The 57,671-nt window shown below is 43.8% G+C and carries 47 protein-coding genes (2 of these 47 running past the window's edge); 29 read left to right on the top strand and 18 right to left on the bottom strand.

Annotated elements, in window-relative coordinates; all coding sequences use genetic code 11:
• From ACHUFI_RS04530 to ACHUFI_RS04515, 4 genes are all read left to right on the top strand, one after another.
• A protein-coding gene (locus ACHUFI_RS04530) for a response regulator (protein WP_394247170.1) crosses the window boundary here: on the top strand, positions 1-129 show its final stretch. The gene continues 510 nt to the left of window position 1, outside the view; 129 of the gene's 639 nt are visible here — the last part of the coding sequence; its start codon lies beyond the left edge, outside the window; its stop codon occupies positions 127-129.
• 164 nt (positions 130-293) lie between these two features.
• A complete protein-coding gene (locus tag ACHUFI_RS04525) occupies positions 294-1,895 on the top strand; it encodes a BCCT family transporter (RefSeq protein ID WP_394247169.1) in 1,602 nt (533 codons plus the stop codon).
• Between the two features lie 238 nt (positions 1,896-2,133).
• Positions 2,134-3,705, top strand: coding sequence for a BCCT family transporter (locus ACHUFI_RS04520; RefSeq protein WP_394247168.1), 1,572 nt, complete (start codon positions 2,134-2,136; stop codon positions 3,703-3,705).
• A 227-nt stretch (positions 3,706-3,932) separates the two neighbouring features.
• Positions 3,933-5,816: a methyl-accepting chemotaxis protein gene (locus ACHUFI_RS04515; protein WP_394247167.1), complete on the top strand. Its 1,884-nt coding sequence runs from the start codon at positions 3,933-3,935 to the stop codon at positions 5,814-5,816.
• 55 nt (positions 5,817-5,871) lie between these two features.
• On the opposite strand, the gene ACHUFI_RS04510 is transcribed toward ACHUFI_RS04515, so the two are convergent.
• Complete coding sequence (locus tag ACHUFI_RS04510; RefSeq protein WP_394247166.1) at positions 5,872-6,588, bottom strand: 3'-5' exonuclease; 717 nt, start codon at positions 6,586-6,588, stop codon at positions 5,872-5,874.
• A 5-nt stretch (positions 6,589-6,593) separates the two neighbouring features.
• Positions 6,594-8,483 (bottom strand): DUF294 nucleotidyltransferase-like domain-containing protein, encoded by a 1,890-nt coding sequence (locus ACHUFI_RS04505; RefSeq protein ID WP_394247165.1) that lies wholly within the window; start codon positions 8,481-8,483, stop codon positions 6,594-6,596.
• Positions 8,484-8,642: 159 nt separating this feature from the next.
• Here ACHUFI_RS04505 and ACHUFI_RS04500 point away from each other — a divergent pair, with 159 nt between their 5' ends.
• Positions 8,643-9,266, top strand: coding sequence for a hypothetical protein (locus ACHUFI_RS04500; RefSeq protein ID WP_394247164.1), 624 nt, complete (start codon positions 8,643-8,645; stop codon positions 9,264-9,266).
• Positions 9,267-9,339: 73 nt separating this feature from the next.
• On the opposite strand, the gene ACHUFI_RS04495 is transcribed toward ACHUFI_RS04500, so the two are convergent.
• The 3 genes from ACHUFI_RS04495 to ACHUFI_RS04485 form a co-directional block, all read right to left on the bottom strand.
• Complete coding sequence (locus ACHUFI_RS04495) at positions 9,340-10,530, bottom strand: amino acid aminotransferase (protein ID WP_394247163.1); 1,191 nt, start codon at positions 10,528-10,530, stop codon at positions 9,340-9,342.
• 208 nt (positions 10,531-10,738) lie between these two features.
• Positions 10,739-12,241 (bottom strand): HD-GYP domain-containing protein, encoded by a 1,503-nt coding sequence (locus ACHUFI_RS04490; RefSeq protein WP_394247162.1) that lies wholly within the window; start codon positions 12,239-12,241, stop codon positions 10,739-10,741.
• Between the two features lie 245 nt (positions 12,242-12,486).
• On the bottom strand, positions 12,487-12,786 hold the full coding sequence (locus ACHUFI_RS04485) for a hypothetical protein (RefSeq protein ID WP_394247161.1): 300 nt from the start codon (positions 12,784-12,786) through the stop codon (positions 12,487-12,489).
• 198 nt (positions 12,787-12,984) lie between these two features.
• Between ACHUFI_RS04485 and ACHUFI_RS04480 the strand changes: the two genes are divergently transcribed.
• Positions 12,985-14,397 (top strand): aminotransferase-like domain-containing protein, encoded by a 1,413-nt coding sequence (locus ACHUFI_RS04480; protein ID WP_394247160.1) that lies wholly within the window; start codon positions 12,985-12,987, stop codon positions 14,395-14,397.
• Between the two features lie 120 nt (positions 14,398-14,517).
• On the top strand, positions 14,518-14,733 hold the full coding sequence (locus tag ACHUFI_RS04475) for a hypothetical protein (RefSeq protein ID WP_394247159.1): 216 nt from the start codon (positions 14,518-14,520) through the stop codon (positions 14,731-14,733).
• A 7-nt stretch (positions 14,734-14,740) separates the two neighbouring features.
• Here the strand turns inward: ACHUFI_RS04475 and ACHUFI_RS04470 are convergent, their stop codons facing one another.
• Positions 14,741-15,523 (bottom strand): LysR family transcriptional regulator, encoded by a 783-nt coding sequence (locus tag ACHUFI_RS04470; protein ID WP_394247158.1) that lies wholly within the window; start codon positions 15,521-15,523, stop codon positions 14,741-14,743.
• A 27-nt stretch (positions 15,524-15,550) separates the two neighbouring features.
• Here ACHUFI_RS04470 and ACHUFI_RS04465 point away from each other — a divergent pair, with 27 nt between their 5' ends.
• From ACHUFI_RS04465 to ACHUFI_RS04455, 3 genes are all read left to right on the top strand, one after another.
• Positions 15,551-16,138 (top strand): MATE family efflux transporter, encoded by a 588-nt coding sequence (locus ACHUFI_RS04465; protein ID WP_394247157.1) that lies wholly within the window; start codon positions 15,551-15,553, stop codon positions 16,136-16,138.
• 111 nt (positions 16,139-16,249) lie between these two features.
• Positions 16,250-16,843: an MATE family efflux transporter gene (locus tag ACHUFI_RS04460; protein WP_394247156.1), complete on the top strand. Its 594-nt coding sequence runs from the start codon at positions 16,250-16,252 to the stop codon at positions 16,841-16,843.
• A 30-nt stretch (positions 16,844-16,873) separates the two neighbouring features.
• The gene (locus ACHUFI_RS04455; protein WP_394247155.1) at positions 16,874-17,098 is read left to right on the top strand and encodes a hypothetical protein; all 225 of its coding nucleotides are present in this window, start codon (positions 16,874-16,876) and stop codon (positions 17,096-17,098) included.
• A gap of 92 nt (positions 17,099-17,190) precedes the next feature.
• Here ACHUFI_RS04455 and asnS read toward each other — a convergent pair whose 3' ends face one another.
• Both asnS and ACHUFI_RS04445 read right to left on the bottom strand, forming a co-directional pair.
• On the bottom strand, positions 17,191-18,591 hold the full coding sequence (gene asnS, locus ACHUFI_RS04450) for an asparagine--tRNA ligase (protein WP_394247154.1): 1,401 nt from the start codon (positions 18,589-18,591) through the stop codon (positions 17,191-17,193).
• Between the two features lie 224 nt (positions 18,592-18,815).
• A complete protein-coding gene (locus tag ACHUFI_RS04445; RefSeq protein WP_394247153.1) occupies positions 18,816-20,441 on the bottom strand; it encodes a methyl-accepting chemotaxis protein in 1,626 nt (541 codons plus the stop codon).
• A 284-nt stretch (positions 20,442-20,725) separates the two neighbouring features.
• Here ACHUFI_RS04445 and queD point away from each other — a divergent pair, with 284 nt between their 5' ends.
• Together queD and ACHUFI_RS04435 are read left to right on the top strand one after the other, a co-directional pair.
• Complete coding sequence (gene queD / locus ACHUFI_RS04440; RefSeq protein ID WP_394247152.1) at positions 20,726-21,088, top strand: 6-carboxytetrahydropterin synthase QueD; 363 nt, start codon at positions 20,726-20,728, stop codon at positions 21,086-21,088.
• 579 nt (positions 21,089-21,667) lie between these two features.
• Positions 21,668-22,822, top strand: coding sequence for an amino acid permease (locus tag ACHUFI_RS04435; RefSeq protein ID WP_394247151.1), 1,155 nt, complete (start codon positions 21,668-21,670; stop codon positions 22,820-22,822).
• A 70-nt stretch (positions 22,823-22,892) separates the two neighbouring features.
• Here the strand turns inward: ACHUFI_RS04435 and ACHUFI_RS04430 are convergent, their stop codons facing one another.
• From ACHUFI_RS04430 to ACHUFI_RS04420, 3 genes are all read right to left on the bottom strand, one after another.
• On the bottom strand, positions 22,893-24,254 hold the full coding sequence (locus ACHUFI_RS04430) for an L-serine ammonia-lyase (RefSeq protein WP_394247150.1): 1,362 nt from the start codon (positions 24,252-24,254) through the stop codon (positions 22,893-22,895).
• A gap of 120 nt (positions 24,255-24,374) precedes the next feature.
• Positions 24,375-25,628: an aromatic amino acid transport family protein gene (locus ACHUFI_RS04425; protein WP_394247149.1), complete on the bottom strand. Its 1,254-nt coding sequence runs from the start codon at positions 25,626-25,628 to the stop codon at positions 24,375-24,377.
• 309 nt (positions 25,629-25,937) lie between these two features.
• On the bottom strand, positions 25,938-26,537 hold the full coding sequence (locus ACHUFI_RS04420) for a CoA pyrophosphatase (protein ID WP_394247148.1): 600 nt from the start codon (positions 26,535-26,537) through the stop codon (positions 25,938-25,940).
• 165 nt (positions 26,538-26,702) lie between these two features.
• On the opposite strand from ACHUFI_RS04420, the gene ACHUFI_RS04415 reads away from it, so the two are divergent.
• Both ACHUFI_RS04415 and ACHUFI_RS04410 read left to right on the top strand, forming a co-directional pair.
• Positions 26,703-27,242, top strand: coding sequence for a heme NO-binding domain-containing protein (locus tag ACHUFI_RS04415; RefSeq protein WP_394247147.1), 540 nt, complete (start codon positions 26,703-26,705; stop codon positions 27,240-27,242).
• A 5-nt stretch (positions 27,243-27,247) separates the two neighbouring features.
• Positions 27,248-28,951, top strand: coding sequence for an ATP-binding protein (locus tag ACHUFI_RS04410; protein WP_394247146.1), 1,704 nt, complete (start codon positions 27,248-27,250; stop codon positions 28,949-28,951).
• Between the two features lie 57 nt (positions 28,952-29,008).
• Here ACHUFI_RS04410 and pabB read toward each other — a convergent pair whose 3' ends face one another.
• A complete protein-coding gene (gene pabB, locus ACHUFI_RS04405) occupies positions 29,009-30,379 on the bottom strand; it encodes an aminodeoxychorismate synthase component I (protein WP_394247145.1) in 1,371 nt (456 codons plus the stop codon).
• A 215-nt stretch (positions 30,380-30,594) separates the two neighbouring features.
• Here pabB and ACHUFI_RS04400 point away from each other — a divergent pair, with 215 nt between their 5' ends.
• The 11 genes from ACHUFI_RS04400 (at position 30,595) to ACHUFI_RS04350 (ending at position 41,137) form a co-directional block, all read left to right on the top strand.
• Positions 30,595-32,109, top strand: a complete 1,515-nt coding sequence (locus ACHUFI_RS04400; RefSeq protein ID WP_394247144.1) for a fumarate hydratase — start codon at positions 30,595-30,597, stop codon at positions 32,107-32,109.
• A gap of 132 nt (positions 32,110-32,241) precedes the next feature.
• Positions 32,242-32,427, top strand: a complete 186-nt coding sequence (locus ACHUFI_RS04395; protein ID WP_394247143.1) for a hypothetical protein — start codon at positions 32,242-32,244, stop codon at positions 32,425-32,427.
• A gap of 123 nt (positions 32,428-32,550) precedes the next feature.
• Complete coding sequence (locus tag ACHUFI_RS04390; protein ID WP_394247142.1) at positions 32,551-33,924, top strand: YcjX family GTP-binding protein; 1,374 nt, start codon at positions 32,551-32,553, stop codon at positions 33,922-33,924.
• Entirely contained in the window at positions 33,921-34,970 is a 1,050-nt protein-coding gene (locus ACHUFI_RS04385; RefSeq protein ID WP_394247141.1) for a YcjF family protein, read from the top strand. The genes ACHUFI_RS04390 and ACHUFI_RS04385 overlap by 4 nt, the downstream gene beginning before the upstream one ends.
• A gap of 91 nt (positions 34,971-35,061) precedes the next feature.
• On the top strand, positions 35,062-36,606 hold the full coding sequence (tyrR, locus tag ACHUFI_RS04380) for a transcriptional regulator TyrR (protein WP_394247140.1): 1,545 nt from the start codon (positions 35,062-35,064) through the stop codon (positions 36,604-36,606).
• Entirely contained in the window at positions 36,606-37,193 is a 588-nt protein-coding gene (rimJ, locus tag ACHUFI_RS04375; RefSeq protein WP_394247139.1) for a ribosomal protein S5-alanine N-acetyltransferase, read from the top strand. The genes tyrR and rimJ overlap by 1 nt, the downstream gene beginning before the upstream one ends.
• On the top strand, positions 37,193-37,780 hold the full coding sequence (locus tag ACHUFI_RS04370; RefSeq protein WP_394247138.1) for an HD domain-containing protein: 588 nt from the start codon (positions 37,193-37,195) through the stop codon (positions 37,778-37,780). The genes rimJ and ACHUFI_RS04370 overlap by 1 nt, the downstream gene beginning before the upstream one ends.
• Before the next feature lie 29 nt (positions 37,781-37,809).
• Positions 37,810-38,283, top strand: coding sequence for a DUF2947 domain-containing protein (locus ACHUFI_RS04365; RefSeq protein ID WP_394247137.1), 474 nt, complete (start codon positions 37,810-37,812; stop codon positions 38,281-38,283).
• Between the two features lie 146 nt (positions 38,284-38,429).
• Positions 38,430-38,648, top strand: coding sequence for a hypothetical protein (locus ACHUFI_RS04360; RefSeq protein ID WP_394247136.1), 219 nt, complete (start codon positions 38,430-38,432; stop codon positions 38,646-38,648).
• A gap of 145 nt (positions 38,649-38,793) precedes the next feature.
• On the top strand, positions 38,794-39,792 hold the full coding sequence (locus ACHUFI_RS04355) for an ABC transporter substrate-binding protein (RefSeq protein ID WP_394247135.1): 999 nt from the start codon (positions 38,794-38,796) through the stop codon (positions 39,790-39,792).
• 1 nt (position 39,793) lies between these two features.
• Complete coding sequence (locus tag ACHUFI_RS04350) at positions 39,794-41,137, top strand: diguanylate cyclase (RefSeq protein WP_394247134.1); 1,344 nt, start codon at positions 39,794-39,796, stop codon at positions 41,135-41,137.
• Between the two features lie 86 nt (positions 41,138-41,223).
• Here the strand turns inward: ACHUFI_RS04350 and ACHUFI_RS04345 are convergent, their stop codons facing one another.
• The 3 genes from ACHUFI_RS04345 to ACHUFI_RS04335 form a co-directional block, all read right to left on the bottom strand.
• Complete coding sequence (locus ACHUFI_RS04345; RefSeq protein WP_394247133.1) at positions 41,224-44,064, bottom strand: Hsp70 family protein; 2,841 nt, start codon at positions 44,062-44,064, stop codon at positions 41,224-41,226.
• 153 nt (positions 44,065-44,217) lie between these two features.
• A complete protein-coding gene (locus ACHUFI_RS04340; RefSeq protein WP_394247132.1) occupies positions 44,218-46,152 on the bottom strand; it encodes an Hsp70 family protein in 1,935 nt (644 codons plus the stop codon).
• Positions 46,152-46,784 carry a DUF2760 domain-containing protein gene (locus ACHUFI_RS04335; protein ID WP_394247131.1) on the bottom strand — a complete coding sequence of 211 codons (633 nt, stop codon included), beginning with the start codon at positions 46,782-46,784 and terminating at the stop codon, positions 46,152-46,154. Before ACHUFI_RS04335 ends, ACHUFI_RS04340 begins: the two co-directional genes overlap by 1 nt.
• A 330-nt stretch (positions 46,785-47,114) precedes the next feature.
• On the opposite strand from ACHUFI_RS04335, the gene ACHUFI_RS04330 reads away from it, so the two are divergent.
• Both ACHUFI_RS04330 and ACHUFI_RS04325 read left to right on the top strand, forming a co-directional pair.
• Positions 47,115-48,653 carry a sensor domain-containing diguanylate cyclase gene (locus tag ACHUFI_RS04330; RefSeq protein ID WP_394247130.1) on the top strand — a complete coding sequence of 513 codons (1,539 nt, stop codon included), beginning with the start codon at positions 47,115-47,117 and terminating at the stop codon, positions 48,651-48,653.
• A gap of 89 nt (positions 48,654-48,742) precedes the next feature.
• A complete protein-coding gene (locus ACHUFI_RS04325; RefSeq protein ID WP_394247129.1) occupies positions 48,743-49,273 on the top strand; it encodes a 3'-5' exonuclease in 531 nt (176 codons plus the stop codon).
• Between the two features lie 94 nt (positions 49,274-49,367).
• On the opposite strand, the gene ACHUFI_RS04320 is transcribed toward ACHUFI_RS04325, so the two are convergent.
• From ACHUFI_RS04320 to ACHUFI_RS04310, 3 genes are all read right to left on the bottom strand, one after another.
• Positions 49,368-49,814, bottom strand: coding sequence for a tellurite resistance TerB family protein (locus ACHUFI_RS04320; protein ID WP_394247128.1), 447 nt, complete (start codon positions 49,812-49,814; stop codon positions 49,368-49,370).
• 139 nt (positions 49,815-49,953) lie between these two features.
• Positions 49,954-51,939 carry a metallophosphoesterase family protein gene (locus ACHUFI_RS04315; RefSeq protein ID WP_394247127.1) on the bottom strand — a complete coding sequence of 662 codons (1,986 nt, stop codon included), beginning with the start codon at positions 51,937-51,939 and terminating at the stop codon, positions 49,954-49,956.
• A 12-nt stretch (positions 51,940-51,951) separates the two neighbouring features.
• Complete coding sequence (locus tag ACHUFI_RS04310) at positions 51,952-52,353, bottom strand: VC1380 family protein (protein ID WP_394247534.1); 402 nt, start codon at positions 52,351-52,353, stop codon at positions 51,952-51,954.
• Between the two features lie 89 nt (positions 52,354-52,442).
• On the opposite strand from ACHUFI_RS04310, the gene ACHUFI_RS04305 reads away from it, so the two are divergent.
• Both ACHUFI_RS04305 and hrpA read left to right on the top strand, forming a co-directional pair.
• A complete protein-coding gene (locus ACHUFI_RS04305) occupies positions 52,443-53,747 on the top strand; it encodes a MipA/OmpV family protein (protein ID WP_394247126.1) in 1,305 nt (434 codons plus the stop codon).
• Between the two features lie 135 nt (positions 53,748-53,882).
• Positions 53,883-57,671: the 5' portion of an ATP-dependent RNA helicase HrpA gene (gene hrpA, locus ACHUFI_RS04300; protein WP_394247125.1), read on the top strand. Its footprint extends 165 nt past the window's final position; 3,789 of the gene's 3,954 nt are visible here — the first part of the coding sequence; its start codon is at positions 53,883-53,885; the stop codon falls past the right edge of the window.

Genomic DNA, 57,671 nt, shown 5'->3' with positions numbered 1-57,671 from the left:
ATCGCTAACCTTCTTAATATTAGCTATCGAACAGTAGAAACTCATCGTCAAAATATTAAGCATAAGCTTGATATTCACTCAACTGCAGAGTTGGCGAAATATGCCGTAATGCAAGGGATTGTCGACTGATATTGGCAGAGTGATGAACTAATTTTTGTAATTTATTTACAATATTTGTCTTATTTCGGGATTTGTCGCCTCATTTTTTGTTTTATTTTTAACGTATTGTTATCCTTATACCGAATTCAAAGCGTGTGGGGCGGTTGACTGCGTGCACTAACAAACGAGGGATAATGGATCCAGTAAAGGATATTTACAGCATTGAGAATACGGATTATACCGTAGGTCAGGACAATGTTCAGAAGTGGGGTTTTGATGTCCATAACCCTGTTTTCGGCATCAGCGCTGGTGTAATCATTCTATTTTTAGTCGCGTTACTCGTTGCGGATGCAGAAACAGCAAAAGCAGCGTTAGATGGAATAAAATGGCAAGTAATCGGTAATTTCGATGGCTTGTTCATGTGGTCTGCAAACCTATTTGTCATTTTCTGTTTTGCATTGATCGTATCGCCATACGGAAAAATCCGTATTGGTGGCCAAAATGCGAAATCAGAACACTCCAACCTATCTTGGATGTCCATGCTGTTTGCTTCTGGCATGGGGATCGGCCTCATGTTTTGGGGCGTAGCAGAACCGGTCGCTTACTTTACAGGTTGGTACGAGACTCCACTTGGTGTTGAGGCTCATTCACCTGAAGCTGCAAAGCTTGCATTAGGTGCAACGATTTATAACTGGGGACTGCATGGCTGGGCGATCTACGCGGTAGTTGCTCTGTCTCTGGCGTTCTTCACTTTCAATAAAGGTTTACCACTCTCTATCCGCTCAATTTTCTATCCACTGCTAGGTGATAGGGCTTGGGGTTGGTTTGGTCATTTTGTGGATACTGTTGCTGTTCTAGCTACTCTATTCGGCCTTGCGACTTCTTTAGGGCTTGGTGCTCAACAAGCGGCAAGTGGTATTAACCATGTCTTCGGTACTGAAGGCGGGATTGGTATGCAGATCGGAGTGATTGCTTTTGTAACAAGCTTAGCGATCATCTCGGTTATTCGAGGCATCGAAGGTGGTGTGAAAGTACTGAGTAATGTGAATATGCTTGTCGCATTGGCATTACTTATCTTTGTCATAGTTGCTGGTGGCGCTGTTGCACTTGGCTCTATCCCTACCGCATTAATGGGTTACATCGAAAACTTCATACCGTTAAGTAATCCTCACGGCCGTGAAGATGAAACGTGGATGCAAGGTTGGACTGTATTCTACTGGGCTTGGTGGATTTCGTGGTCACCATTTGTTGGTATGTTCATCGCTCGTATTTCTAAAGGTCGTACGATTCGCGAGTTCATTATTGCTGTTCTATTTATTCCAACATCTGTCATTGTTATTTGGATGGCGGTATTTGGTGGCATTGCGATTGACCAGGTAGCGAATCAAATTGGTGAAATTGGTACGAACGGCCTGAAAGACATTACTTTGTCTTTGTTCCACACGTACGATGCACTTCCGATGAGTAATATTCTGTCGGTTGTGTCTATCGCGCTGATTATGGTGTTCTTTATCACATCGTCAGATTCAGGGTCTCTAGTCATCGATAGCATTACTTCTGGTGGCAAGATCGATGCGCCTGTTCCACAGCGTATCTTCTGGGCTGGTATTGAAGGTGCAATTGCTGCCGTCTTATTGTGGGTTGGTGGTACAGAGTCGATTCAAGCGCTGCAGGCTGGTACGGTGTCAATGGCATTACCATTCACTGTAATTTTGCTGCTTATGTGTTTGAGCCTATTACTAGGTTTGAGATCAGAAAGTCAGTTGGCGAAATATAATCAAACCGCCACAGAGTAAACGTTAAAGGCCAGTTAATACTGGCCTTTTTTATGTTTTAAATATATTAAGATTGCTTGAAATTTCATCGAACTGTATACGCTTGGCTGAAAAAAGAAAGCGATTCTGCTACAGTAATGAGGTCCAAGTGATTGAATTATTGTGAGAACAGACGAAGAAACTTGGTTAGATTATGTGGTTTGTTCGCTAGCTAGCAATATATTAAAGGGATATTAGCGATATTCCGAAGAGAGGAATAATGACTAAAGGTATAGATAAATACAGTATCGATAGTACCGACTATACGGTCGGTCAAGATAACGTACAAAAATGGGGTTTTGACGTTCATAACCCCGTTTTTGGTATTAGTGCAGGTTTGATTGCACTGTTTTTAATTGGCGTTTTGGTAACTGATACGGCTTCAGCTAAAGCGGCTCTTGATGGCATTAAGTGGCAAATCATCGGTTCATTTGATTGGCTATTTATTTGGGCAGGTAATATCTTCGTTATCTTTTGCCTTGCTTTGATCGTTTCCCCATTTGGTAAGATACGCCTTGGTGGTGTCGATGCGACGGCAGACTACTCATTCATGTCATGGCTTTCAATGCTGTTTGCCGCAGGTATGGGTATTGGTTTGATGTTCTGGAGTGTGGCAGAGCCAGCAGCTTACTTCACAGGATGGTATGAAACGCCACTAGGTGTTGAGCCAAACACTCCTGAAGCCGCACGTTTGGCACTAGGTGCGACTATGTACCACTGGGGTCTACACCCTTGGGCTATTTATGGCGTCGTTGCACTTTCACTAGCTTTCTTTACCTATAACAAAGGTTTACCTCTCTCTATTCGTTCTATTTTTTACCCTATTTTAGGTGATAGAGCGTGGGGTTGGGCTGGTCACATTGTTGATATTCTTGCTGTTCTAGCAACACTTTTCGGCCTAGCTACTTCATTAGGTTTAGGTGCTCAACAAGCGGCGAGTGGTATTCAACATGTATTTGGTATCGAAGCGGGTTTAGGTTCTCAAGTCGTTGTTATTACTGTCGTGACTTTGCTTGCTGTGGTATCAGTACTTCGTGGTATTGATGGTGGCGTTAAAGTTATCAGTAACATCAATATGCTCGTTGCATTCCTACTATTAGGTTTGGTGGCATTGATTGGCTACGCAGTAACGCTAGGTTCTATTCCAACAACGTTAATGGCTTACCTCGAAAATATCATTCCTTTAAGCAACCCTCACGGTCGTGCCGATGAAGCATGGTTCCAAGGTTGGACGGTATTCTACTGGGCTTGGTGGATTTCATGGTCTCCATTCGTAGGTATGTTTATCGCTCGAGTTTCTAAAGGACGTACAGTTCGTGAATTCATTACTGCGGTATTGATTGTTCCTACAACCGTAACGGTTCTTTGGATGTCTGTATTTGGTGGACTCGCGATTGATCAAATTACGAATAGTATTGGTGAGCTTGGTACCAAAGGGCTGACGGACATTTCACTTGCGATGTTCCAAATGTTTGACGCATTGCCTATGGGCACAATGCTTTCGATCATTGCAATCGTATTAGTACTTGTCTTCTTTATTACGTCGTCGGATTCTGGTTCACTGGTTATCGACAGCATTACTGCGGGCGGTAAAGTAGATGCACCTGTGTTACAGCGTGTATTTTGGGCTTTCTTAGAAGGTGCAATTGCAGTCGCACTATTGTGGGTTGGTGGTACAGAGGCTGTACAAGCCTTGCAAGCCGGTGCGATTTCTACCGCGTTGCCATTCACAATTATTCTATTGATGATGTGTGTAAGCTTGCTAATGGGCATGCGTACAGAAAAACGTTAAAAATAGCGCAGAAGTTAGATTAAAAAGGCGAACTTATGTTCGCCTTTTTTATTGGAATAACAGTACTTTTTGTATCGTTTATATTTTGACGACCGACGTCCTTTTGTCACTAAATTGTCCTGTAATTACAAAAACTTAAGTTAGTATTAAAATTGTACAAAACTGCTCGATATTGAGAATTAATTTCGTTAGTATGCGCGAGATCTTCCCTCATTCGTGAAACTAATATGAAATTGACACTTAAACAAAAGCTAATAGGCGCAAGTTTATCGGCCGTTGTCTTAATGGCGACAGCGTTAACTTGGCTTTCAGCTACTCAGCTATTTGAACAAACTCGAAATGGCGTATATTTACGTGCGGAAAGTGTTTCTGAAGCCGCTTCAGAAGGCATTAAGAACTGGATTTCTATTCGCAAAGATATCGCAAAAGCTTTCAACCAGTTTTCAGAAGAATCTGATGTTGTTCCTTTCCTAAAGCAAGCTCGTGTTGCTGGTGGTTTTGACGACATTTTTTTAGGTACACCTCAAGGTGATATGTACCGTTCACACCCAGAGCGTAACCGTGCTGGTTACGATCCTCGTCAACGTCCTTGGTATCAAGAAGCGAATAATGCAGGGAAGCAAATAATCACGACCGCATACCTAGACGCAATCACCAACGCACTACTAGTCACGATCGCTGAACCCGTTCGTCAAAATGGCAATTTAGTCGGCGTGGTTGGTGCTGATGTACTGATTGATCAACTTATCAATGATGTGATCAGCTTAGATGTTGGTGATAATGCCTATGCGATGCTGATTGATACTCAAGATGGTACTTTCTTAGCGCATCCAAACAAATCTTTGATCTTGAAGTCAGTTAGCGACCTGTCAGCTGACCTGTCGATGTCTGTAGTAGAACAAGCTGTTCGTACGGCTAGCATTGAAATCATTAAAGAAAACGGCAAAGAAAAGCTTCTATACTTCACGAAAGTGGCTGGTACAGACTGGATCTTTGGTATTCAAATGGACCGAGAAACAGAAGAAGCAAACCATGCGTCGCTGCTTTCTCAGCTAATCACGACCGCTGTGATTATTACTATTGTGGTCATTCTTCTTGTTTCATGGCTAGTGAGCTTCTTATTCCGTGACCTTAAGCGTGTGTCTGATGCATTAGAAGAAATTGCATCTGGTGAAGCGGATTTAACTCAGCGCCTTGAGCCTAAGAGCCAAGACGAAGTAGGCCAATTGGCAACAAGCTTCAACCGTTTTGTGGGCAATATGCATCACATGGTGGTTAAGCTAAGTGAAGTTTCTGCAGCGCTATCTGAGCAATCTAAGCAAACAGCTTCCCAAGCGGAAGAGCGTAGTGCTCGTATTCGTCTTCAACAAGATGAAATCAACATGGTTGCGACTGCTGTAAATGAAATGGCGGCGGCTACTCAAGAAATCGCCGGTAACGCTGATCACACCGCTCAAAGCTCTTCTGAAGCGGTTGGTGCATGTGTGCATGGTGCAGACCAAGTAACGCAGACTCAGTCTTCAATTCAAAACCTTGCGGAAGAAGTACAAGTTGCGACTAACGTTATTCAGGAGTTAGAAGAACACGGGAACAGCATCAATACGATTTTGGCTAATATCCAAGGTATCGCGGAGCAAACTAACCTGCTTGCCCTTAATGCGGCTATCGAAGCTGCACGTGCTGGTGAGCAAGGGCGTGGTTTTGCAGTGGTAGCGGATGAAGTACGTGTGCTGAGCCAACGAACCCACGGTTCGACCAAAGAAATCCAGCAAACTATCGAGCTACTTCAAGGTACAACAGGTAAAGCGGTTGGGATTATGGATGACAGCCGTAATCTAGCGACTACCAGTGTGGATGACGCAAACTCTGCGGCAGCAAGCTTGACTCAAATTCATGCTGCGGTTGAACGTATTAGCGACATGGCGATGCAAATTGCCTCTGCTGCTGAAGAGCAAGCGTCTGTGACTTCAGAGATCACGCGTAATACGGAAGGTATTCGTGATGTGTCTAACGAGTTGGCGACTGAAGCACACGATGCTGCAAGTCAGGCTGCTCAGCTTTCTGAACTATCGCACGAGTTAGAAGAAGAAATTAGACGCTTTAAGCTATAATTGATTCTTGTTGAAAAAGGAGCCTGAAGGCTCCTTTTTTATTGCTAGTTATTCGCTACAGCCATAGCTCTTTTATTGGCGTGTCTCGATCATAGTGGTGAGCTATCTGCGCTTGTAGCAACTCGGCGGTGGCAATAGCATCGGTTAACGCATGGTGAGGCGTGTAATCCGGTAGGCTATAGCGACGTCTACTTTGCCCTAGTCGAACGGAACCTGGCTGTTTACCTTTGAGTTTATTCCATAAACCGCCCGCTAGCTTGTCTTGAATATCGGATTCAATTTCTAATGTGTCCAGTACTGGAAATTCAATGCCTTCTCCAATCCTAACCTTAAGCGCATTATTCAAGAAATCGCGTTCGATTCGGCGGTAATGCACCACTACAATATGTCCGGATAATGCTTCTAATACGTCATCAAGCATTTCGCTTAAGTCAGGAGCATCCAAAATGTCATTGTGAGTGATGCCATGGATTACGACGGATTCCTCCTCCAACTTCTGACGAGGTCGGATAGTCCAGTGCCTAGATTGATTCAAATAAATTCGATTAAGAGTAAATGGGACGACCCCAATCGTAATGATGTCATCTTTCTTAGCATCTAAACCCGTGGTTTCAAAATCGACAGCCAGAAATGTGACTTCCGATATCGGCGTATCAGGCGCAGGTAGCGAGCATGAATAGAACGTTTTTAAACGTTGGTCTTTACAGCGTTCAAGTTTTTGTTGGAACTTGAATGGCCAGTCTATGGTCGGAGACTTGAAGAACTTATTCATACGAGTTACTTAAAGTTATTATTGGCTTGGTAACGGAACTTCAAAAAGTTCTGCGCGTTACTGAGAATTTGGAATGCGTCTTTTAAATTACGACGTTCGAAATCTGACAGGTTTTCCGGCTCAATGTTGTTATCTGGATCTATTTGATTATCGACGTCTAGCGCTTGGTGGCGGATACGCACCATAGAGATGAATTCCATGGCATCCTTGAGATCTTGGGCGCGTCCTTTAGGCAGTATTCCGGCATCAATAATATCGTCGAGTCGTTCAAAAGAGTTTTTAGAGCGTGAGCCAACGGCTAAAGCATGAACACGAATCAAATCAGCAAGAGGTGCAGTACCACGTCGCTTTAAGTTGATGGAGTTATTGTGTCTGCCGTCCTTCTCCATTACGAAGTCTTTAAAGAAACCAAGCGGTGGAGTTCGGTTAAGCGCATTGCGAGCCAAACAAGCTAAGAAACGGTTATTTTTACGGGAGCGGCGAACGATGAAGCTGTTGAGCTGCTCCGCCCACTTTAACCGCCCGAATACGCCGTCTAAGTCGAAGAAAATCGAAGCATTAAGCAGTGCTTTGGGGTTAGGATCGTCAATCCAATCAGAGAAACAAGCTTCCCACTCACGACGTGTCATACGCCACATTGGGTTGGTTGCCATGATGTCCCCTGTACAATAGCTGTAGCCACACTGATCGAGGCCGTCACACACAAATTTGGCTAACGCTTCGAAATATTGGTAATGTTTTTCAGGCTTGTATGTGTCGTCTAAGATGATGGCATTATCTTGGTCAGTTACCAGTAATTGCTCATCTCGCCCCATGGAACCAAGCGCTAAGAAGCAATACGGGATTGGTGGTGGTCCTAAATGCTCTTCAGCGAGTTCAATAATACGTTGCTTAAAGCTTCGCCCAATTACCGACATCGCACTGCCCACCATGTGCGCGTTGGCATCCTCATTCACTAGGCGAACGAAACTGTCTTTCACTTGTTCGGAAATCGCTTTTAGATCTTCAATTGATTGTTGCTGGAAGATACTGCTTACAAGAAGTAAGGAGTTCTGAGATTCGTAACGTACAATATCAGTGGTTTCTATAATTCCGATGGGCTTACGATCTTTTAGAACCGGCAGGTGATGAACGTTATAGCGAAGCATGGTGAGCATCGCTTCATAAACGTATGCATTGTGATCTAGCGAGATCACTTCACTTGTCATCACTGAAGATACGTCATCGTTAGGATCTAGGCCTTGCGCTAATACGCGGGTACACAGATCACGGTCAGTAATGATACCAATCACTGGTGTTGAATCATCCTCTTCATCTTCCACGATATCGGGATCGAGTATAAGTAAAGAAGAGACATTTTCTTCAGCCATCATGGTTGCCGCTTGTTGAATGGTGCGGCTTTTATCGATGATCGGTGCGTCTCTATTTAGTAGGGTTTTTACTTTGGAAGTCGTGAGATCGTTAGCATCGTTATTGTTTGAAATGGCTTGCCTTAATCTTGCATTGTCTTCGACTTCAACAAAATCAGCGAAAGAATCATGGTTCTCATAAAGGTCTTGGAACACGGCTTCGGGAATACAATAAACAAGCGTGTCTTCAATCGCTTTGACTGGAAAACGAACTTTGTTGTTCGTCAGGAGCCCCATCTGCCCAAAAAGATCACCTTCGTCAAGACGGTTATACAACTCGCCTTTGCGTCGATACACCTCGACTTCACCACTGCGAACCACATAGAGATCATTGATCTGATCGCCAAAATGTATGATAGGAGTACCTTGACGGTAATAGGAAATTTCTACGCTTTGAGTGGCGGTTAAAAGAACATCTTCAGGGAGTTCATTGAATGGTGGATATTGTGCTAGAAAGTTTTGGATTTCTAATAGCTCAGCTTCCATAGTGGGCTTCCATAAATTGTTATGATTTCATGGTACATCATTTGCCAAAACTTTGCCGTGACAATTCGAAGTGTGAGCAAAAACCTTTTTAAAGTCTTATGGATAGACTAGTATTTTATAATTGAAAGTCAGTAATTGTATTGTTTAACGAGGTGGCTAATGCTGAAGTATAGTTTGATTCCTGTTTTAGTTGTTTTCTCATCGGTCGCTTCAGCGGAGCCTATTTCTGCTGAAATACTGGATTACAACTATGTATATGCATCAGCAGGCTCAGGAAGCTTGAATGAAGACGCAGGAGTGAATAACAACGCTTCAATCTACACACTTGGTCTGAGTTATGAAGTCTCAGACAACTGGCTGATTCTAGGGGATTACGCGGCGCGTTTTATCCACCCTGATGAGACGACAACACGTGCCGACACGCTGATGGCGGGAGGAGGGTATAAGTACTCGCTAGCCCAAGATTTAGACTTGGTCGCGTCTTACCAAATTGGGGTGACAAAAGCTAAGGTTGAACTGAATGACAGCAATATCACGGTTTCATCTGATACAGAGTTCATTCATGGCGGTAAGGTTGCATTGAATTATGGTTTCGCTAAATCATGGATTGCGTCTGGTAGTGTACTAGTGAATCGAAGCGATTTGTATGACGAAGAAGTTTATCATTCAAGCTTGAGATACCTTGTTACAACGAAATTTGCCATCGGTGGCTTTTATAATCACCGAAATGGTGAGCAAGAGAGCACGAATGAGCTAGGGGTTAATTTTTTACTTGAATACTAATCAATACCTCGTTTTCACAAACAAAAAAGCCAGCAATCTTGCTGGCTTTTTGAATGTTGGTTTCAGTCCTTTCTTATAGAACGGCTGCGATACCTTTACATAGTGGCCCCATGTTTGACTTAGTCATACCAGCAACACTGATACGGCCAGAACCAACGATGTAGATTGCGAACTCTACTTTAAGACGGTTAACTTGCTCTTTTGTTAGGCCAGAGAAAGAGAACATGCCGTTTTGACGTTCGATGAAAGTAAAGTCAGCATCAACGCCTTCTGCTTTTAGCGTTGCTACAAATAGTTCACGCATTTCTTGGATGCGGTCACGCATTTCTGCTACTTCAGCTTCCCATTCAGCACGCAGCTCAGCGTCACCAAGAATGTGTGTTACAACTGCACTGCCGTGCGCTGGAGGGTTTGAGTATATAGAACGAATGATGCTCTTAACTTGAGAGAATGCCGTTGTCGCTACTTCAGAGTTTTCAGCCACAAGCGTAAACGCACCAACACGCTCGTTGTATAGACCAAAGTTTTTAGAGAACGAGCTCGCCACTAAAATCTCTTTGTTGTATTTCGCGAAAGTACGAAGGCCAGCAGCGTCTTCTTCAACGCCCTTAGCAAAACCTTGGTATGCGAAATCAAACAGAGGAAGAAGGCCTTTGTCTGCAACCAGTTTAGCCAGTGTTTCCCACTCTTCTGCTGTTGGGTCAATACCCGTTGGGTTATGACAGCAACCATGTAGAAGTACGATATCGCCTGCAGACGCTTTCTCTAAGTCTGCAACCATACCTGCGAAGTCTTTGTCTTTTGTTTCAGCGTTGTAGTAGCTGTACTGTGCGGTTTCGATACCTGCAGCCGCGAAAACGCCGTTGTGGTTTGCCCAAGTAGGGTTACTGATCCAGATCTTTGCATCACCAAGTTGACGTTTGATGAATTCACCTGCAACACGAAGTGCACCGGTGCCGCCTGGAGCTTGGGCTGTTTTTGCACGCTGTGAAGACACGATTTCAGCATCTGAACCAAATAGTAGCTTTTGTACTGCTTGACCGTATTCAGCGGTACCTTCAATTGTTAGGTAAGATTTGGTTTTTTCATTCTCTAGAAGAGCTGCTTCTGCTTTTTTAACTGTCTTAAGAACAGGGGTTTGACCGTCTTCATTTTTGTAGATACCAACGCCTAGGTTGATTTTTTCAGCGCGAGCGTCTTTTTTAAACTCTTCTGTTAGGCCGAGAATAGGATCTGCCGGAGCAGCAACAACTTTTTCAAACATAATCTTCATCCATGTCAATTGAAGGGAGGATAGTAACAACTCCAGTATTTATACCTGTAAGGATTTTTGAAGACAACACGAATAGAACAGAAAAGCTAAAAAAATTCCGTTTGGGATGAAATAATCAATTAAGCGGGGAAATATCTAATAAAACACCCTACGGATAAACCAATAGGGTGCAAGTAATTTAGTATTTTTAGGATGGGCTTTATGCGTGTTGTGCGACGAAGCTTTCCCGCTCTAACTCGCTCAAATCTTCACCTTTATCTTGGTATTGCGCTGCAATTCTAACGAATTCGTTTTCAACCGTTAGAAATGCTTGAACAACTTCTGGGTCGAAATGGGTACCTTCACCCTCCAAAATGATTTGTTTCGCTTTATCATGGGAAAACGCAGGCTTATATACACGTTTCGAGATGAGCGCATCATACACATCCGCTAAAGCCATCAAACGTCCAGACAAAGGAATTTCTTCTCCCGACAGTTGACTTGGATAACCGGTTCCATTCCATTTCTCGTGGTGTGTGAGAGAAATTTCTTTAGCAACACGAAGGAAGGAACTGCTTCCTAATTGTTTCTCGGCAATAGATAAGGCTTCAGCACCGATTTCTGGGTGGCCTTTCATTATCTCGAACTCTTCGTTGGTCAACTTTCCAGGCTTTAAAAGCACATTATCTGGGATGCCAACCTTACCAACATCGTGAAGCGGTGCTGATTTATAAAGCAATTCAATATAATTTGGCGTTAGTAGCTCGGCGTGTTTAGGTGACAGGCTCATCTGTTCGGCTAACACTTTTACGTATTCTTGTGTTCGGAGAATGTGGGCGCCAGTTTCGTTGTCTCGAGATTCTGCTAACGCCGACAAACTTACGATCGCGACATCTCGTGTGGTTTTTACTTCGCTTTGAGCCGACTGAAGGCTGTCTAACATCGAATTGGTCATAGACGCCATAGAGCCTAATTCATCATAACCAAATATCGGTAATCTTACGCTGATATCACCTTTGGTCACTTGCTCGAGTGAATACTCTTGGCTGACCAGAATTCGTCTGATGAGCTTGCTCCACAATACCATGATGGTAACGGCATACCCTCCGAGTACAGCAGATAGATAGATGAACTCCTTGATGACACTGACTTTACCACTTCCATCTAAGACGCGAGCGGGGTTGTGTTCTAACCAAAAAACATCTTTTACTGCAACCATGGTAAGCATTGTGCTCAAGGTAATGAGCAAAAGGACGACGAGCCATATCATTTGTTTAACCAAAGAGCTTCGTTGGCCGATTAGCTCGAAGTCAAAGTTACCAGTTTTGTCCATTTCATCCATTTGTGCCTGTTTGGAAGAAAGTTGAAGGATAGTTCCAGTAAAAAAGCCAAATAAGGTCATCCCAAAAAGTACTTTCAAATTACTATCAATATGGAAGTCGTAGCTAAAATTGTAATACAGAGCAAAAGGGACACTAGCCATAAAAAAGATAGTGGTATCCAGCTGAGCGAGCTTCGTTTCTTTAACCAAGGAGTGGTTGGCAAGTATGAAGTGTCTGAATAGAAAGAGTCCGGTAAAAACGATACTGACATGGGTGATGATCTCAATACCAGTTAGGGTCTCGAGCATCGGGCATACACGACTGCCGTACGTACCAAATAGCACGCCAGCGAGTGCGTACAACTTGAATGTTAGAGAAGCATTATATTTTGAATTACCCATGAATAAGCCCTTGTTTCGGTTTTTCTGTCACCTTTATTCCTGCCATTTTTAGTGCTTTCTGTGGGTTCCAGCAAAAGTTAGCCATAACTGTCACGAATAAAGACCGGGGATTCTATCCGCAGATTTCACTGAATGAAATAAAAAATTTAACATAAAAGATCGATTTACCGAGTCCGGTGAGATTTATAACAATAGCCCCTAAACGAGTTTAGGGACTATTTAAATGTTAAGTCTCTGACGAAACTTTATTTTTTCAAATTGATTTCAGATTCTACTGATTGAGCTTCAATATCTGGGTTAGAAGCAAGCTTATCTGCTGCCCATTGATTGATGTGCTTGAGAATTGCAGACACCGCATGAGTTTTAGATGCTGGTTGGTCTTGTTCAACATCAAGTTGTTGCTTAGGGTGTGATCCTGTCGCATCTTCGGCAATGTGAAGCCAGTCTGGATGCCAGTAGTAAGGTTGACCACTAGGTGCTGTCCAACTATGTACACCGTTTGTTTCGCCTTTGTAATCCAACTGGTCTGCATTTATTTTTTTCATTGTTATCTCGCATGTAGTTTATGTTTCAATAAATGACGTTTATGGCGTCATGTGTTCAAACTTAGCAGAGCATCAGAAGATATCTGTGAGTGATTTCACACTCCTATCGAAACTTAGTGCAAGAGAAAGCTTAGATACGCTCGATAGGATAGTTAGTGTTAAAGTGTGCGCGTATTGATTAGGGAGTAAAAGTTTACGATGGCTCGTTACGAAGAACTGGCAAAAGATATTCGAAATCAAATTGCTAATAGCACTTGGCGCTCTGGAGAAAAAATCCCGTCTGTGAGAGCAAGTTGCAAGTCGTACGGCTATAGTATTGCTACCGTATTACAAGCCTATCAATTGCTGGAAAGTGAAGGTTGGCTAATCGCTAAACCTCAGTCCGGTTATTTTGTCGCACCACAAATCGAGCATTTAAAGTCAGCACAACTGGCCAGTTCTCCAGTCGACAAAACTGAGTCAAAGACGGTAGAAATTAACGATATTTTGTTCGATGTGCTTCAACGTAACATTGACCCTTCACTTGTTCCTTTAAGTTCAGCGTTTCCCGAGCCTTCGTTGTTTCCTTTGCAAACTCTCGCACGTAGCTTGTCGAGTGCAAGTCGCCAAATGTCAGAAGACAGCGCTATTGTTAATTTACCACCGGGAAGTGAATCGTTACGTCGACAAATCGCGCAGCGTTACATTAAACGCGGAGTGGTGGTTAATCCGGATCACATTGTTATTACCGCTGGTGCTTTAGAAGCTTTGAATCTCAGTTTACAAGTCTTAACGAGCCCTGGTGATACTGTTGTCATCGAATCGCCGGCTTTTTACGGCGCGCTGCAAGCGATAGAACGGTTAAACCTGCGGGCGGTAGAAGTCAAAACCGACCCCGTTCATGGGGTCGATTTGAACGATCTGGCCGACATTGTCAAAAGAATGAATGTGAAGGCATGTTGGTTCATGACCAACTTTCAAAATCCACTAGGCTTTTGTATGTCTGATGACAACAAGAGAAAGATGATGACCTTGTTAGCTAAGCATCAAGTCGCTCTGATTGAAGACGATGTATACAGTGAACTGTACTTTGGAGATGCTCACCCAAAACCTGCGCAAGCGTTTGATGATAGTGGGAATGTCTTTCTTTGTGGCTCTTTTTCTAAGTGCCTTTCACCAGGCTATCGAGTTGGATGGGTAGTGTCGGAGAGGCACAGTGACAAAATCCAACGAACGCAATTAATGTCTACGTTATCGAGTAGTGTGCCGACACAGTTGGGCCTGACTCATTACCTTCAATATGGTGGGTACGACAACCATTTGAGAAAGCTTCGAAAGTCTCTCCATGAACGTAAGGTCAAAATGAGGCTCGCAATTCAGCAATATTTCCCACTGGGGACGCTGGTGACAGACCCTAATGGCGGATATTTTTTGTGGATTGAAATGACCAACGGGGCGAGTGGACAATCTATTTATGAGGCGGCGTTAACCAAAGGTATCGCGATTGCACCTGGAATCTTGTTTGGAACTCAGAAAAAGTTTTCGCATCATATACGGATCAACTGTTCTTATGATTGTGAAGATCGGGTTCTTGCGTCTGTTCAAACTCTAGGAGAGTTGGCATCTTGCTGATACCAGAAATGTGAAGCGCCTAGAGAAGTAAACTGTTCTATTTTTTACTCCACAAACTGTTCTAATACAGTGTTCATGACTTGTGTTCCAATGGCTTCAATCACTTAATTGGAGCCACCTATGAACACTAAATCGATTAATAATGAGATGAAGCTCATTTTCGTTGCTATTTTTAGCGCTTTCTTACTGATTCTAGGGCACCTCCTGTTAGCGAAAGCATTTGCTGACATGGCATGGGCAGAGTACACCACTGCTGCGATCCCGTTTGTGTTGTTTGGAATATGTGGTTTAGCGATCCGATATGCGGAAAAGCAAGAAGAATCCAACCAAGTATAATCACTGATCAGTTAAAGAGCCGTAGGGCAATATGATCACTCCATTCAATGCACTGTTTTGATAGTTCACATCGGGTACTCGTGACGTTATAAAATAGGCTAAATAGCACTTGAATACTGTTTGAAATCACTGAGCTTTTTATACGAGTAATTTGCTTCCGTTCGACCGCTTGGCGTGCGATATGATTTGGGATCATTGCCCAACCCGAATTCTGGAGTAACTCGGTTAACAGTGAATAGCACGCAACGGTTTTAATTATTGCTGAGTATTCCTGAATCACACTTTTGGCGAGAGCGGTATGTTGGCAGATGAACTGCTCTTCGCCCTGAGCATCTACGAGCGTGAAATCGGATTGTTTAAGCAAAGGGGAGCGTTGGCCAACATAGACGTTGTAGTCTACATAGCCGAGGTTCTTATACAATATATTCTCATTTGGCGTGACGTTCATTCTAGCGGGTGAAAAAGCGAAGTGAATGTGTTGCTCTTCTACCATTTTTAACGCGGTATCTCTGTCAAACTGCAACCACTTCAAACGCACACCAGGTGCATTTTCTTTAATCTTTTCATCCAAACTTCGTATGAATTCAACAGGGAAGTCACCATCATAACTGATTTTCAACTCACTGATTGGGGCGGCCAATTGACTTTGATTGAGCTGTATCAGTAAGTTGTTTTGACGAAGTACGTGTACTGCTATTGGATACAAAGGTTGTGCTTGCTGGGTAGCAATCGCTTGGCTACCGACAATATCGAACAGGCGATACCCGAGAATATCTTCATAAGCATGCACGCTAGCTCGATAAACAGTTTTAGAAATATGCTTTGGCCTTTCGATTTAAAGCAGCTTAAAGCGATTTTGGGAATCGCAATTCCTATAACCCTGCAATCCATTTTCTTCGCATCAAAAGGCGTAACAGATATTTTGATGATAGGGCAGTTATCGGAAGACGCGGTGGCAGCTGTTGGAGTTGCTGGCCGAGCACTATTTGTTGCCAAGGATGAACATGGGACTCGAAGAACGCTGGCAATGACTTGGCTTGTATCGAGCGTTGTGGAACTCATTCGGGCTTTAGGATTTGGGTTATATGGGCAAAATATTATTGGGTTATCTACTGACTTTGTTGCCATTCGTGAGTTGGGGCATCAGTACCTAGCGATCACCGGTTTAAGTCTATTCTTTGTGGCTTTTAATGGTGCCGTTGCCGCAGGACTCAGATCCATAAGGCAAGCCAAGTTAAGTGGCGGTTTAAGTGCATTTGGGGTTGGGTGTAACTTAGTTCTCAACGCGATACTTATCTTTGGCTTATTTATTAGGGTTACCCGCTTTAGGTTTGAAAGGCGCTGCGATCGTGACCCTATTGAGTTGCATTTTAGAAACCTTGGTAACTTTCTTATGGACCTATAAGGGCGAACACATGCTGCGTTTAAGCGGGAAATGTTTTCGTTCAAAAGGCCAACTGTCACACTTGTCCCAATTCATTACTCTTGCCTTACCAACCACTTTTAACTTTCTATTATGGGCGGGCTATTTACTTATACGGCATTGATGGGGCAAGCAAGCACTCAGGGCTTAGTGGTATTGTCTGTTATATCGCCAATTGAGGCGTTTTCGTTAAGCTTTCTCACTGGTATCGCTAATGCTTCAGCGGTGATTATCGGCAATCACTTAGGAGCAAAAGATAAAGTGCAGGCGTACGAACAAGCCATTGGCTTTGTTGTGCTTGCCATTGGCATCACCGTTCTTGTCTCGCTAGCTCTATTTGCAATAAGAGTCCCGGTGTTGAATTTATTTAGTGCATTAAGTCCCGATTCTTACGAGATGGCAGAGCAGTTTTATGGAGTACTTTGTTTTGGCATTATCTTAAGGTCCTTGCCAACGACTATGGTGGTTGGGGTGTTGAGGGCAGGGGGAGATGTGAAATTTTGTCTCTACCAAGACCTAATTACTCAGTGGCTAATCGGGATACCATTAGTTGCTATTGCCGTGCTGTTATTAGGCTGGTCGCCAACGTGGGTTTTTGCGTTGTTTTTTGTTGAAGCTATTTGTAAATGGTTTGCGTGTATTCGTCGTTTTAGAACTCGCCTGTGGTTACGCACGCTTGCCCACTGATTTTTGATAATAATTTGGAAAGGTAACCCGATGAACTTAATTAGTTTATATGAAGCCTACGGCTTAATAATTGCAATTGGTCTATTTGTTGTGGCGTATTTGCTTGTTCATTTTAAGTATATCCGCCACCATGAATTACATAAGCGGTTCTTAGCGGCGCTTTGGAAAGCTATGCAAAATACTATTCATGGCCAACATATTCGTACATTGGGCTATGAGCATGAAAAAGAACAAAAGCCTAAAGGCGAACAATAGCACCCGATCGAAAAGTAACTTTTAAAGTATTTAGACATAAAAAAACCTCCGCATTTGCGGAGGTTTTTATTTATTCTTAACTTACTTTCTAATTAGAAGTTAGCAGAGCGTGGAGTACGTGGGAATGGAATCACGTCACGTACGTTGCCCATACCTGTTACGTAAGAAACTAGACGCTCGAAGCCCAAACCGAAACCTGCGTGTGGCACAGTGCCGTATTTACGTAGGTCGCGGTACCAGCTCATGTGCTCAGGGTCGATACCCATTGCAACCATGCGCTCGTCTAGGATATCTAGACGCTCTTCACGCTGTGCTCCACCGATGATTTCACCGATGCCTGGTGCAAGAACGTCCATAGCCGCTACTGTTTTACCGTCGTCGTTTAAGCGCATGTAGAAAGCTTTGATGTCTTTCGGGTAGTTCTTAACGATAACTGGTGCTTTGAAGTGCTCTTCCGCTAGGAAACGCTCATGCTCAGAAGACATGTCGATACCCCATTCAACAGGGAATTCGAACTCTTTACCTGAGTCTAGAAGAATTTGGATTGCATCTGTGTAGTCAACTTGTGCAAAGTCAGCGTCAACGAATTGCTCTAGGCGAGTGATCGCTTCTTTGTCGATGCGTTGAGCGAAGAACTCAAGATCATCACGACGCTCAGCAAGTACTGCTTTGAATACGTACTTAAGCATGTCTTCTGCAAGTTTTGCTACGTCTTCAAGATCAGCGAATGCTACTTCCGGCTCAACCATCCAGAATTCCGCTAGGTGGCGGCTAGTGTTTGAGTTTTCAGCACGGAATGTAGGGCCGAATGTGTAAACTTTGCTTAGTGCACAAGCGTAAGCTTCAGCGTTAAGTTGACCAGATACCGTTAGGAACGTTTCTTTACCGAAGAAATCTTCGTTGTAGTCAACATCACCTTTCTCAGTGCGAGGGATGTTTTCCATGTCTAGCGTAGATACGCGGAACATTTCGCCAGCGCCTTCAGCATCAGATGCTGTGATAAGCGGAGCAGACGTCCAGAAGAAGCCTTGCTCGTGGTAGAAACGGTGAATCGCTTGAGATAGACAGTTACGAACACGTGCTACTGCACCGATCACGTTAGTACGTGGGCGTAGGTGAGCAACTTCACGAAGGTACTCGATAGAGTGACGTGTCTTAGCCATTGGGTAAGTGTCTGCATCTTCAACCCAACCAACAACTTTAACGTCAGTTGCAGCGAGTTCGAAGTCTTGACCTTTCGCAGGAGACTCAACAATCTTACCTGTTACTTCAACAGAGCAGCCAGTCGTTAGCTTTAATACTTCGTTTTCGTAATTATTAAGATTATTAGGGACCACGGCCTGAATCGGGTCGAAACAAGAGCCGTCATAAATGGCAAGGAAAGAGATTCCAGCTTTGGAATCACGACGTGAACGGATCCAGCCGCGAACAGTTACTTCACTGTCTACTGCTAGCTTGCCGCCAAGTACGTCTGTTACAGGCGCGTAAGTCATGTTGGTTTCATTCTCCATTGAGGGACAAATTCAACCCAACGCATCGATTGCCTAAAATTTGTCATCTTTGAACAAAAAACAATCGAAACATTGGGTTGTATAAATTTTTTAAATCAATGGAACATATTACCTGTCATACCGAGAGCTTCAACCTTTATTGTTGCATGGCTGAAGAAAAATTCAGCCGCCATAGAAGATTGGCTTCTTTCGGCTGAATTTTTGCTCTATTTCTTGTTGCTTTTTTGATCTTCAAGGGTGAATTGGTTAATCAAAAGCTCTAAATGTTCCGACAACTGCTCTAAGTCCGTGCTGATGTCTCGCGTTTCGCTCGCAGAGGCTGAAGTGTTATCTGCATGAGACGTGATGGTGTCGACCTTTGTTTGGACATCTTGGGTGGCTAGGGTCGTCGATTGAGTTTGGTTTTGAATATTTTGGGCGTGGGATAAGACTTGCTGCATTTCAGTTACCACATTTTCCATCTCAACAGACAGTTGCTCTATATCACTTGAGCTTTCGTGGGCATGGGCACAGACGGAGTCAACGGAATCTAATGATTCTTCACTGCCTTTTTGGAATTGTCCAATGATCGTCTCGATGTTGCCGGTTGCGTCCGACGTGCGAGAAGCTAAGTGTCGTACTTCGTCGGCGACGACCGCAAAACCACGGCCTTGTTCACCGGCTCTAGCGGCTTCAATTGCAGCATTGAGAGCCAGTAAATTGGTTTGCTCGGCAATTCCTCGGATCACGCCAAGAATGGAGGAAACTTCCCCAGTTTGCTGATTGAGTGTTGAAATCTTGTCTTTAACTTTCTCGATACTGCTTACTAGGTTCTTGATTTCATTGCTGGCGTTGTACGCTTGACCTGCGCTTTTTTTTGCCACATCTGCGGTATGCATGATCAGTTCAGACGCGGTGCTCGTCGCTTGTTCGACATCGATTTGCTGAGTTTGGATGACCTGTATATTGGATTGAACTTCACCGGTTTCATGTTGCTGGTTATTTGCAGCTTGCTCGGTAATTTGAGCGACAGAAGTAAGTTGATTCGCCGAGCTATTCAGAGAATGAGATGTTTCCTGAACCTTCGCTAAACTTTCTGAAACTGTATCCATGAATGAATTGATTGAACCCGATAATTGACCGACTTCATCATCATTGTGAACTGGCAAGCGTTCAGAAAGGTTTTTGTTTTGGCTAACTGACATCATGAACTTGGAGGTACGCTGGATTGGGCGAACTACGATTTTGCGGATTAACCCCATTGTCATCGAGAAACCAATGAACGAAATAAAAGCCATGATGGCTATTGCAGCCATCGCTTGCTTGCTGATCATGCTGTTTACGTGACTGAGGTTATACTCTAAACGAATGGCGCCAAGTACTTCACCTTCCTGTGCCATGTGACAGGAGACACAATTGGTTCCTCGGTAGTTCTCACTAGACTTCATCGGTAAGGCAACGACAATTCCTTTGCCCCAATCCGATTCTATCGACTCAATAATGGTTTCACCTGCCAGTGCGCGGCGGTCTATTTCGTCAAGTGGCTGCTGGTTGTCTTGACCGGGACCGTACAGTTTGCTCACGGCGTCAGCTCTTAATACGCGTACTTGCTCAATACCGTCTTGAGCTAACGCTTTCTGGCGTAGCGTTTCTTTCTGAGCCATGGTGCCGGTCAGCATCATCATGTTAAGACTATCGAAGTAGTTGCTAGCTTTATCATGGAGCTGTTCACTAAGAACAGAATTTACCAATTGTTTTTGCTGGTAGTACTGATAGTAGGTAGAGATAGCGAGTACGAAGGTAAATACAGTGACGAGAGCCACTAGTAGTTTGGACGTAATAGTTGAGCGCATAATTATATTTTTATTGTGTTTAATAGACGACGCTAATTTAACGTTTGCGCTCACTACTACCAAAGGGGTGTGTTAATAATTGTGACCATGGGCAGAGTGTGGTTATGTAAATGTGATGTAGCCAGTTTGTATGCAACATATTGACGTTTGGGGTGTCAATATTTTACCGTTTAAAGTTTGGTTATTTGGGTGCGTATCACAGGGTGGAGACCATTTATAAACCTTGTAGTAGCGCTCACTTTTACGTAGTATTGCGTGTCATTTTTTTAAGCTTGAGATACAAGATGAGAACAGAGTTATACAAAGAGTTTATGTTTGAAGCCGCGCACCACTTACCACATGTGCCTGAAGGCCATAAGTGTGGTCGCCTACATGGACACTCTTTTCTTGTGCGCTTATATGTTGAAGGTGAAGTGGATCCACATACAGGGTGGGTGATTGATTTCTCTGAAATCAAAGCCGCATTTAAACCAATTTACGATCGTTTAGATCATTACTACTTGAACGATATTGAAGGCCTTGAAAATCCAACAAGTGAAGTTCTGGCAAAATGGATTTGGAACGAACTTAAGCCATCGCTTCCATTACTGAGCAAAGTAGAGATCAAAGAAACCTGTACTGCGGGTTGTGTCTATCGAGGCGAGTAATTGCCTTGAAAGAAAAAGCGCTGATAGTCAGCGCTTTTTTTGTGCCTGTATATTTGTTGTCTATATGCAATTAACATCAATGTTGAGGTTGAATTCATGAACTGTATTGTTTGTTCCGCGTATTCGTTAGCAAGTATCAATAAAAAATAATTATTCATAAAATTGTATGAATAATCGACCAGAACCCATTGCATTCACTCTCTTGTTGGTTAAGATGAATTGGCCTCAAGACCGAGGCAGCTTAGCTAAAGGATTCGCTAGTCGTAACTAAAATGGAATGTGACTATCTGGACACATACATGACTTTCAAAATTACTGATCCAATTATTGAACCTACGGAAGGTTCGCCCCATCTTGCTTGCATCTCTACTCTTATCCACTCTGTTTTTCAGTTTACTTTGCTACTCCCTGCATTCTTGCGCCATAACTTCGCTTCAACCCGCTATTTCTCTTTTCGATTCGGCTTTAAACGACACGTCAGTTATCGTTCCTATCCTAGTTTTTCATATTGAACTTTAGTGAATTTCACTTGCTGTGAATCTTCATATTTCTAATCCATAAAAATTTAAGTTGTAAAAAATGAATACTAAGATGATAGGGAGCTCCCTAATTATTTCTGGCACCGCTCTGGGTGCTGGAATGCTTGCAATACCAATGGTTTTGGCTCAATTCGGTTTGCTATATGGCTCGTTGTTGATGGTTCTGATTTGTTTCGGTACTACATATGCGGCTTTACTTCTTCTCGAAGCAACAATTAAGTCGGATGGCGGCTTAGGATTAAATTCTATTTCTCGAAAAATTCTTGGGAAAGGCGGTCAGCTACTGACCAATGGCTTGCTTTATGCTTTGCTAATATGCTTATTAATGGCTTACATTCTAGGGGCAGGGGATTTAGTAAATAAGCTCGCGCTGAATGTTGGGATTGAATTGACTCCCCAAGCAAGTCAAATCGGCTTTACCTTGAGCGCGGGTGCTATTGTCGCGGCAGGAACTGGTGTCGTAGATAAACTAAACCGTTTACTCTTCTTTGTCATGCTCGTCAGCTTAGTTATGACTTTGATGTTTCTTGCGCCAGATATGTCGCTAGAGAATATGAATCAAGTAACCAACAACGATCACGTTGAACTGATTAAAACCAGCGCTATCTTATTTACCAGCTTTGGGTTCATGGTCGTTATCCCGTCCTTGGTGCACTACAATCATGAAGCAACGGATAAGCAACTGAGAAATATGGTTATTGTCGGTTCCATTATTCCGTTGGTATGTTACTTACTATGGTTATTCGCGGTAGTAGGGAACTTACAGCCAGACCAAATCCGCAGCTTTACCAATGTTTCGGATCTCATGGCAGTATTTGAAGAACGTGCCCCTTGGATTGGGAATGTGCTCACTATATTTACTGGCCTCGCACTACTTACCTCTTTCTTCGGCGTAGCGATGGCGCTCTTTAACCAAAACAAAGATGCATTTAGGCAGAACCGATTCGTGACTTATATCATCAGCTTTATATTGCCATTGGTGGGATCCTTGCTAGCAGCGGATAAGTTCCTATCGGTATTAAGCTATGCGGGTATTATCCTGGTGTTCTTGGCCGTGTTCATTCCACTTGTGATGGTTTATAAGCTGAGGTTCATGAAAGAGGGTGTTGGCCGATACCAAGCGGAAGGTGGGGACGTGATGTTGGTTTCTTCACTTGTCTTTGGCTGTTTCCTGCTTATTTCTCAAGTTATTTAGTGAAACAAGTTCGATAGATACAAAAAAGGAACGCTTAGGCGTTCCTTTTATCATTTGGCTTGGTGATTAATTAGCAAACCACTTTGATTGCCAAACCACCTTGAGAGGTTTCACGGTATTTCGCGTTCATGTCTTTACCGGTTTCTAGCATGGTTTCGATAACCTTATCTAGAGAAACAGTAGGAGCAGATGAACGACGTAGAGCCATACGAGTCGAGTTGATTGCTTTTACAGCAGCAATACCGTTACGCTCGATACATGGAACTTGTACTTGGCCTGCAACTGGATCACACGTTAGACCTAGGTTGTGTTCCATCGCGATTTCAGCAGCCATGCATACTTGCTCTGGGCTACCACCCATAAGCTCTGCAAGGCCAGCTGCAGCCATAGAACATGCCACACCAACTTCACCCTGACAGCCAACTTCAGCACCAGAGATAGAAGCGTTACGCTTGTATAGACCACCGATCGCGCCAGAAGCTGCGAAGTAACGGATGTAGTCTTTCTCAGTTACGGTTTGGATAAACTTATCGTAGTAAGCCAGTACAGCTGGGATGATGCCACACGCGCCATTTGTTGGAGCCGTTACTACACGACCGCCGGCAGCGTTTTCTTCATTAACCGCAAACGCAAACATGTTCACCCAGTCGACAACCGTCATTGGATCATTAGTCGTCTTTTCTGACGTCATTAACTGTTGACGCAGTGCTGCTGCACGACGAGGTACACGCAGTGGGCCAGGCAGAATACCTTCAGTATTCATACCGCGATCCATACACTCACGCATCGTTTTCCAGATGTTTGCGAAGTAAGTACGAGATTCTTCGTCTGAGTGGAAAGCCGCTTGGTTTTTCATAACCAGTGTACTGATAGAAAGGCCGCTTTCTTTACACTGATTAACCAACTCTTCAGCTGTAGTAAATTCGTAAGGTGCTTTGATTGGGTTTTCTTCTTCTTTGCCGAAGTTCTCTTCGTCAACGATGAAACCACCGCCAATCGAGTAATAAGTTTTTGAGTAAGACACTTCATCGCCAACCCAAGCATGGATACTCATGCCATTTTCGTGTAGCGAAAGGTTGGTTTTGTGGAAGTTCATTCCCCCTTCTTTAGGGAACGAAACCGTATGACAGTGCATACCAACAGGAAGGCGCTCAGTTTCTTCTACTCGAGCGATAAAGCCCGGAATTGAGTCGATATCTACTTTCTCAGGAGTATTGCCAGCAAGACCCATGATAATTGCGATATCTGTGTGGTGACCTTTCCCTGTCAGTGATAGTGATCCATATACGTCCACGGTGATTTTAGTGATGTCGCGCAATTTTCCCATTGAACGAAGATCATCAATAAATTCTTTACCCGCTTTCATTGGTCCAACTGTGTGTGAGCTCGATGGACCAACACCGATTTTATAGATATCAAATACACTAATCATAGCGATTACCTCAAAAAGAGAGCCTCCCAAGGGGAGTAGGGAGGCTCATTTATTATCATTATATTTTGTGTTTAATCTTGCGATATAAGATGAAAGGCATCTTATAAAATCCGCTGAAGATTAAAGAGCGCCGTAGATTACAGAACTAATAGCCGCTAGACCACATAAAGCTGTAAAGATTTGTACAGGTGCTGAAGTTTTGTACTTAGCCATTGCTGGTACTTTTTGCATCGCGAATACAGGCATTAGGAACAAGATAGCTGCAATCATTGGAGCACCCATTGTTTCAATCATACCTAGGATGCTTGGGTTAACTACCGCAACAATCCAAGTTGTTACAACGATGAATGCTAAAGACATCTTTTCGATCTTGCTTACTGAAGTTCCAGAGCGAGATTTGATTAGGCCAACTAGACCTTCGTGAGCACCTAGGAAGTGACCGAAGTAGCTTGAAGTAATCGCTGCGAACGCTACTAGAGGACCCATGTAAGAAATAAGTGGAGACTCATGTACGTTTGCTAGGTAAGAAAGAACAGAGATGTTCTGTGTTTGTGCTGTTGCTAGTTGCTCTGGAGATAGAGAAAGAACTACAGAGAATACGAAGAACATTACAAAACCCATCAGCATCATTGCTGCGCCGCCAGTGATAGCGTCAGTTTTCTTAACTGCGTTTTCACCGTATACACGACGTTGTTCTTTAGAGAACTGTGAAATGATTGGGCTGTGGTTGAAAGAGAACACGATGATTGGAATAGCAAGCCAGATAATAGAAGGCATTGTTGACCATTCTGGGCTTACATCCATCATTGAAGTGTTCCAGTCAGGAACTAGGTAGAAAGATAGTGCTAGTAGGATGAATACTAGTGGGTAAACCATCGCTGAAGTTGCTTTAAGCATCAGCTCTTTACCGAATACAACACCTGCTGTCATAGCAAGGATAAGTGCACCAGAAAGGAGAGGACGTGGAATAGATTCCATACCCATTTGGTTTATTAGGAAAGAGTCAACTGTGTTTGTGATACCAACACCGTAGATAAGAACGATCGGGTAGATAGCGAAAAAGTAAGCAAAAGTAATAATGTTTGCGCCAGTCTTACCGAAGTGCTCTTCAACTGTGTCTGTAATATCAGCTTCAGGGTTTTTAGCAGATAGTACGAAACGAGCTAGAGATTTGTGTGCGAACCAAGTCATTGGTGCCGCGATTAGAGCTAGGATAACTAATGGCCAAAAACCACCCGCACCAGCTTTGATTGGAAGAAATAGTACGCCAGCACCAACTGCTGTACCGAATAGTGATAAACACCAGGTAAAATCTTTATAGTTAAACTTGCTTGAATCTTTAACGGCATTTGCCGAAGAAGTTGTTGTGTTCATGTTAAATTACTCATTTTTTGGGAACAGGAAATAAGTCGAGGTCTATTTTGCAGGATTTTATGTTGGCGAAAATAGATCTAAATCATGTAATTAAACGGCGGTGTATATGATATTTCAAAAACAGATTTTTGATCACGAAAATGATGTGCCACAGGTGATTTCTAATAATGTTTCGGATTAGTTTTTTTAATGTCTTAGATTAAATAAACTAGTTTCATATTAGGGAATCGTTTGCGTTTTTTTGCATTAATTTATCTGTTTTATAGTATGGGTGGTGGTTGTGTCGGAGGAGTTATTTGGTTGTGATAATTATGCTGTAGATTTGGTGATTTGCTGTTGCAGTGACTGGATGATCTGAGCCGTCATCCCCCAAATTAGGTGTTCGTTAAAAGGAATAGCAAATACGCGATGTTGAAATTCTTTGAATTTAAACATTTGGCTAAACAGCTTGTTTTTATCTAATACATGTTCAGCGGGTACTTCGAAAATGGATTCGACTTCGTTTCTGTCTATGGAGGCGCGGTAAGATGGGTCGATCAAGGCGACAACCGGAGTTACTGAAAAATTGCTTACAGTGTGGATTTCAGGAAGCTGTCCCACAATATCGACTTGGTAAGGAAAAATTCCCACTTCCTCCTCGAGTTCTCTCAAAGCTGTATATTGCAGTGAAATATCACTTGGCTCGTATTTGCCTCCGGGAAAACTTACTTGCCCTGGATGGTGTTTAAGGTGCTCTGCGCGCTTGGTAAAAATAATCTGTAAGCCATCAGTTCTTTCCACTAATCCAATCAATACCGCTGCTTTTCTTAGTTGCTCAGTATCAAGGTGGGCCACTCTTTGCATAGACTCAGGATGATAAGCAATAGTATTTTTCAATTGGAAGCTTTGTAGAAAGTCTTGTTTGTTCATACGGCCACTATTCTATTTATTCTTGTTAGAGGTTACTACGTTAATGGTATGTTAAATGAGATGATGGTTTAATTGTAGATTAGAATAAAAAAACAGCCACCAAGTATTTGAAAATATAGAAAACTTAGCTCATTCTTAAACAGCAATGTAGAGAGGGTAATGCACATGAAAGGAATCATATTTACTGAATTTCTAGAATTGGTCGAAGCGAAGTTTGGGCTAGAAATGCTCAACGAAGTTCTTGAACTGTCGGACGACCAAGGGGTGTACACATCAGTTGGTAGTTACGATCACCGTAATTTGGTCAAACTGATTGTCAATTTGAGTAAAAAGACCAACATCGACCCAGCCACGTTGCAAAGCGTATTTGGTGAAGCGGTCTTCAAAAACTTACTTGCCTCTTTACCAGACCAAGCGGGAATTAAAGATAGTAATAATACTTTTCAGTTTGTACGGCATGTAGAAGAGTACATTCATGTTGAGGTGAAAAAGCTTTACCCTGACGCACAACCGCCCGCGTTTGACTTTTTATCTCAAGACGAAGTGAACTTAGAATTCGATTATAAGAGTGCTCGATGCATGTCACACGTGTGTCTTGGGTTACTTGAAGGGTGCGCCAGTTACTTTGGCGAACGCCTTAATATAACAATGACCCCTCAAAATGATGATGAAAGCGTTGTCCGATTTCATCTTAAATTAGTGTAAATATTATGTCGTTAGTCACCGCATTAGAGCAAAAAATTAGCAGAGAAATCGCTGCTCGCAAAGAAGCTGAACGGCTTTTAGAACAAAAAAGTTTAGAGTTGTTCGAAGCGAATCAAACGTTGGAAGTGGCGCATAAACAGTTAGAGAAAAGCTCAAAAGAAAATATTAAGCGCATAGAGTTTCAAGAACAAATCGATATCCTATTGATTGATTTTGGTGGCGCTTTTTTGAGGGATTCTATCGACGAGGTTTTGCTTACTAACCTCACTAAGCAAGTCACCAACAGTTATTTTATTGAATCTAGTCGCTTAACTCTTGAACCGGGACTGTTACCTGAACTAAGTAAATCGGCATTTGGCGACCTTTCTTTGACCGATGATCTTCCATCGGGCCTAAAACCTGTGTGGCATGGCGATTTACTTCATATGGCGCTCGTTGTGGAACGTAAGGTTGTCGGGGCATTGAGTTTTAGCGTAAACCTTTCAGGGTGGCAAAAAGATAAAGAGCTCATTGAGAGTCAGCTATCTTTGGTGGCGGATTTGATTTGTGGCGCTATCACGCATCAGCTATCAAGAAATCGCAATAATGAATCCCGCCGTCGTGCAGAAGAGTCCGAACGTTCTACACGAGAATTTGTTGCCATGATTAACCATGAGTTAAGAACGCCACTCAATGGTTTATTAGGTAGTGCAGAGCTTCTCAACGATACAGAGTTGACTAGTGGCCAAAGGGAAATGGTCGGGAATTTAACTCAATCAGGTGAACTTTTACGCGTCATCATTAACGATTTGCTCGACTACAGCAAAATGAATGCAGGAATGCTTGAGCTGATAGAAAGTAAATTTCCGCTCGCGAATTTACGAAATACATTGAATGGCATATTTGTTAACCAAGCATCTGAAAAAAGAATTGGTTTCTCGATTCATGTTGAGGATGACGTCCCTCAGTATTTCTTAGGCGACTTGGAAAGGGTCACTCAGATCTTTGTGAATTTGATAGGTAATGCGATTAAGTTTACTGAAGATGGCGAAGTGAAAGCCGTGATGCGTTGGCAGTTCGGTGTACTAAAATGTGTGGTTGAAGATACCGGTATAGGGATCCCAGACAACAGTATTCAGAAGTTGTTTTTGCCGTTTACTCAATTGGATCGTTCCAGCAGCCGAAACTATGAAGGGACAGGCTTAGGCTTAGCCATATGTAAGCAATTAGTAGAGTTGATGGACGGATCCATTTCGGTGCAAAGTGAAATCGGTAAAGGAACTCGATTTTCCATTGATTTACCGCTAAAAGAACTCAGTGAAGAGCGGGTGAATGCCAATGTACAAGATGACACCATGTCTGAAGTCGGGTTGTCGCTGTTGCAGGTTCTAGTAGTAGACGATATCAAGATGAACCAAATCATCATTCAGCAGATGTTAGGAAAAATAGATATCACCCCAGAATGTGCAGAAAATGGCATTGAAGGTATGAAGCTCGCGACCGAACATTATTATGACATCGTCTTTATGGATTGCAGAATGCCAATGATGGACGGTTTTGAAGCGACGCAACGGCTACGAGAGCAGGGCTATGAACGCCCTATCATCGCGTTAACGGCTGGTACAACCATTGAAGAGCGTGAAAAGTGTATGGAATCAGGAATGGACGACATCCTTAGTAAACCATATACGGCAGACGACTTGAGGGATATGTTGAAGAAATGGAGGTAGAATATGCTTACCCCTGAAAGGCTATTTCGAAGTCATATTTGAGCTCAATCGCCGCGACTAGCAGCGATTGAGAACAGGCAAAATTCGGCTCAGTTTGTCTAACGTTTCTTGATACTCAGCATCACACTGACTATCTGCTACCACTCCACCACCAGCCCAAGCATAAAGGTGCTGATTTTCTGCGACCAAAGTACGGATAGTGATACTCGTATCCATTCGACCATTTCGGCTAATGTAGCCAATACTTCCACAATAGGCTGAACGTCGGTGCGGTTCCAACTCTTCAATGATTTCCATTGCTCTGACTTTAGGCGCTCCTGTAATAGACCCGCCAGGAAAGCATGCTCGAAGTAGGTCATTGGCATTGAATTGGTCATCAAGCTCAGCGCGGATGGTACTTACTAAATGGTGTACTGCAGGGAAACTTTCGATATCGAAAAGTAGAGGTACGCTAACGGTTCCAGGTTTAGCCACTCGCCCAATGTCATTACGTAGTAAGTCCACAATCATTAAATTCTCAGCTTGGTCTTTCTCTGCTGAAGCAAGATCAGCGGCGTTAGCGAGATCGATTTGTGGATCCTCTGAACGAGGGCGGGTTCCTTTGATTGGTTTGGTTTCAATTGTCGTGTTATTCAGTTCGAGAAAACGTTCAGGGGAAATACTTAAAATCGCAGAGTCTTTCATTCGGATGAACGCAGAGAAAGGCGCTGAATTGTGCTTCTCAAGCTCTTCGTAGGCGTGCCATTCACTTCCTATATATGAAGCTTTGAAACGTTGGGCAAGGTTGATCTGATAACAGTCACCCGATAGCAGGTATTCTTGAACCTTTTGAAACTTGTCCGCATACGCTTGCTCGGACATATTTGAAGCCCACTCACTAGTTAGTTTAAAACTTTCTTTAGTCGAGTGAGAGTGTTCAATGAGCCATGACCAATGAGCATCAATGTTGCAGCCAACGACACATGCACTTTTCAGTTTATGATCGACAATTACCGCCCACTCATAAAGCCCAACGGCCATGTCAGGCGCAGCAATGTCTTGCTTGGCTAAGTCCGGCAGTGTTTCGACTTGGCGACCTAAATCATAACTAAAATAGCCAAGCGCACCTCCAATAAACGGTAGGTCTGGGTACGCAGGAATATTAGGCAATAAAGATTGTTGGTAGTCATTCAAAATGGTGAACGGGTCACCTTCTAACTCTTCGATAACGTCATTAACATTTACTCGAATCATTGAACCCGTGGTTTCGAAAGTGGCGATGGGTTGAGCAACCAAAATGTCAAAGCGGCTATCAACGTGGCTTTCAGATGCAGAGCGTAATAGCATAGCCCACGGTTGACTTTCGATTGCTGAAAACAGCTGTTTAGCAAGGTTTGGTTGATAATCGAGCGGCTTTAGTTTGACAGAGTGTAATTCGTTGTTATTCATTTGTTTAATTTGTGACAAAGAGTTCGATCACTGAATGGCTTGTATGAGAAAGCAAGAGTATCATAATTTCAAAATAAAGTGAGTTCTTGATTTCCGCCGGATAACGCTATGCTTGTTTGTAAGCCCTTACGATCAAGTAATAGCAAATAAGCTCAATAATAGCGGCAAGGAAAGTGAGCTGACAATGGAAGCAGAACTATAAAAAGAGGCATGCAATGACGGTTATTCGTAAGCAAGATGTGATCAGCAGTGTCGCTGACGCACTTCAGTACATTTCTTATTATCACCCTTTAGACTTTGTCCAAGCCCTAGAAAAAGCGTACGAGAAAGAAGAGAGCCAAGCTGCAAAAGATGCTATCGCTCAGATTCTGATTAACTCGCGTATGTCTGCGGAAGGTCACCGTCCTATCTGTCAGGATACAGGTATCGTTACTTGTTTCGTTAACATTGGTATGGATGTGAAGTGGGAAACGGATCTAACAGTACAACAAATGGTTGATGAAGGCGTTCGTCAAGCTTACAACAACCCAGATAACCCACTGCGTGCATCTGTCCTAATGGACCCTGCAGGTAAGCGTATTAATACTAAAGACAACACGCCGGCGGTTGTTCACATTAATATGGTTCCGGGTAACAAAGTTGAAATTCAAATCGCAGCAAAAGGCGGCGGTTCAGAGAACAAAACTAAGATGGTGATGCTAAACCCTTCTGACGATATTGCAGAGTGGGTAGAAAAGACACTACCAACGATGGGCGCAGGTTGGTGTCCACCGGGAATGCTAGGTATAGGTATTGGTGGTACTGCTGAGAAAGCAGCGGTATTGGCGAAAGAATCGTTGATGGAACACATCGATATCCAAGAGCTTATCGAGAAAGGCCCTGAGAATGCAGAAGAAGAGCTTCGTCTAGATATCTTTAACCGCGTAAACAAGCTAGGTATTGGTGCACAAGGCCTTGGCGGTCTAACTACGGTTGTTGATGTGAAAATCAAAACAGCGCCAACACACGCTGCTTCTAAACCAGTATGTTTAATCCCTAACTGTGCAGCAACGCGTCATGTTCACTTCACATTAGACGGCAGCGGTCCTGCAGAACTAACGCCACCTAAACTAGAAGAGTGGCCAGACATCACTTGGGAAGCGGGTGCAAATACACGCCGCGTGAACCTTGATGAAGTCACTAAAGGAGATGTGCAAGAGTGGAAGACCGGTGAGACGGTTCTACTATCAGGTAAAATTCTGACTGGCCGTGATGCGGCACATAAGCGTATTCAAGGCATGCTAGAGAATGGCGACGGTCTACCTGAAGGTGTCGACTTTAAAGGCAAGTTCATCTACTACGTCGGCCCTGTTGATGCAGTAGGCGATGAAGCGGTAGGCCCTGCAGGCCCAACGACGTCAACGCGTATGGATAAGTTCACCGACATGATGCTAAACGAAACAGGCATTATGGGCATGATCGGCAAAGCAGAGCGTGGCCCAGCAACGGTAGAATCAATCAAAGAACACAAAGCGGTGTACTTGATGGCGGTAGGCGGTGCTGCATACCTTGTAGCGAAAGCGATCAAGAAAGCTCGCGTTGTAGCGTTTGAAGATCTGGGTATGGAAGCGATTTACGAATTTGAAGTTGAAGACATGCCTGTAACGGTAGCAGTCGATTCAACGGGCGCAAATGCTCACCAAATCGGTCCAGATACATGGAAAGTGAAAATTGCCGAAGCAGAGAAATAGTCGATTCTTGACTAGATAGCGGTAATTGTCACAAATGTAGAATGAAATCTAAGTTCAGGGTAGCAATTGCTACCCTTTTTTCTATTTATCAATGATATAGTGATCGCATAACTAATCGCACAGGAGAGCGCTATGCCTCGTTTCATCCAAATTCTACAGATCATTCTAGCGGTAGTGATTGGCGGATTTATTGGTTACGACTTGATCCTTCACGGTATCAGTATATTTGATGAGAAGTACGTAACCATTACTTGTGTACTTTGGGTCTTTGCTGAACTTCTATTGTTCATCATCTACAAGCTTATTGAAGACGATTAAAATAGCTTGGAATGAAAACGAACATAAACCCCTGAATGCTTAATGGATTCAGGGGTTTTTTGTTCATCTAGTATTAATATTGAAAATTGCATAATCTGGAGAAAATGAAGTGAGGTTTATTGAATGAAGAAAATTACTCAGGAAGTGAATGATTTTATTAACAGAGGCATGGATTCCCATATAAGGGTCGCTGTGACGGGGTTGTCACGCGCCGGTAAAACTGCCTTCATTACTTCTCTCGTCAATCAGCTATTGCACACTTCGACGCACAGTAATTTACCTCTACTTTCTTCCGCTCGAGATGGGCGCATTATCGGCGCTAAGCGTGTACCACAATCCAATATGATGGTGCCTCGTTTCTCTTACGATCAAGCCATGGAATCACTTGAATCAACGCCACCGCAATGGCCGGTTCCTACTCGTGATGTGAGTGAAATCCGTTTAGCCATTAAGTATAAGCCAGCCAAAGGTGCGAAGAAGCTGTTGTCAAAAAGTAGCACGCTTAACGTAGATATCATTGATTATCCGGGCGAGTGGTTATTGGACTTGCCTTTATTGGATATGGATTATCAAACTTGGAGTCAAAGCCAGTTCGATGCATTAAAAGGTAAGAGAAAACAGCTGGCTGAACATTGGTTAGGGGAACTTGAATCGTTTGATGCAAGTAACGAGTTGGATGAGAAAAAGCTGGCTGAGATCTCTGAAATATACACGGACTACTTACATAAGTGTAAAAGTGACGGACTGCATTGGGTTCAGCCTGGACGATTTGTATTGCCTGGCGAACTTTCAGGGGCTCCCGTTTTACAGTTTTTCCCGTGTGTTACTGAGAACGAAAATGTAGGCAAAACATCCAATTACGCCATGCTGAAAAAGCGTTACGAAGAATATCAGCAGAAAGTGGTTAAAGCGTTTTACAAGAATCACTTTTCGACCTTTGACCGCCAAATTGTATTGGTGGATTGCTTGCAGCCGCTCAACGCTGGTTATGAGTCGTTTTATGATATGCGAGGGGCGTTAGAGCAACTTATGAAAAGCTTTAAGTATGGGCGCAGTAATGTTCTTAAGCGCTTGTTCGCACCAAAGATTGATAAGATTTTGTTTGCGGCGACCAAGGCGGACCATGTCACCCCTGAACAGCACCCCAATTTGGCTTCTTTGCTGCAACAAATGGTTCACCCAGCGTGGCAACATGCTGCATTTGAGCATATCGATATGAGTTGCATGACCATCGCATCGATTCAATCCACGACTTCGGGTTTTATCTCAACTGGCGAGACTAGCGTGCCAGCGTTGCAAGGAACGACGTTAGAGGGAAGCCCACAAACTATGTTCCCTGGCGAGGTCCCTAAAAAGGTGCCGTTAGAAGGGTATTGGGACGATAAAGGGTTTGATTTTACGGCTTTTCGTCCTTTTCCTGTCGAAAGCGATCAGCCTTGCCGTCACATTCGCCTGGATAAAGCGTTGGAATATCTAATCGGAGACAAACTGAAATGAGTGAATTTAGCAAAGGCTCAGAGCTGAAGCATAAGCAAATCTTCGAGCAAGACCTTAATTCAAATAATGAACAAGCACAGCCAGAACTCACGGCTCAAATGCACTTTTCGGAGCAGGAAAGCTTTGTTCCTGTTGCTATTGAAGAACCAGAGCTAGATGAAACAGAGGAACAATTGGAACAAGTCATTCGCCCAGCAAAAGGAAAGAGGTGGCTCGCCACAGGGCTGATCGCTAGCTTTTCTGGTTTGGTTGCATGGCAAGCTATAGATTCAGTCGTTACTGCTATTGCAGGTTCAGACTGGTTGGCGCTTGGGTGGGCTGGGTTTATCGCGACGATTGCATCATTAGGCCTAGGAGCAGTAGGAAAAGAACTTTGGAAACTTCGAAGCCTTAGAAATCACTTTAGTGTTCAGGAGCAAAGTGAGGCTTTAATTAGCAGTGATAGCGTTGGTAAGGGTAAAGCATTCTGCGTAGCGATTGCTAAGCAAAGTGGAGTAAAAGAAGAAAGCCCGGCGTATGACAAATGGCTAAACAGCATCAACCCAGCACACAGTGATGCTGAAGTACTCGATATGTATGATGCGCTAGTTGTGTCGGAACAGGATTCTCTGGCTACTAAAGTTGTGTCTCAGTATGCGACTGAATCAGCGGCATTAGTCGCAGTAAGTCCGCTAGCTGCGGCAGATATGTTGCTGGTGGCATGGCGAAATTTCAAAATGATCGATCGTCTTTCTGATATCTACGGCGTCGAGCTTGGATATTGGTCACGCTTGAAATTGTTCAAACTTGTTTTAATTAACATGGCAGCCGCAGGGGCGAGTGAGCTAGCCGTGGATGCAAGTATGGATTTGATGTCTATGGACCTTGCGGGGAAGGTTTCCGCACGGGCAGGGCAAGGGCTAGGTGTTGGTATATTAACCGCCCGCTTAGGTATCAAGGCGATGTCTTTATTACGTCCAATCCCTTGGAAACAAGAAAGGGCGATACGACTTAGCTCAATTCGTAAGCAAATAGTCGCAAAGGTTGCGCAAATTACTCTTAAATAGAAGTAACACACATTACAGAGCTTGACGGGTCATATTGCTATACTACAAACTAGTGTCAACTTTTCCTGACACCTTAAAGTAGGAACAATTAGTGCGTCTTGAAGTTTTTTGTGAAGACCGACTTGGTTTGACCCGCGAGCTACTCGATATCTTAGCCTCTAAGAGTATCGATCTGCGTGGTATTGAAATCGATGTAACAGGTATTATTTATCTCAACTGTCCTGATATCGATTTTGATACCTTCAGCGAATTAATGGCTGAAATCCGCCGAATTACTGGCGTGAAAGACGTACGCAAAATTCAGTTTATGCCTAGCGAAAGGCATAACACAGAGCTTATCGCACTGCTTTCTAATCTTCCTGATCCTGTTTTAGCGATCGACCTAAAAGGCTCTGTCGATATGGCAAACCATGCGGCTTTGAACCTTTTCGGTAAGGGTAAAGATGACATTATCGGTGAGCCAGTTTCTGCTTTGATGCCAAGTTTCAACTTCTCTCGTTGGATTGAAGGCGATGTGAAAAGGCATCGTGAGTCTATGGTGCTTGACGGGCTGGATTATTCGATCGAAATTATTCCGGTTTATCTTGGCGGTGATTCTAATGAAGCGGTACTTGCTAGTGCAGTAATGACCATTCGATCTAGCCAACAGGTTTCAAACACGCCTGATATTTTACCTGAACAAAATAATTTAGGTTTTGAGCACTTTGTCGGTATTTCTAATCGACATAAGGCCTTGATTAGCCAAGCTAAAAAGCTTGCGATGCTAGACCAACCTTTATTAATTGAGGGCGACACAGGTACTGGCAAAGAAATGCTAGCCAAAGCGTGTCATAACCGCTCTAACCGTTCTTCTTATCCATTCCTTGTATTGAGCTGTGCGTCAATGCCTGATGATGTTGCTGAAACTGAACTATTCGGACATGCTCCGGGCTCGTTTAACCATGAGCTTGGTCACAAGGGGATTTTCGAGCAAGCAAATGGTGGCACGGTATTTCTAGATGAAATCGGTGAAATGAGTTCACACTTGCAAATTAAGCTTTTGCGCTTCTTACAAGACGGTACTTTCCGCCGAGTTGGGGCCGAAGATGAAATGCATGTCGATGTTCGAATTATTGCGTCTACACGTCACAAATTAGCTGAGCTGGCGGAGTCTGGAGGTTTTCGTGAAGACTTATTCTACCGTCTGAATGTACTCACTTTATCGATACCAGCCTTACGTGAACGCTCTAACGATGTTGGACCTTTATTGGAACTGTTTGTTGCAAAATATGCCCAGCAGTTAGGTCTATTGAAGCCCAAATTAGACGCAGAATTAGTTGAACAACTTGGCAACTATCAATGGCCAGGGAACATTCGCCAATTAGACAATATGGTGTTGCGTGCATTAACCGAACTTGATGGTGATTTACTAACGATAGATCACTTTCATTTACCTCAGTTGGAAACCGTTTCTGCAGGAATGGCGAGCTTGAACCTCGATGGCTCACTTGATGAGATCATGAAAGATTATGAATCTCAAATACTAGAGAAACTCTATCAATCTTTCCCTTCAAGCAGGAAACTTGCTAAGCGATTGAACGTATCCCACACCTCAATTGCCAACAAATTACGTGACTACGGAATTCGCAAAAACTAATGGAAGACCTAAGTACTGCAGAGAAAGTTGAAATGCGAGATGGCTCTGTTCTGCTCAGAACGGCCGCCCCCGAAGATGCCGAAATGATCAGTAATTACTTCATTGAAAACCGTGAGTTTTTGAAACCTTGGGAGCCAGCAAGGGAAGAGGCTTTTTTCTCTAAAGCTGGATGGGCTCAACGGCTGATCAAGCTTAATGAGCTGCATAGAATGGGGTTGGGTTACTATTGTTTGTTGATTGATAATGAAACCAAAAAAATGCTTGGTACCATTTCGTTCAGCAATTTATCCCGTTTTCCTTTTTATGCGTGCAATGTTGGCTATTCATTAGCGGAAAGTGCGCAAGGTAATGGCTATATGCGTCTTGGCTTAAACATGGCGGTTAGCTATATGTTTGAGCATCAAAATATGCACAGATTAATGGCTGGCTACATGCCAAGAAACAAGCGCAGTGAAGCGGTTCTACAACACGTGGGGTTCGAAAAAGAGGGGTATGCCAAGGACTACTTACAGATCAACGGTAAGTGGGAAGATCATATTCTCACTTCTCTAGTGAATCCCAATTGGCAAGATAAGAGGGTAGTGTAATGGATAGGCTTCAGAAACAGCTAAATCTGCTCATTGAGTTAGACCAACTTAAATCGGTGCTTCGACGAACCCGCATTAAAAGCGCTGAAAAACGTTTAGAAAATAGTGCAGAGCACAGTTGGCATGTCGCTTTGATGGCTATTTTGTTGGAAGAGCATGCCAACGAACCTGTGAACATTGCTCGCGTAGTCAAAATGTTGTTATTGCATGACATTGTGGAAATTGATGCTGGTGATACCTTTGTTTACGATATTGTGGCGACAGATCAACAAGAGCAAAAAGAGTTAGAAGCGGCGTATCGACTGTTTGGTATGTTGCCTGAAGAGCAGGGCAAAGACTTATTAGAGATATGGCTAGAATTTGAGACTGCAGCTTCGGCAGACGCAAAATTTGCTAAAGCGTTGGATAGACTTATTCCAATGCTTTTAAATTATCATAATCAAGGTCAAAGCTGGGTAGAGCATGGTGTTTCTCGTACACAAGCTTTGACTATAAATAAAAAGATTGAGAACGGTTCTACAGTATTGTGGGATAAGGCTCAGCAAGTAATAGAAGATGCTGTTAGTAACGGATGGTTAAAACCGTAGGCAGCAGTTCATATTTTCGAGGAAATTTGATGTCATATACAACTTTGGATGAATACCAAAGAAAATGGATTTTCACTCACCAGTCTATGCCTGTTTCACCTGAAGACATAGAGAAAATTAAACCAATGACACAGGCTCGCGCATCTCAGTTTTGGAAAGAGAACGTCAGCCCACAAAGCCCTGATTCTGAGCGTTTAAGTTCGCAAGATTGGCCAAGTAAAGCATCGAATTGGTCAGATGAAGTGAATTGGATGAATAACTGGGAAGCGGATGAACCTGAACTACCAGAAGAAATCCTCGCTCATATTGACTGGCAAGATGATGTAACTGTCTATTTTTGTTACGAAAAGTACAATGTGCTTGAAACCAAATGGTCGATATTTAAGAAGCATTGGAAAAACTTTTTGTTCTATGACGATGGCCCAATTCTGCTAGGGCGACGTAGAAGTGAAACATTGTGGTTTAGCACCAAAGGTACCGTGAAAATTGGTAACCGAGCATAATTTAAAAAACGAGCCGAGAGCTCGTTTTTTTGATCCAGAGTTTAGGAAATGCTTCCCAAAATTACATAACTGTTTTTATATACAGTAAACATTTGCATCTCAAGTAGCTCAAGCTATACTGTTTATATAAACAGTGGGAGGTGCTTATGATTTGGGACACATTAGATCGAGTGAACAAGTTACGTATTCAAGCTCTTCAAAATAAGGAGTTTTTGGAATCAGCTCAGGCTCATGCCGATTCACTGCAAGCTGAATCCAAAGACCTGGCTTCTTGTTCGAAACGAAAATCGGCGAAACCGAAAAAGCTGGCCGACATTTATGAACATACCGAGTTTTCTATTAACCCTGACGGCCATCATCACTAAGTGACTTTGATACGACTCAATAACCCTATTTACGCTCTGATGCTATGTATAATTGTTGTATATAGGGTTTTTTACTTAATGCGATAACTAATCTAAAGAATCACGACTAGAATTAGACTAAGCTCACTTGTTTAAAGAGGCTGGCATGAATCTAGTTTTTAGAAAAGTGTTAACTTTGGGCGTGTTCTGCTTATCTATTATTTTGTTTGCCTATTTAGGGGCGACATCGAACCACACTTCAAATCAACTAACGCCTTCAATTCGAATCGCTGTATCACAGACACCGCTGTCTTCTCCTTTTATCGTGGCAAAAAGTAATCAGTATTTTTTAAAACAAGGGTTAAATATAGAGATAGTCCCTTGTTTCGGTGGCGTTGCCTGCGCTGAACTGCTTTTTTCCGGAGAGGTGGACTACGCTACTGCCTCAGAGTCGGTCGTTATGTTTCAAAGTTTCAAGAGAAAGGATTTCCGGGTTCTTGCGAGCTTTGTTGAGTCAACCAATGATCTCAAGTTGTTGGCACTTAAAGAGCAAGGCATAACCAAGACGTCTGATTTGGATGGAAAAAAGGTTGGCATAGTCAAAGCGAGTGCGAGTGAATTTTACTTAGACTCGCTATTAATCGTCGATAACTTGAAACGTATTCAAATTAGTAAAGTCTACATGGCACCCCAAGAGATGGAAAAAGCGTTGACTTCGAACCAGGTAGACGCGATATCAGTTTGGGAGCCTTACGGATATTTATTAGAAAATGCCACTGAGGAGCCTCCTGTAAACCTTGGTGTTGCAGGGGTGTATACCTTGTCTTTTAATCTGCTGGCGATGGCAAAAACAGTGGATATCGACCCTAAAGTCGCGACTTCTATCTTGTTAGCACTTGGTGATGCAATTAACTGGATGCATCAAAACTCAGATACATCGCAGGTACTTGTTTCGCAATCTCTAGATATTCCTTTAGAGCAGCTTGAGTGGTCATGGAATGACTACGTGTTTCGTCTGTCATTGGGGAATTCTTTACTCTCTAATTTACAACTGCAAGCACGCTGGGCAACAAATTCTGGGCTTACGTCCGGTGTAGCGCCAGATTATCGAAAAATCATGCACGCTATTCCCTTGAATGTAGCTTTAGAAACCGAGGCGTTTTAGCATGACCGGGTCGATTCATCGTAAGTTAAATATACTTTTTGCATCGTCAGTGGTATTGGTTTTTCTGATTGCAGTTTCATGGTGGAATATTTTAGAGAAGTATGAAAAAGCTCAGAGCGCAATTTCAGAAGTTATTGAAGTACAAGAAAACGTTGAAACACTGAGGAGTCAGTTGTGGGTGTTTCTCCAATTTGGCGACCAAGAAAGTCTTCAAGAGGTTTTAATTGCACAGAAGCGGCTTTCTGAGAACCTTATGGAGACTCAGTATTTGGATGGCAAGGTCGACAATATTAAAAAGCTCAACGACGGTTTAGCGGTGTTGATAGCAAAAGAGACCAGCGTTACTTCAATTCATAATCTAAAAAATGTCGTGGCCAACTCAGACATTGAGGGGGTGATACAAGCTCAGGACTTGTTGCATTCACGTTATAACATGACGGTGCAGAATATGGTTGAGGAGCTATTTTACCTTCAGAAAATGTTACTTGAAGATAAAGCTGCAGAACAGAAACTGAATTTGGTCACTAGCATTTTTAAGATATTGGCTTTCGCTGTTTTGGTATGTGCCATCGCTTTAATGATTTTAAAACGTTTTCGATGTGGCTGTAAGTCAATTAGAGTTGGTATTGCGGAGGTCGTAGATGGAGACTTGGATAGTCGGTTAAAACCAGAAAGGCTAGATAGTGAGTTTGTAGAAATTGGTAACGTCTTTAATCAGATGAAAGAAACGTTACAGCAGACTACTGTGACGAAAGAAGAGTTAGAAGTAGAAGTGGAGCGGCAAGTTTCAAAGCTAAAAATGCAAAAAGAGCAGCTCACGTTTTTGTCTGAACGAGATTCTTTAACTGAACTGTATAATCGCAGAGCCTGTAAAAATTTGTTTGAGAATGCGATTGTGAAAGCCAATCGAACTGGTTGCAAACTGGCGTTATTGTTTTTGGATTTAGACAAATTTAAGGCTGTCAATGACACCAAAGGCCATGACGTCGGCGATGAGCTATTAAGAGCTGTTGCACTCAGACTGAGAAATAATATTAGAGCATCTGATTTTGCTGGCAGGATAGGGGGAGATGAGTTTGTGGTTTGCTTAGATCTTCTTGAATCCTATGATGGAGTGGAGGCTAAAGCGACTCAATTAGTCGATGCAATCACAGCCCCTATTAACGTCGATGGCGAAATGATTTCTATTGGGGTAAGTATCGGTATTAGCTTTTTCCCTAAACATACACGGGACATCAATGACATGTTGAAGTTTGCAGACGATGCAATGTATATCGCTAAGCGCAGTGGAAGCCATGTGTCATTTTATAAGCCGGAACAGGAAGAAGAGGAACCAATCAGCTAATGAACAGCAGTCATCTAAGTCGGCCTACAAAGGAATAATAGAAAGGCCTACGACGGGTGTCGTAGGCCTTATTTCATAGGTTAGGATTAGTGGCTGATCAGGCTTAAGCCACTTGGTAACGCATCTCCAAACACACGTTTAGATTCACTCTCAGACAGCTCAGTTACTTCGCTAACCAGCCTTAACCAAGACTCTGGAACCTTGCTCTGCTTAAGCTTATCAACAACTTGATTACGGTAATCGTCAGAGATATCAAACTGACGGTCGCCAGTCTTTCGACAAATCATTACAGCAGCGAAGGCAATCATCTGCTCTTTCTGCCAGTTTTGCTCAAGCAGTTTTGGTAACCACTGTTCTGCTTGCTCTCTAGGAATCACACTGTGCTGGCTGCCATACAAAGGAGTTCTTGAAGCTAATCGACCTAGCGCCCACCAATGCGCTTGTTCAAACTGGTTGTGATTGATCGCTTTGCTTAGGAACCAAGACGCAAGAAGCACTTTGTCTTCCACTTCGAGTTGCTCAAGGGATGCCGCTAATCTCACCATGGCTTCATAACCATTATCTTGGGCATCTTTAGCACTCTTAGGGTTCTTCATGGCACCTGGGTGAAGGTACTTCGCAATGTCAGCCAAGATTGTCTCTTGCTGTTCTTGGTTTAAACCACCGGCAACACGACGCCAGAATACCCACCAGTCTGTCCAACCTTGGTGGTTCTTAAACTGAATGTTCTGTTGGTAGAGGCCCCAAATTTGTTCGATACGCCATGAATCAGTAGGATCACCAAAGCCTGGGCGTAGTGAGTAACCCGCTAAGCGCAACCAGTTTTTCTCATGTGCTTCTGAGCGGCGACGACGCTTACGGCCTAATGACAAAGTATCAAATAGATGGCGGAGGGTGGTGAAATCCCATTCATCGCGTTTACCGAGTCGTTTCTCAAGATCTTTCGAAAGTGTTTTGATCTCTTTCGATTCCGCACTCTTTTTGTTGCCACTGTACAGGCGAGAGATCAGCTCTTTACACTCATCCAATCGTGGATGAAGTGTAGAGTTATCCGATTCATCGCCTTGCTTGTTTCTGACTTCAAATTCAAGTAACCAACGCTTCGAGTCATCTTCAGTACTCACGCACTCCATTTTCAGTGTGCCGACTTCGGTTAACTGACAAGCGAGCAGCACTTCAACGCGCTCTTTTTGGTTAGCTTGAAGTTCTGCTGTGCCTGAGCCTTCCAGCGTCGAGATGTAAGGTGGAAGAGGGGAGAACAGGTCGGCATCCACATCGACCATCACACCATTTTGAATGGCCGTATCGTGAGCAATTTGATCGTGAGTTGAAGTCAGCAGGTTAAAACGAACTGGCTCGCCTAACGTCAGTGAGAAACGACGGCTGTTCAAACGAATTTCTTGGCCTTCTTCGGTACCTTTAGCAAGCAGACACAGCGCTTTACCCATCTTGTTCTTTTCTTGTAGATGTAAGAAGTAAGAACGAGCAGCACCGCCACCGATTTTCAGTTGGGCACCACGGCGTGCCTTACCAAACGCAACCGCGCCTAATGCCACAGACCAATCTGGGTGAGGGTTATCTAGTACTGTGATTGGAGCGCCGTTCCAGTTACCTAGGAGCTGAGTAATGCGCTCTGTGACAAGTTCACTGTTGAACACACCACCGTTAAGTAGCACACCTACTGGAATAGCCGGTTTGGTATCATCGAATTGCACAGCATCTGAATTTTGTAGCGCAGCTTTAGATACTTGTTGGTGTGTGGTTAGGAATTCTGCAACGTGTTTACTTACTGCAGGATCGGCAACGTAAGGCAGGCCGAATTCAACTACAGCGCTGCGACGCTTGTCTGGTGTTTCCGTAAACTCAGAGAGTGGGAAGAAGCCTTCCAACGCGATTTGATGAACTTCTTGCTTGGTTAAGCCAATACTCTTAGTGCCGCCTAATAGCTTCGAGCCGCTGCCAAGCATAGTGATTTTGACATCGTCTGGCGCATCAGCTGAAAGCAGGCTCTCTTTTGCCGCGCGAGTTTGTTGAATCAGTTTGGTGAGGCTAGAGGCATTCAGCTTTTTGTTTTGGTTGAAGCGCTGCTCTGCAAGGTGAGCGAGGGCTAAATCTAGATTATCACCACCTAGCATTAAGTGTTCGCCAACACCGATACGATCGAGTGCTAGCTCGCTGTGGCCTTGTTTGTCTGAATCGAATTTGGCTTCAATTAAGCTTAAGTCGGTCGTACCACCGCCGACATCACACACTAAGATCAACGGGATCTGTTGGAGTTCTTCCGCCGCCGTTTGCTGGTGGCGTGCATACCAGTCGTAACAAACCGCTTGTGGTTCTTCGAGTAAGAGGATCTTGCCTAAACCGGCTAGCTCTGCGGCTTCGAGTGTCAGCTTGCGTGCGGTCTCATCGAATGATGCCGGAACCGTAACAACTACATCTTGGTCTTCAAGTTTGTTGCTTGGATTACGGTAGTTCCATGCTTGGCGAATGTGATTTAGGTAGCTAGCACTTGCGACAACTGGCGATACTTTATCGACATCCGCTGCGCCTGCCCAAGGGAGGATGTCTGAACTACGATCCACTGCTTGGTGCGATAACCAACTCTTCGCACTCGATACTTGGCGACCTTCAACCTTCGCGCCCAATTCACGCGCCCACTCACCGACGATAACATTCTTGATATCGCCTTCAACTGGGTGTGGTTCCCACGGCATAGTTAGGTCTGAAGGGGAGATTTGACCTTGGGCTGGGTGGTAACGAAACGATGGGAGTAGAGGCTTACGAACCACTTCACCAGGGCCGATAAGCTGATCGATTTCGAAAAGGGAAACGGGAGCGTGTTGTAGGTCGTCGTTAATTTCACAGTAGGCAACCACAGTGTTGGTTGTGCCTAAGTCAATGCCGACTAAAAAACGAGGAGTTGCCATACAAAACCTTATTCTTCCAGAGTGATGACCAGTGTGTTGATAGCTTTGGTCTTATTGTTGTTATTCGTATACGTCGTTCCTGAGAAACAGGTAGGACTGAGTTGGGAATGGTATTGATAAAATAACGGCACCCGCTAAGGTGCCGTTGATTCATTATGCTTCGTCGTTTGAGTCGTTGTTCGAATCTTCACGAACGTCGAACTCAACGTGCCATTTCTGACCGTTGTCAGTGGCAATCGCTTCTAGATAAAGCGTACCTAACTCAGTAACGCGAGAAGCCAAAGTCACCGGAACCACTTCACCTTCGCGACGGCCTTCAGAAACTGGCAGTGTCACTTGGATTTCAGGAAGCTCATAGAGCTCTTCTGGCGCCCAGTGATCAAGGTGAGTACCGGCTTCATCTTCACGGCGAGTTGTTGAGCCGAAGAACTGGAAGTGTACTGGCTGACCAATCACTAGACCAAACTCTTGGCTAGGCACTTGAACGCTTGAACCTTCTTCCATACCAAATGGTGCAACACACAGAGCTTCCATAGGAGGAGCCATACCTGGGATAGCTGGCATCGCGCTTTCAATTCCTACGTAGTAAGAAGATGCGATACCACCACGAATACGAACACCTTGACCACGACGTACCGCGCCGTAGTAAGAGGCACCACTTGCAACGGCTAGATCTAGATCTAAACCTGAAAGTTGTTTCGCAAATTCAGCGTCAGCGTTGATCAACCACTCGTTGATTGTGTCTGAAAGACGATCAGCAAGTAGGTTAGATTTTAGAACACCACCGTTGAACAGGATTGCTGTTGGTTTGATGAAGTCAGCAGCAGGCGCTTCAGCACCCGGCATACCTGGTATGTTTGCAAACGGATTGAAATCTTGTTGAGCCGTTTCACCATTTCCAGAAAGCGCGTTCGCTTGCTTAGAAAGGAATGCTGCAATGTGACGAGTGATACCCGCGTCTTGCGCGTAAGGCAGACCCATTTGAGTTAGTGCGCCGCGCGTTTTTTGTACCGGGTGATCAGTCACCGCGACTTTAGGGAAGAAGCCATCAACCAATGTTTGTTGTACTTCTTGCTGAGTCAGTTCTGTTTTTAGTGTCGCGCCAAGTAGCTTAGAGCCACGGCTAGGAACCACGATTGGCACAGCTTGAAGCTCAGCGTCGTTCAGTAGCGCTTCTTTTGCATCACGACATGCGTGAGTCATTGCTTGAACCTGCCAAGGAGCCAATTCTTTGCCTTCTTGTGCTAGCTTCATCTTCAAGCGGTAAGCCAGAGCTAAGTCCATGTTGTCACCGCCAAGTAGGATGTGTTCACCTACAGCGATACGGTTCAGGCTCAGGTTACCGTCGTCTTGAGTCACTTCAACTAAAGAAAGGTCGGTAGTACCACCACCGATATCCACAACCAGCACGATGTCACCAACGTCTACTTCATCACGCCATTTGTCGTTGCTGTTATCGATCCAGCTGTATAGAGCCGCTTGAGGCTCTTCTAAAAGCGTTAGATGAGTGAAACCAACGTTACGTGCAGCTTCAGCTGTTAAATCACGAGCGGCAGGGTCAAACGAAGCAGGAACGGTGATCGTTACGTCTTGGTCTGCCAGTTTGTGTTCTGGGTTCGCGTGGTTCCAAGCATCTTTAAGGTGCTCTAGGTACATCTCAGTTGTTTTTAGTGGAGATACCTTTTCCACTTCTTCTGGGCTACCTGCAGGAAGGAATGCATCGCGACGGTTTACACCACCGTGGCATAGCCAAGACTTCGCACTTGCTACCAAACGGATTGGAGTCTTAGCACCAAGATTACGAGCGATAGCACCAACTAGAGCTTTTGGCTCAGAAGACCAAGGTAGAACACGTGACGCTTCGTTCATTTCGTGCTCGTGCGGTTGGTATAGGAACGAGCCAAGTTGGCTGCGAGTTTCTACTGTACCAGGAGCCGTAAGCTGAGGAATTGGCATTACCTCAACGCGAGCATCTTCATTGGTTGTATCGATGTAAGACAAAACGCAGTGTGTAGTACCTAAATCGATACCAACGCTGAACTTAGGTGCTTGCTGCTCTTGCGATGATGTCTGAGTTTGGTGTTCCATTATAGCTCTACCTCTGCCGGTGCAATTACAGATGCATCGTAGTTTTCAGCAAGCTTTGGCAGGTTCATATCAGTTGCTTTCCAACCTTTGTGAACCAGTGTGCCGTTGAATGGTGCGTTACCCGTTACGTTACCTGTTAGACGGATTTCTTGAGGGTTGAAGCCTTCAGCTACTGTGATGCGAGTTTCTTCATCTTCGCTGCGGATGTGAGCAAGCGTTACGTAGTCTGCTAGTACTTTTTGACCACCTGTGTGAATAACACGTGCAGCAGCGCCAACTTCTTCGTCAGAGAACGAAGTAAGGTCTTCTTTTAGGAAGTCGATTAGACGTGCTTCTTGCTGCATGATAGACAGTAGCTGCATTGCAGAATCTGTTGGTGCTGTAGCTAGCTTAGATTCGACTTCGACTACTTTCTCGATGACTTTTTCTACTTCAACAACTTTTTCTACTTCGACAATCTTTTCAACTGGCTTTTCAACTTCAACGATCTTTTCAACTGGCTTCTCTACCACCTTTTCAACAACGGTTGATTTGCGAGAAACGGCAAGAATAAGTAGTAAAACGCTTGATGCAGTTAACCCTGCGTGAAGCATGTCAAACGTTTGTGGGATTAGGTTTAAATCAAAGTTCATAATGATGTCTCTTTAGATTGATTTAATGGCGCATTCAGTTTCACAATAAGTGAACGCGCAGACACTAAGAATCGTGTCAACAGATGCTTAAAATATTGGGGAGATACTAGCATATTCAAGGTCTAACGGTTGAATAAAAGCTGTATTTGAAAGTGTTGAACGGTTTAATAGGTGAAAAAATCATCTGAATTCGCCAAATATAACGATGAAAAGTTAAGTAGATGTTACGTCAATCGTAATTTGAATGAATTTAGTGCAATTCATCATAGAGAATGATGTTTTGTTCAGTTATTATTTTCAAGTCTCTCTATAACAAAGTTCGCCTCAATAATGCCGAATAGCGCTCATTCCGTTACGCAGGTCAATCGACTTACTTACTCTCTAAGTACATTCGTTATTTCGATGCTAGTAACTTTGGCTTGTATCGTCCTTACCTATAAAAGTCAAAGATTGTCCATTTACGATAATATTGAAAATCTAGCGGAACGTCAGGTTGAAAGCTTACGCGTGTTTATCGAAAACGACATTGCGTATATTGGTTCTGGCGCCAATTTCTTTCACGCCAATGAAAGAGAAGATTGGGATAAGTTCACTCGTTTTGCGAAGCATACGATCGCTGGCTCAAACAGCTTGATCGGTTTGCAATGGATGGAGAAAGTAGAGAGCCAAGACATCGCCCGTCATACCGAGAAACTACGACAGCGCTTCCCACAATTTTCTATCTATACCGTACCGAAAGATGGGCCCAAAACACTGGGCTACATTATGGGCGATAAACCTATATATATTGCCTCTGACATCTATCCTCAGACGGAAGCCAACATTGCTTTGCTAGGCTTTTACTCTTCTAGAAAACGGTTTGATCTCGTTCTCGATCATATTAGAGAGACGAGAAGTGCAAATTTATCTGACAAAGTTCGTCTACTTCAAGATGGGTTAAACCAATCGACAGCCAAAACAGGGATGCTGGTGTACCACCCGGTTTTTGAAGGCGATAGTGATAACCTTCTTGGTGTTGTGATTGGAGTGGTTCGAACCACTTATTACTTTGAAAGCTTGATCGCCAAGACGGCTGGTGAAAAGAGTCTGTTGGTGCGAGTGACGGATCTTGGGTTTGATGCGGAAGATGATCCGGTGTTTTTTCAAAGTGACGGCTTTAATGATGCTGAAGGTCTCACAATCACAAGAACCATTCAATTGCCGAACCGAAGTTGGCATGTCGACTTTAAAGTAATTAAACCACTGACCAATGACAACAAGTTGGTTCTCGTCGGTATTGCGTTTACCGGGTTAGCTATTTCTCTGATGTTGGCATACATCGTTAGCTTGCAGACACGAGAAAAGCAGCGACTAGCACTAATGCTGGATGAAAGAACCGAGGAGCTTCGTTTTCTTGTCGAGCATGATAGCTTAACGGGGTTATTTAATCGTAGAGCGTTTAACGCCCAACTTCCGAAATGGGTGGGTGATTATAGTGGGTTCAGTCTCGTAGGCTTTGATATTGATAAGTTTAAGTCGATCAATGATGAGTATGGACACCCAGCAGGTGATGCCATGCTCAACCATGTCAGTGAGGTTACGGCTAAACTCATACGCCCAGGAGATCTGTTTTTCCGTTTAGGTGGCGACGAATTTAGCATTTTGACGAATGTTGCTCAGAAAGAAGAACTCGACACTTACCTTAATGAGATACGTAAATCGATAGTGGAGTCTCCTTTGGAATACCAAGGCCAAATGCTGACTTGTACATTGAGCCTGGGTGGAGCGATTCATTCTGGAGAGCGAGCAGAGCAAATTCTTCAAAAAGCAGACAGCCAACTCTATAGAAGTAAAATGAACGGTCGAAATTGTGTGTCAATTGCAGGCTAATTGAACACTTGGCGTTTCAGGTGTCGAGATCTGGTTTCCCGTCAGGTACAATTTCACCAAACTGAACAATTGAGTGGCTAAGGCAACGTATGAATCACAATCGAGTGGTATGTTTCGATCTAGAAATGTGCTGTTGGAATGAAAATGGCGTGGGAACAACAGGTGAGATTATCGAAGTCGGCTTAGCTGAAATTGATTTAGCATCTGGAACAATCGTAAAGCGCGCTCAATATTACGTTAAGCCAGAACACGATGAAGTCTCTCTTTTTTGTGCGGAGCTCACCGGTATCACTCCTCGTAAGATTGAAAAACAAGGTCGACCTCTTGCTTCGGTTATTCAGTCTATGATCAAAAATTTTGGTGGGCCGAATAAGATTTATGCCGCGTGGGGAAGAGATGATCTGATCCTCTTTAAAGAGTGTGCGGATAAAGGCATTGAAGCGCCGTTTTCTGAGTTCATTAACCTTGCGACTTTATATCGGATTCAAAACCGACTAAAAGACAAGCGTATTGGTCACAGAGCTGCGCAAGAAGCAAAAGATATCGAGTGGGAAGGACGACAACATTCTGGTTATGTCGATGCCTACAACTTGGCAAAATTGGCATTAACCATGTTTTAGTCGCCAATATGAGTTACATAAAAAGCCCACATCGTCGTGGGCTTTTTGTTTTTTTGTGAAGCACTTAAATTAAGTCTGCGCTCTTTTAAATTTGTTATTTGTCTACTACAGACAGCTTCGCTTTAATAAATTCGCTGTGGTTTACATACAGCAATTCAGCTGCTTTACGTATGACAGAATCTTCAAGTGGATCAATTTCACCATCGGCATGAGCCACTTCCCACATACCCGCAATCAGGTCTATTCGTACTTCATGAGATAGCTCGCGTAACTGAGAGGTGAAATCATAGAGTGATGCCGATTGTTTAATTTGCTCTTCGGCCTGAGCAAGCAGAGAGGTGGCTTGAGTTTCATTGAGATTCAGTAACCTTTCCACTAAGTGCAGTTTTGCGGCTTTTTCTTGCTCGTTGATTTCGTTGTCCGCGCCTGCGACTTCACAGAGCAAACATGCGATTGCTAAATTCGGCGACACTGATTGAGATTGTCCCAAATCTTTACCGTCAATGAGTTGTTTGAATAGGGAAGTAATGGAATTGAACATGAAAGGCTCCAACCTGTAGACATAGTTTAACTATTAGGGTGGTAAAGGAATTAAACAAGTCACTTTACTGAAACTTTACATTGCATCCACTATTCAGAAGCAATGTAAATTCATAGAACTGTAGGGGGGCGTGTCGCTTTTATTGGTGCTCTGGGAAGTGAACAGTTTGTTCCTCACCCGTGAGAATCGCGATTTCTTTAGGTTTGCCTTGCTCATCTAAGCGCAATTCACCAATCGCACTTTGGTTGACCAGTCGATAGAAGGTTTGATTATCCGGACTACGTTTTTCCACTTTTAGGCGTTTACGTTTTGTGAACCAGTTGAGTGGCGAGTGCGGGCTGTACAGCAACCTATCACTAATGTCACAAAACTTAAGCAATGAAGCCGGAAACTGGTTTTTGATTCCGCTACAGGTAATTTGGTAGATGGTTGGGCTGTTACGTCGATAGCGGAGTTTGATGTCGTAAGCGAAAGAATAATGGACATCGCCGGATAAAATCACAAAATTTGTTGGGGTTTTGGTGTGCGTGAAAATACTCAATAGGGTGTTCGCGCTGCCAGGGTGAGCCATCCAGTTTTCTGCATCAATGACCAGTGGTTGGCCCAATGTGGTCATTGTTTTTTGCAAAGTTTCAATGAACTTAACCCCAAACATTGGCGCTGCAGACACAATGATCACTTTGTCCTGATCCAATAGTTCATGCTGGAACTCGATCAACGCTTCCCAGTCCATCAAACCTGAAGGTTTGTTCATTTTTGATTCTGAACGCCAACGGCGAGTGCGCGTATCCAGTACGACGACTTTTGGTGTGCTATGAATCGTATAGTGCCATTTTTCGAAAGTATTCAAATACTTTAGGCACTCTAGGTGATGGATATGAGAAATCTCCAGCGACAAATGATTGTCATTGCCGATGATGGTTTCTTCAGTGCGCTCGTTTTTTAATGGCTTGAAGGTGTCACGGATCTTCTGCAAAAATTCTTGAGAAAAGTTCTTAGGTTCATTTCCCCAACCTTGGCAAAGCCAATAGGAAAATAGCCCATTGCCAATGATTTGCGTGGCGAAGGCGTTTTGGTCTGCGGCCAATTCCCAACCTACGGTTAAGTTCCAGTCGTCGGTTACATCGTGGTCATCGAATATCATGTAGGTCGGAATGTGCGCGAGCAGTCGCTGTACTTGAGAAAGCCCTTCGACAAACTGATCGATGTTCTGTTTCTCTTGATGCCATTTTTGCTGTTTTGCCGCCGGAAGCGTGTGACCACTATGGGTGAAGTCATTATCTTTTAATCTATTTAGATTGATATGGGACCAAAGTGTCGGTGACCAAACTAACAGATACATGGCAATGAATTCAGAAAGAGTCACTAGGTGATTATCACATTCTGTCGAGCTAAAAATCGGAATACTACGGTTTGGCATTAACTTGTCGAGAAGAGACTCAGACTTTGTGTAATGAGGGAGTATCTCGTCTCGATGGTAATAGTTAAGTGGATGCGAATATAGATCACGGCTGTGGTTCATATTCTCCTGGCATGCACCTGAAGAAAAAGTTTCCCCGGCTAAGCCAAGTAGCTCAATGACTTGATCGATAGCATCTAACGTTGGCCCCGCAACATGATCGGCATAAATTTGGTCGCCGCTCATCATCAATAGGTCAGGGCGTTCCATTATCGATTGTGTCGCGAGTTTGTTGTCTGCCGCGACCAAACTATCTTTGCTTGAATGGTGTGGGTTGCGACAAGAACCATGCAGAATATAGTCGGCGTGCGTGCTAATTCGAAAGCTGACTCGACGCTCGTTGGTATAAAAGAGCTGAGGCGCCCAGTCCGTCAGGTCTTGAGCTTCGTCAGAAAGCTGATATTCAAGAGGTGTATTAACAGGGAATTGACCGGCAACTGAAACCAAGTTTACCCAAGCATGAGTGCCAACTCTTATACTCTCGACGTCGTCTGGGGTCGATTGAATAATCGCATCGCTATCATCTGCGCGATAAAGCGTTAGGCAGCCTGAAAATGGCTGGCTCGTAACAAACCAAACATTGACTTCTTCGTGAGTGGTTTTACGTAAGATAGGGCCGGCGATTAAGTAAGGAAGTGGCGCTTGATGTTGGGTGTGGCTGGACAATGTATTACCTAGTTAAACGTTATCTGAATTAGGGTCTTCAAGGATTTCGATTATTTCTGAGCTAGAAAGTTCATGGCCCATAAGAAATAGTGCGAGCATGGCATCAGCTTTGGTTTTAGTATCTGTGTGTTCATCAAGGATTTGTTCGAATTTGTGTCGAATCATGGTGACTTCATGCTCAACGAAACCACGGCCTTCTTCATCGCCTTGATCTTCTTCTGGTGCATTATCAAACTCTAGAAAGAGCAATTCACCGTTAAGCTCTGTATTGACTAACCTCTCAGGTAGCCATTCTTCCCCCATGACAATTTCAGGGTCTGAATTTTCCGGCAAACTATTTAAGAAATTTTTTAATTCTGAGACTTTCACAATTATTTCATATATCCGACAATATCCTTTATTGTAACGGCCAATGGCCTTGAAACCTAAGCTTGTTCGCTCATTTGAGCAAGAATTGTCTATCCAATGACAAAATATCTATCAGTAAGAGTAATGAAACCAGAATGAAGAGCAAATATTCAACACCTTTGTTGTTAACCAGTGCTATTTTCTCAAGTGCATATGCGCAAGCGGAAGAACAAGATTGGGGTATTGCAGCGATGTATCGTACGGCAAGCATTCCATTTGACACTTCCGGTGGTGACCAAACGGTGAGCTCATTTGTTCCGATGATGTATTTTGAGAATGACTATGTATTCTTGAAAGGCACAGAAGGGGGCGCATTTCTGTATGAATCAGAAGATGAAGCTTGGCAATTTAACGCATTGACTAGAATGCGATTCATTGATATTCCGGCTTCTGCACAAAATGCGATTGAAGGTGACACGGCAGATTTCGGTGGTCAACTGAAGTATACGTTGAATGATGAATGGTCTATCGATACTGAACTTATGTCGGATTCTCAGTTCCGTTTCCACGGTAACTTGCGAGCTGCGGGAAAATACGAGTTTGGTGATTGGGAGCTGATGCCAAGTGCTACGCTTCGTTATAAAGATGCCGATTTTAATAGCTACTATTTCGCTTTTTCTGAGCTTACTAATGAAAAGATTGGCGGCGCTGTTGATTTCAATGTTGGGTTAGAGGCGCGTTACCACGTATTTTCCAACTTATACCTGCTTGGTTCGACAAGTGTGACTCGCTTGGATGATAACGCATACCAAAGCAGTGTGATTGAAGACAGATATCAGGGGGAGTTCTTCCTTGGTTTCGGTTTCTTCAAAGACAAGACCAAAGCACCTAAAGCGGATCTAAGTAATAAACCTTATTTGCGTGTCGCTCACGGCTGGGCCACACCATCGAATATTGGCGATATTATGAAGTTCAACAGTGAGAAAGATGAGTACAACAACCAGTTGACGTCGTTTTTCTACGGGCACCCACTGACTGATGAGCTGTTTGGTTTCCCATTGGATATTTACCTGACTCCTGGTATCGCACACCACTGGTCTTCTTCGGTTCAATCAAGCACTACCGAGTACGTTGTCGCAATTAAAGCGTACTATACGTTTGATTGGCCAACTCAATGGCGATTTGGTGTCGCTGAAGGTATGTCGTATGTTGATTCCATCACGTATATCGAAGGCTCAGAAATGGAGCGAAAAGGGTATACGCCGAGTAAACTCCTTAACTATTTAGACTTCTCATTAGATGTGAATGTTGGCGATCTGATCGGTAAAACGGATCTTGAAAACATGTGGGTAGGTTATTCACTTCACCACCGTTCTGCTATCTTCGAGAGTGCTTCTCAGTTTGGTCGAATTAAAGGTGGCAGTAATTACAACACCATTTACGTCCAATACGAGTTCTAACCCTAGATAGAATCCATACAAGGCCTGAAAACATGACTTTTTCAGGCTTTTTTATTTGTGAAGCAGTTTTAGGAGCGTTGACCAATTGTGGTACACTTGCGCCAGTTTTTGTAAGAGAAAAGAATAGGACACGCTTTGACTTCGTCCCCCGAAAAAGCAGAGAACTCTCCATCTGCTTCAAATAATAATGCTGCATCACTTCGTAAAGCTCTAAATGAGTGCATGATGCGCGACCGTTTCAGACTAAGTAAACGCATAGCTGGTGCAAATAAGATCAAGAATGAAAAATCCAAGCATGCTGTTTTCGATGAAATTGCGTTAGATATTGCGAAATCAATGATGACCGCAACTGAGCGTTCATCTCATAAACCAACCATTGAATACCCAGAAATTTTACCGGTAAGCCAAAAGCGCGATGACATCGCCAAAGCCATTGAAGAAAACCAAGTGGTTATTGTGGCGGGTGAAACGGGTTCGGGTAAAACCACTCAGCTTCCTAAGATCTGTTCTGAGCTTGGTCGCGGCCGTTTTGGCCTAATTGGTCACACTCAGCCTCGTCGTCTGGCTGCGCGTTCGGTTGCGAACCGTATTGCCGAGGAGATGGAAACCCAGCTGGGTGAGTTTGTTGGTTATAAGGTTCGATTCAACGACCAGATTTCTGACAATACTCAAATCAAACTGATGACCGACGGTATTCTACTGGCGGAGATTCAACACGACCGTTTCTTAAATCAGTACGACACCATCATTATCGATGAAGCGCACGAACGTAGCCTGAACATCGATTTCATTATGGGCTACCTAAAAGAGTTGCTACCAAAGCGTCCTGATCTCAAAGTGATCATCACGTCGGCAACTATCGACCCTGAGCGCTTCTCTAAGCACTTCAACAATGCGCCAATCATTGAAGTGTCAGGCCGTACCTACCCAGTTGATACGCGTTACCGTCCATTAGGTGGTGACGACAGCGATTCAGACCGTGACCAAATGGAAGGTATCTTCGAAGCGGTAGATGAACTGTGCGATGAAGGCCTTGGCGATATTTTGATCTTCATGAACGGTGAGCGTGAAATTCGTGATACCGCTGATGCACTGAGTAAGCGTAACCTGCGTGATACCGAGATTGTACCTTTGTACGCACGTCTATCGGCGGGTGAACAGAATCGTATCTTCCAGTCACACACTGGTCGACGCATCGTTCTGGCGACTAACGTGGCAGAAACCTCGTTAACCGTGCCGGGCATTAAATACGTTATCGACCCAGGTACTGCGCGTATCAGTCGTTACAGCTACCGTACCAAAGTACAACGCCTGCCGATTGAGCCAATTTCTCAAGCGAGTGCGAACCAGCGTAAAGGTCGTTGTGGTCGTGTGGCGGAAGGTATCTGTATTCGCTTGTACTCTGAGGAAGATTTCGAGTCACGCCCAGAATTTACCGATCCTGAGATCCTGCGTACCAACCTAGCATCCGTTATCCTTCAGATGACCGCTCTGGGCTTAGGCGACATTCAAGCGTTCCCATTTGTTGAAGCGCCCGATAAGCGCAACATTCAAGATGGTGTAAGGCTGCTTGAAGAGCTTGGTGCAATTGCGACAGTCGAACCGTCTGCGAATAAAAACAAGAACCACGGCGATGACAAGAAGAAGCTAACCGCGATTGGTCGTAAGTTGGCGAAACTGCCTATCGACCCTCGTTTGGCTCGTATGGTGATCGAAGCGCCAAGTAATCGATGCCTACACGAAGTGATGGTTATCGCGTCTGCATTGTCGATTCAAGACCCGCGTGAACGTCCATCAGACAAGCAGCAATCGTCTGACGACAAGCACAAGCGTTTCTTCGATAAAGAGTCTGACTTCATTACTTTCGTGAACCTGTGGGACTACATCAAGAAGCAGCAAAAAGCGCTGTCGAGCAACCAGTTCCGTAAACAGTGTAAGCAAGATTACCTGAACTACCTGCGTATTCGTGAGTGGCAAGATGTGTACTTCCAAATTCACCAAGCAATGCGTGAATTGGATACCAAGCTCAACGACGAACCGGGCAGCTACGATGGTATTCACATCTCATTGTTATCAGGTTTGCTTTCTCACATCGGTATGAAAGACCAAGAGAAGAATGAATATCAAGGTGCACGTAACGCACGCTTCCATATCTTCCCTGCGTCTGGCCTATTTAAGAAACAGCCTAAGTGGATTATGTCTGCTGAGCTGGTGGAAACTTCAAAACTTTGGGGTCGTGTGATTGCTAAAATTCAGCCTGAGTGGATTGAACCGTTAGCGAAGCACCTAATCAAGCGCAGCTACAGCGAACCACACTGGTCGAAGAAACAAGCGGCGGTAATGGCACACGAAAAAGTGATGCTTTATGGAATTCCAATTGTTCCTAAACGCCTAGTGAACTATGGCGCGATTGACCCAACTATCAGCCGAGAGCTGTTTGTGCGTAGTGCACTGGTTGAAGGCGAGTGGGAAACCAAGCACGCGTTCTTCAAACAGAACCGCAAACTTCTACAAGAAGTGGAAGAGCTAGAGCACAAATCCCGTCGTCGTGACATCTTGATCGATGATGATGAACTGTTTGAATTCTATGACCAGCGCGTAGGCGAAGAGGTGGTTTCAGGGCGTCACTTTGATACTTGGTGGAAGAAAACCAGTAAACAGAGCCCAGAGCTGCTTAACTTTGAAAAGTCGATGCTATTCAGAGGGGATGCTAGCCACGTTACCGATTTAGATTACCCTAACTTTTGGCATCAAGATGGGCTGAAACTGAAGCTGAGCTATCAGTTTGAACCGGGTGATGATAACGATGGTGTGACCGTTCATATTCCTTTGCCAATTTTGAATCAGATTGAGCAAGCGGGCTTTGACTGGCAAATTCCAGGATTACGCCATGAGCTAGTGGTGAGTTTAATTAAATCACTACCTAAAACGCTACGCCGTAACTTTGTGCCTGCGCCAAACTATGCTGATGCGTTCTTGGCTCGTGTGACACCACTTGAAGCTCCGTTACTGGATTCTCTTGAGAAAGAGCTACGCCGAATGACGGGTGTAGAAGTATTGCGTGAAGATTGGAAGTTAGAACAAATTCCAGAACACTTGAAAGTGACGTTCAGAGCGGTCGATCATCGTAAACGTAAGCTTAAAGAGAACAAAGACCTTCATGAGCTGAAAGAAAGCTTAAAAGACAAAGTTCAAGAAACGCTTTCTAAAGTCGCGGATGACGATATCGAGCAGCAAAATCTGCATACGTGGAGCTTTGGTGAGCTACCAAAAGTCTATCAACAAAAGCGCGGTGGCTATGACGTTAAAGCCTTCCCAGCTCTTGTTGATACAAAAGATAGCGTAGAGATAAAGTTGTTCGAAACCGAGCAAGAACAAATTTCTGCGATGAAAGCGGGTCAGCGTCGTTTGATCTTGTTGAACGTACCTTCGCCGATCAAATACTTGCACTCGAACTTGCCGAACAAGTCGAAACTTGGTTTGTATTTCAACCCATACGGTAAGGTACTCGATCTTATCGATGACTGTATCGCTTGTGGTATTGATAAGCTGATCGAAGAGAAGGGCGGTTTGGTTTGGGAACCAACAGAGTTTGAAGCGTTGAAAGAGCACGTACGAGCAGAGCTTGGAGATGCAGTTGTCGAGATCGCTCAGCAAGTGGAAACTATTCTGACCACCGCGTTCAGTATTAACAAAAAGCTAAAAGGGCGCGTTGATCTTTCTATGGCTTTCGCTCTTTCTGATATCAAGGCGCAGATTGAAGGTCTGATCTTTAAAGGTTTCGCGACAGAGTGCGGCTGGAAACGTTTACCAGACATTTTACGTTACATGAAAGCGATTGAACGTCGCATGGAAAAGCTGCCTATCGACCCGAATAAAGATCGTCTGCACATGATCAAGGTAGAGTCTGTAATGAGTGATTAC

Source organism: Vibrio profundi, from assembly GCF_043642225.1.
GTDB lineage: Bacteria > Pseudomonadota > Gammaproteobacteria > Enterobacterales > Vibrionaceae > Vibrio > Vibrio profundi_A.
Note: the sequence above shows the minus strand (reverse complement) of the source record. Positions and strands in the feature narration are given on the sequence as shown.

What these genes read in the sequence shown, in the direction of transcription:
- ACHUFI_RS04525 (WP_394247169.1), top strand. Translation starts at nt 294, where the DNA reads ATGGATCCAGTAAAGGATATTTACAGCATTGAGAATACGGATTATACC.
- ACHUFI_RS04495 (WP_394247163.1), bottom strand. Translation starts at nt 10,530, where the DNA reads ATGTTTGAAAAAGTTGTTGCTGCTCCGGCAGATCCTATTCTCGGCCTA.
- ACHUFI_RS04325 (WP_394247129.1), top strand. Translation starts at nt 48,743, where the DNA reads ATGAATCACAATCGAGTGGTATGTTTCGATCTAGAAATGTGCTGTTGG.
- ACHUFI_RS04435 (WP_394247151.1), top strand. Translation starts at nt 21,668, where the DNA reads ATGAATACTAAGATGATAGGGAGCTCCCTAATTATTTCTGGCACCGCT.
- ACHUFI_RS04430 (WP_394247150.1), bottom strand. Translation starts at nt 24,254, where the DNA reads ATGATTAGTGTATTTGATATCTATAAAATCGGTGTTGGTCCATCGAGC.
- ACHUFI_RS04355 (WP_394247135.1), top strand. Translation starts at nt 38,794, where the DNA reads ATGAATCTAGTTTTTAGAAAAGTGTTAACTTTGGGCGTGTTCTGCTTA.
- asnS (WP_394247154.1), bottom strand. Translation starts at nt 18,591, where the DNA reads ATGACTTACGCGCCTGTAACAGACGTACTTGGCGGCAAGCTAGCAGTA.
- ACHUFI_RS04320 (WP_394247128.1), bottom strand. Translation starts at nt 49,814, where the DNA reads ATGTTCAATTCCATTACTTCCCTATTCAAACAACTCATTGACGGTAAA.
- ACHUFI_RS04350 (WP_394247134.1), top strand. Translation starts at nt 39,794, where the DNA reads ATGACCGGGTCGATTCATCGTAAGTTAAATATACTTTTTGCATCGTCA.
- ACHUFI_RS04365 (WP_394247137.1), top strand. Translation starts at nt 37,810, where the DNA reads ATGTCATATACAACTTTGGATGAATACCAAAGAAAATGGATTTTCACT.
- ACHUFI_RS04445 (WP_394247153.1), bottom strand. Translation starts at nt 20,441, where the DNA reads ATGCGCTCAACTATTACGTCCAAACTACTAGTGGCTCTCGTCACTGTA.
- ACHUFI_RS04335 (WP_394247131.1), bottom strand. Translation starts at nt 46,784, where the DNA reads ATGAACTTTGATTTAAACCTAATCCCACAAACGTTTGACATGCTTCAC.
- ACHUFI_RS04400 (WP_394247144.1), top strand. Translation starts at nt 30,595, where the DNA reads ATGACGGTTATTCGTAAGCAAGATGTGATCAGCAGTGTCGCTGACGCA.
- ACHUFI_RS04345 (WP_394247133.1), bottom strand. Translation starts at nt 44,064, where the DNA reads ATGGCAACTCCTCGTTTTTTAGTCGGCATTGACTTAGGCACAACCAAC.
- ACHUFI_RS04475 (WP_394247159.1), top strand. Translation starts at nt 14,518, where the DNA reads ATGAACACTAAATCGATTAATAATGAGATGAAGCTCATTTTCGTTGCT.
- ACHUFI_RS04505 (WP_394247165.1), bottom strand. Translation starts at nt 8,483, where the DNA reads ATGGAAGCTGAGCTATTAGAAATCCAAAACTTTCTAGCACAATATCCA.
- ACHUFI_RS04490 (WP_394247162.1), bottom strand. Translation starts at nt 12,241, where the DNA reads ATGGGTAATTCAAAATATAATGCTTCTCTAACATTCAAGTTGTACGCA.
- ACHUFI_RS04485 (WP_394247161.1), bottom strand. Translation starts at nt 12,786, where the DNA reads ATGAAAAAAATAAATGCAGACCAGTTGGATTACAAAGGCGAAACAAAC.
- ACHUFI_RS04480 (WP_394247160.1), top strand. Translation starts at nt 12,985, where the DNA reads ATGGCTCGTTACGAAGAACTGGCAAAAGATATTCGAAATCAAATTGCT.
- ACHUFI_RS04420 (WP_394247148.1), bottom strand. Translation starts at nt 26,537, where the DNA reads ATGAACAAACAAGACTTTCTACAAAGCTTCCAATTGAAAAATACTATT.
- ACHUFI_RS04510 (WP_394247166.1), bottom strand. Translation starts at nt 6,588, where the DNA reads ATGAATAAGTTCTTCAAGTCTCCGACCATAGACTGGCCATTCAAGTTC.
- ACHUFI_RS04455 (WP_394247155.1), top strand. Translation starts at nt 16,874, where the DNA reads ATGAACTTAATTAGTTTATATGAAGCCTACGGCTTAATAATTGCAATT.
- queD (WP_394247152.1), top strand. Translation starts at nt 20,726, where the DNA reads ATGAGAACAGAGTTATACAAAGAGTTTATGTTTGAAGCCGCGCACCAC.
- pabB (WP_394247145.1), bottom strand. Translation starts at nt 30,379, where the DNA reads ATGAATAACAACGAATTACACTCTGTCAAACTAAAGCCGCTCGATTAT.
- ACHUFI_RS04460 (WP_394247156.1), top strand. Translation starts at nt 16,250, where the DNA reads ATGGGCGGGCTATTTACTTATACGGCATTGATGGGGCAAGCAAGCACT.
- rimJ (WP_394247139.1), top strand. Translation starts at nt 36,606, where the DNA reads ATGGAAGACCTAAGTACTGCAGAGAAAGTTGAAATGCGAGATGGCTCT.
- ACHUFI_RS04500 (WP_394247164.1), top strand. Translation starts at nt 8,643, where the DNA reads ATGCTGAAGTATAGTTTGATTCCTGTTTTAGTTGTTTTCTCATCGGTC.
- ACHUFI_RS04520 (WP_394247168.1), top strand. Translation starts at nt 2,134, where the DNA reads ATGACTAAAGGTATAGATAAATACAGTATCGATAGTACCGACTATACG.
- ACHUFI_RS04410 (WP_394247146.1), top strand. Translation starts at nt 27,248, where the DNA reads ATGTCGTTAGTCACCGCATTAGAGCAAAAAATTAGCAGAGAAATCGCT.
- ACHUFI_RS04425 (WP_394247149.1), bottom strand. Translation starts at nt 25,628, where the DNA reads ATGAACACAACAACTTCTTCGGCAAATGCCGTTAAAGATTCAAGCAAG.
- ACHUFI_RS04390 (WP_394247142.1), top strand. Translation starts at nt 32,551, where the DNA reads ATGAAGAAAATTACTCAGGAAGTGAATGATTTTATTAACAGAGGCATG.
- ACHUFI_RS04330 (WP_394247130.1), top strand. Translation starts at nt 47,115, where the DNA reads ATGCCGAATAGCGCTCATTCCGTTACGCAGGTCAATCGACTTACTTAC.
- ACHUFI_RS04465 (WP_394247157.1), top strand. Translation starts at nt 15,551, where the DNA reads ATGCTTTGGCCTTTCGATTTAAAGCAGCTTAAAGCGATTTTGGGAATC.
- ACHUFI_RS04415 (WP_394247147.1), top strand. Translation starts at nt 26,703, where the DNA reads ATGAAAGGAATCATATTTACTGAATTTCTAGAATTGGTCGAAGCGAAG.
- ACHUFI_RS04385 (WP_394247141.1), top strand. Translation starts at nt 33,921, where the DNA reads ATGAGTGAATTTAGCAAAGGCTCAGAGCTGAAGCATAAGCAAATCTTC.
- ACHUFI_RS04340 (WP_394247132.1), bottom strand. Translation starts at nt 46,152, where the DNA reads ATGGAACACCAAACTCAGACATCATCGCAAGAGCAGCAAGCACCTAAG.
- ACHUFI_RS04395 (WP_394247143.1), top strand. Translation starts at nt 32,242, where the DNA reads ATGCCTCGTTTCATCCAAATTCTACAGATCATTCTAGCGGTAGTGATT.
- ACHUFI_RS04305 (WP_394247126.1), top strand. Translation starts at nt 52,443, where the DNA reads ATGAAGAGCAAATATTCAACACCTTTGTTGTTAACCAGTGCTATTTTC.
- ACHUFI_RS04370 (WP_394247138.1), top strand. Translation starts at nt 37,193, where the DNA reads ATGGATAGGCTTCAGAAACAGCTAAATCTGCTCATTGAGTTAGACCAA.
- ACHUFI_RS04360 (WP_394247136.1), top strand. Translation starts at nt 38,430, where the DNA reads ATGATTTGGGACACATTAGATCGAGTGAACAAGTTACGTATTCAAGCT.
- ACHUFI_RS04515 (WP_394247167.1), top strand. Translation starts at nt 3,933, where the DNA reads ATGAAATTGACACTTAAACAAAAGCTAATAGGCGCAAGTTTATCGGCC.